We start from the raw sequence: 53,416 nt of genomic DNA on the forward strand, positions 1-53,416 counted from the left end.
CCTACTACCCTACTCCCCTACTCCCCTACTCCCCTACTTACCGCGTCCCTCAAATCCCCAATCACCGCCCTCCCATCATTCCGCCGCCATGCCAGATGGATCGACACGCTGCGCTTGAACCATGGTAGGTCGCGGAAGACGATGCCGGGCGGCGCTGTGGAGCGCAGGCTTTCCTGTACCGTCGCCAGGCCCATGCCGGCGCTGACAAGGCCAAGCGAGGTCAAGGGATCGGCGGTCTCATAGGCGATATCGGGCATGAAACCGGATTCGGCGCAGGCCGCCAGGAATTGCGCGCGGTTGGTGTCGCCGGGCTGGCGCACGACTGTGATCCAAACGCGGCCGTTGAGATGGCCGGGCGCGATGTCGGCGACATCGGCGAGCGGATCGCCTTCCGGGACTGCAAGCACCAGCGGTTCGCGCCGCACCAATATGCTCTCAATATCCGGATCGCCTTGCGGCGCCGGCGCATAGACGAAACCGAGGTCGAGGACGCGCTGCCTCAGATCTTCGAACTGCGCCGCCGTCCGCCGGCTACGCAACTGCAGATGAAAATCCGGCCGCGCGCGGCGGAAATCCCGCAGCATGTCTGCGACCAATCCGGAATGCACCGCGCCCTCGACATAGCCGATGGCGAGGCTGCCTGTGGCGCCGCTGGCAAGGTTGCGGCCGAGCTCTTCCAGCCGCGCCGCATTGGCGAGCAACCCGCGGGCTTCGGCAAGGAAGGCCCTGCCCTCGGCGTTAAGGTGAACGCGCTGCTTCGCCCGCTCGAACAGGGTGACCCCCAATTGCTCCTCGAGCTGGATGATCTGCCGGCTCAAGGGGGATTGCGAGATGTGCAACTGCTCGGCGGCGCGGCCGACATTGCCGGCTTCGGCGACGGCGACGAAATATCTGATCTGGCGTAGGTCGAGCATTTTCCGCTCCGGGGCTCAAGTCCTGTCAGGTCTCAACTATAGCTTAATCAGTCTTGGACGGTCTTGATATCCCAGTGCGATATTTCGAGGCACCAACCGGCCACAAAGGAGATCGCCATGCAGTTCTTTGCCCTTCTCACCCGCAACACCCAGAAGTTCAGTGATGCCGATTTCGCGCCGCTGCTGCCGCCCGAGTCCGAGCAGCGCAAGACGCTCTACGTCCAAGGCGCCGTGCGCCAGATCTGGAACCGCGGCGATGTTCCCGGCAGCGGCATGATGTTCGAGGCGGCAGACGAAAAGGAGGTGCGCGGCCACCTTGCCATGCTGCCGCTGATCGAGGCCGGCATGATGGACATCGCGGCGATCGTGCCGCTCAACCCTTATCCGGGTTTTGGACCGAAGCGGTGAAGCAGCTGCGGCGGCCCACCTGACAGCGCCTACCCGCGACCGAAAAGACGACTGAAAATGCCCGGGCGCGCGCCGCTGTAGCGCTCGGGCAGAGGGCGGGTGAGCAGGAACTGTTCGTGGCCCTCGACGGTCTCGGTACCGCGATAGCTGCATTGCAGCGACCTTGCCAGCGGAACGATTTCCTTCAGCACGGAGCCGAAACCCTCGCCGTCGATCGGCACGTCCTTCGCCATCCTGAGCTCACGCGAGACTATCTCCAGACTCAAGAAGCGGTAGCCGCGCTTTTCAAGCTCGGCGCGCAGCTTCGCCAGAGAAGACTCGGCGCCCCAGAACTCGAAGCGTGTCGGCCGGATGCGGGCATTCGCGGCGATTTCCAGCCGGAGGTCGCCTATCGCCTCGGCGGGAAGGATGAGCGGCGCCAGCGCGGCAAGCGAATGCTGTTCCAGCGTGAGCGGAAAGGCCAGCGCCTCGGCGGCGTTGCCAGCTATCTGTTCGAAACCGGCGATGTCTTCGGTCGTAAAATAGAAATCGCGGCCGCCCGCGCCATGCTGTTCGGCGATATAACAGGCTGGGCAGTTTGCAGTAGCCAGATCCTGGCAAAGCTTTTCGAGGAAAGCGTAGCTTCGCTGCGACCCGTTGGGCGTCAGCAGAGTGTCACGCGCCGTCAACTCGTCTGCGCGCGGCGTGGGCTTCAGGCGCAGGATCGGCAGCGAGGCGGCGGCCCGCAGCAGCGCCATGTTCACCCGCGTATGGATGAAGAGCTCGCCGCCATCGGGGCGGTAGCGTACCAGCGCGCGATGCGGTTCCGCCTCGCGGATGACCTCTTCCGTCTCATCGTCCGAGACCTGTTCGCCGGTGACCGGAAATTGAAGCAAAGTCATGCGATCGCCCCAAATCGCGTTGATCGAGCCATCCTGCCAGTTTGTTGCGACCTAGCCTAGATGCCTCACGGCCAAGCGTCCTGCATCGCGTTCACCGACAGCCAGGCCATCGCAGGAAGCGCGACGAGCAGCGCCAGCCGCATCCCCGCGGATCGCGCTTGGTCGGGCTCGTCGCGCTGAAGCCGGCGCCAGATCTGGAATGCCGCGGCGAGAATGAGCAGCGCATAAAAGCCGGCGCAGGGCCAGCCGCAGCCTTGCGGAATGCGCCTCAGCGCCTCGGGCTACGCTGGCGGGACGGCACGGATAGCGTTCCGCGGGCCAACGGACCGCCAGCCGAAGCCTAGCGGCGATCCGGCAGCAACCGCAGGACAAAGCCCACTATGAGACCGAGGACGAAGCCCAGCGGGCCGGTGATGAAGATGCCGAGCAGCGGACCCTGGTTTGCCTCCGGCGTGAAGATGACCGGGCCGACGAAGCCACCGAGAAAGCCGATCACACCCAGGATTGCACCCCATTTAAGCATCGTTCCCCCATAAGCCTGCGACGACCGCAAGCAATTCTCGCGTGAAATCAAGCCAAGTATTAGCTCCATCTCAGTCAACTGCACAGGGAGGGGCGCCTTGCGCCGGTGCGCAAGCAATTCGGGGACAGTTTATGACATATCCCCCACGATGATAGACCACGCCATACCGCACCGACTAATTGCCAATGCGGCACAGCCCGATTGTTAGTCCGATTTATCAGATGAATCGGTTGAATGGAGCCGGGCTTTGCTGCTAGCTGTGAGAGGAAGAATTCCGGCGCCCCTGCTCGGCAACACCTTGCCGTTGGCCGGGGCCCACAAGGCCTTCGCGCTGGCCAGCGACAAACCGCAATCGATGAAGGTGCAAATTGCGTTCGACTGATTATCTCGGCCGCCTCTTCGGCCTCGAAGGCCGGCATGCCTTCGTCACCGGCGCCAGCCGCGGGTTGGGCCTAGCCTTTGCGGAGGCGTTGGCTGCCGCGGGCGCGCGCGTCACCATCGGCGGCCGCAAGGCCGACGAGCTGAAGGCCGCCGGCGACCGTTTGCGCGCCGAAGGCCATACGGTGGCGGAGGCGGTTATCGACGTCACCGACACGCAGTCGGTCGACGCGGCAATCGCGGCGAGCGAAGCCGGCACCGCGCCGATCGACATATTGGTCAACAATGCCGGCATCCAGCGCCGCGCGCCGCTCGAGACCTTTTCCGACGCCGACTGGGATGCGCTGATGGCGACCAATCTCGACGGCGTGTTCAAGGTCAGCCGCGCGACGGTCAAAGGGATGATTGCGCGCGGCAAGGGCGTGATCATCAACGTGTCGTCGGTGCAGAGCGCGCTCGCCCGGCCCTCGATCGCGCCTTACGCGGCAAGCAAGGGCGCCATCACCATGCTGACCAAGTCGATGGCCGGCGAATGGGGCCAGCATGGCGTGCGCGTCAATGCCATCGCGCCGGGCTATTTCAAGACCGAGCTGAATGCAGCATTGGTTGCCGACGAGAAATTCTCCACCTGGCTCGCCGGCCGCACGCCGATGCGGCGCTGGGGCGATGTCGCGGAACTGGCGGGCGCGGCGGTGTTCCTGGCTTCGGATGCGGCGAGCTTCGTGACCGGGCAGACGCTGCTGGTGGATGGCGGGATCACGAGCGTGTTGTAAGGCCGCCCTCACATCACGCGGACCCGCGCTTCAAACCGGCGGGCTCGTCTCCCCCACTGACAGATGCCGCTCGACGGGCGGGTGAATCTTGGTATCCTTCGAGAACCCAGCCAGCACCCTGTCCACCGACAGCCCACCCGCGCCGCTGAGCGCCAGGATGAACATGCCGCCGGCAATGGCCAAGTCCTTCTCAAAATGCAGCAACTCGTTCTGGCTGGCGAAGTTGGTGTGGAAGAGGCCGGCTGTCATCAGGCAGAACAGGCCGAGCCCGATCGCGCCCAGCCGCGCCAGGATGCCGAGCGCCACCGAAAGGCCGGCGCCAAGCTGCAACGCGATGGTGGCCAAAAGCAGCGGCGTGCTGACGCCGAGCGCGGCCATCGCCTTCTCAGCACCCTCGAAATGCGTCGCCAGCTGCAGACCCTCATGCACGAAGATCAGCGACAACAGCAGCCGGCCGGCAAGCAGGACGACGTCGCTGGCGTGAAGTTTTTCGGCGAGTTCGATCGGTGTCATGGTCGGCTCCAGTCTTTGGAAACAGGCAGTTTGGAAAATGGGCGGTCGCCCGTGTCCACGCAGGTGCGCTCGATGTTGAAAGGTCGGAGCCGGCGCGAGGGAGAGGAACGCCGGCTCCGGTTTTCGGGCGCTACCGCCGTGGCGCCCAAAAATCGGTACCTATGGGGGCCAGATCGGTGCCAGGCCCCCTCTCCGGCCGCTTCGCGGCCACCTCTGCCCCACGTTGTGGGGGCGAGGAACAGGCTGAGCTACTTCGTCACCTTGGTGGCGATCGCCTGCTTGAGGTCGGCAAGCTCCTCGCAGCCGGCCGGGCAGAGCTTTTGCAGCGAGGCGAGCTGCTGGTTGGCCTTGGCCATGTCGCCGGTCTCGATATAGAGCTCGCCCAAATATTCATGCGCGGCCTTGTGGTCGGGCTGAAGCTCCAGCGCCTTGGTGTAGTAGGTGAGCGAGGTCTGGTAGTCGCCGGTCTTGCGCAGCGTGAAGCCGAGCAGGTTGTAGACGTCGGCCTGCTGGGTGTCCTGCGCGAGGTCGCGCAGGTCGGCAAGCGCGCCCTTGTAGTCCTTGGCCTCGATCTTGGCTTTCACCGCCGTCAGGTCCGGCGCGTCGGCGCCTTCGATGTCGTCCACGGCATAGGCCGGAACGGCGATGGCGATCGGGGCCGCCGTCAAGACCGCAATGGCACCGAGCACCGCGAAAAGTGCGTGTTTCATTGTAGTTGTCGCTTTCTGTTCAGGATCCGATTCAGATCTGGGTTGGGGTGAAAGCGTAGGCATTGCCGTCCTTGACGAAGCTGCCTGTGCCGGGGAACGGGAAGTGGGAGCCGCAGATGCGGACGTTGTCGGCGATCACCTGGTCGACGATCTTGTGGCGCGTGGCGATCGCCATCGGCCCGTCCTGGTCGTAGGCGCCCTGCCATTCGGGATGCGGGGCGAGCAGCGCCGGCACGTACATGGTGTCGGCCGAGACGAGGAACTGCTCGGAGCTGGCATCGACATGGTAGACGGAATGGCCGGGCGTGTGGCCGGGCGCCGCCATGATGCGGATGCCGGGCACCGCTTCAGTGCCGTCGTCGACCAGCTTCCAGTTCTTCCATTTCGGGAAGTTCTCGACGATGCGCTTGCCCGCCGGCTTGCGGCCCTCGGGCAGCTTGGCCAGCCGGCTCGGATCGGTCCACCAATTGTACTCAGTGGCGTTGACGATCAGCTCGGCATTCGGGAACACCGGATTGTTGGTGCCCTTTTCCATCAGGCCCCAGACATGGTCCGGATGGAAATGCGAGATCAGAACAGTGTCGATCGCCTTGTAGTCGATGCCGGCCGCCTTCATGTTGGCCGGCAGATGCGTGGCGTTGGCCTGCCATTGGCCCACGCCGGAGCCGGCGTCCATCATGATGGTGCGGCCGTTCATCTTGAGCACCACGACGGTGAGCGGGATCGGCATGAATTCCGTGGTCAGCCCCGCCTTGGCGAGCGCCGCCTTGGTGTCGTCGACCGACACGTCCTTGATGAACGCCGGGTCGTGCGGCTTGCGCCAGATGCCGTCATAGACCGCGGTGACTTCGAGCGAGCCGACCTTGTATTTGTAGAAGCCTACCAGCGGCTCGACCGGGGTTTCGGCGTAAGCCGCGGGCGCGAATTCCAGCTTGCCGGCAATGCCGAAGGCGGCAGCGGCCGCGGCGGATCCCAGCACCATGCGACGCGTCATGTTGAACATCGGAAATCTCCTCTAATGGCTGCGGGTTGTTTCAAGTTTCATGCGGTATGAGAGAATGGCGGAGGGCTCGGTGCTGCCCTCCGCCGAGACTGCGGAAACCGGCACCGACCGGTCCGACTGAAGACCGACCGGCGCCGAGGAGATCAGGACTTCTGGTTTCCGACCCGGCGAGGCGTGCCTTCCCCGCCGCGATCAGAACCCTTCGCCCCGAGCTCCGGAGCGAGGACCTTCGGTCCCGCCTGGGATCGGGACCTGCGGTTCTGACTCCTGGGCGAGGACCTTCGGTCCCGCCTGGGATCGGGACCTGTGGTCCCGACTCCTGCTTAGTGACCCCAAATGCCCTGGCCGGGCTCTTCCGCAGCAATCCTGGCCGCCGGCTTCATGGCGTGGCGGGCCATTTCGGGCCTCACGATGGAAGCGGTGGTGGTGGTGTCGACGACGGCAGCCTGCTGGCCGCCATTCGTCCAGGAGAAGTGGTCGCTGCCGGCAAAGGCGCTGCCGGTGGCAACCAGGATGGCGACTGCGGCAAAGGCGGTTCTGTTCATTTGCGTATTCCTTCCGGGTTGGTTGATGCGTGCCTTGGGAGGATGGCCTCGCTACAGCCAAGACCCCGAGGGCCCCGGCTTTATTCCCGGGGGCGGAAAGAATTTTTTGGAGGCAACGGAAGATCGCGATTTTTGCGCGATGAACGGCCCGGTTAGCCGGCGTTAATCATGGCTTGAGTTTGTTGGCTCAAGGCAAGCCTCCAGGCCGCGAATGGCGCAACTTGAGGCGGGCATGGAAGTTCTAATTTAAGCACTTTCCTTTAACTCCGATCGACGGCGCGTCGTCCTCCGATCGACAGAGCGTCGCCCAGGAAAGCTATTCGGGTTGAATTGACCGCGACAAATTTCAACATCGGTCGTATCAGGCAGGCCGTTTTCTCTTCCGCCAACGTGCCGGCGGCGATTGCCTTCGTCGTGCTCATGATCTGCGCGATCTTCGTCGACCAGCAGAACAAAACGGTTTCCGATCAACTCACGCGCGCCGACGTCCTCTACAAGGTCAATATCATCCGCGCCAAGCTGGAAGGAAACATCAACGGCAATCTCCAGCTGGTTCAGGGCCTCGTCTCGGCCATCGTCACCGAGCCCTATATGGGGCAGCAGAGATTTGCCTCGCTGGCCGCCAATCTCTTCAAGCAGAAATCGCAGCTGCGCAACATTGGCGGCGCGCCCGATCTCGTCATTTCGCTGATGTATCCGATGGAGGGCAACGAGAAGGCGATCGGGCTCGACTACCGCAAGAACGAGGCGCAACGCTTGGCGGCGCTTAGGGCGCGCGACCAGCGCATATCGGTGCTTGCCGGTCCCGTCGACCTCAGGCAGGGCGGGCGCGCCTTCATCGGCCGGATTCCTGTCTTCGTGCCGACAGCGGGGGGCGGCGATCGCTTCTGGGGCCTTGTCTCGGCAGCTATCGATATCGATCGGCTCTACGCCGCAAGCGGCCTCACCGACCCCGGTCTCGACATAGATGTGGCGCTTACCGGAATGGATGCGCTTGGCGGCGGTGGCCAGCGCTTCTTCGGTGGCGCCGACATCGTCAAGAACAATCCGGTAACGGCAGAAGTGCAGCTGCCGTTCGGTTCCTGGCAGATATCGGCAGTCCCCAAGGGTGGTTGGCCGGCCGTGCCGAAGAACGAGCGGGTCTTGCAGGCGCTCATGGCGCTCGCCGCTGTGCTGGTGGTGCTGCCCATACTGGTGGCCGGACGGCTGTTCGGCGAAAGGCAGAAAAACTATGCCGAATTGAGGCGCCTGTCCGGGAGGCTGGAACTGGCTCTGGAGGCTTCAGGGATCGGCGTGTGGGAGCAAGACCTCGTCACCGACGAGCTGCTGTGGGACGATCGCGTCAATGAGATCTACAGCAAGCCCGCGGATGGGAAGCCGCGCGGCTATGACGACTGGGCACTGGCGATCCACCCCGAGGATATCGCACGGGCACAGCGCGAGTTCGACCTTGCCGTGGCTGCAAAAGGTCCCTACTCGTCGCAGTATCGACTGCTTCGCCCAGACGGCACCGTCCGCCATGTGCGGGCGCGTGCAAGCTACTTCCAGGACAGCGACGGCACGCCGAAGATGGTCGGGGCCGAGTGGGACGTGACCAGCGACGTTCTGCTCAACGAGAATCTGGTGCGTGAACGGCAATTGTCGGAATCGAAGAATGCCGAACTCAAGACCGCCAAGGCGCGCATCGAGCATGTTGCGCTGCACGATTCGCTAACAGGCCTGCCCAATCGCCGTTATCTCGACGAGATGCTGGCCAATTCGCCCGAGGATCGCACTGCGCTGCTGCATCTCGACCTCGACCGCTTCAAGCACATCAACGACACGCTCGGCCATGCGGCGGGCGACGCCATGCTCATGTATGCCTCGAAGGTCATCAAAGCCAACGTCCGGGCAGGCGACTTCGTGGCGCGCATCGGCGGAGACGAGTTCGTTGTAGTGTGCCAGGGGCGCGATGACAATGAACTCGCCGCGCTAGCGGACCGTATCATCGAAGAAATGCGCCAGCCCGTCGACTATAAAGGCCACCAATGCCGGTTCGGGGTCAGCATCGGGATTGCGGCGCTTAGCGGCGTCGATGCAAAGCAGCTGCTGGTCAATGCCGATCTCGCGCTCTATCGAGCCAAGAGCCGCGGTCGCAATCGTTATGAGTTCTTCAACGAAGAGCTGCAGAGCGAGATTGTCAGGACCAAGCAGACCGCGGACGAGATCCTGGGCGGGCTGGAGCGCAACGAATTCATCGCCTACTACCAAGCACAGTTCGATGCCAAGACCCTCGAGATCGTCGGCGTCGAGGCGCTGGCGCGCTGGCGCCATCCACGACGCGGCATCCTCGCCCCCGACATCTTCCTCAAAGTGGCCGAGGAATTGAACGTGGTCTCGCTGATCGACCGCACGATCCTCGAACAAACGCTGGAGAATTTCCAGTGCTGGTCGCGCGACGGTCTCAACATCCCGCGCTTTTCCGTCAACGTCTCGGCACGAAGGCTGGAGGACAAAGACCTGATCAACGGCCTGCGCAAGCTGCCGATCAAGGAGGGAACCGTCTCATTCGAGCTCGTCGAATCGATTTTCCTGGACGAAAATGACGAGCTTGTCGCTTGGAACATCGAGCACATCAAGGAACTCGGGATCGACATCGAGATCGACGATTTCGGCACGGGCCATGCATCCGTCGTCAGCCTGCTCAAACTGCAACCGAGCCGTCTCAAGATCGACCGGCAGCTCGTCACGCCGATAACCGGTTCGGCGGCGCAGCGGCGGCTGGTGTCGTCAATCATCGAAATCGGCAAATCGCTCGGCATCGGCGTCGTGGCGGAAGGCGTCGAGACGATGGAACATGCGCGCATCCTGAAGGACCTCGGCTGCGACATCCTGCAAGGCTACGCATTCGGGCGCCCGATGGACGCAAAATCCTTCAGGACCTTCGCCATATCGCGCAAATGGCTGGCCACGGCATAGGTGGACGAAGCGAGCTGCCGTTTGACCGCACCGCCGCCGGCCGCGCGGGGTGTTCAGCAAACGAGCATACGATAGGACAGCCCTGCCGAGAGTGACAGCAGCTGCAGTCATCAAACTGTCACACCAGGCGGCAACCTCCATGGTAGGTTTGCCGTAGCCGTCCCCGCGACCCCTGACCGCATCAAGAGCCGGCGAAGCCGCCATGAACATCGCCCTCCCCGCCGAAGGCACCGACCTCTCGCCCTATCTGCCGGACGAGCACGGGCTGTTCTTCATCTACCATTTCAAGGCCGACGGCAGCCGCACCAAGAATCCAGCGGAGGCGCATTGGAGCTGGCGCAGCTACCAGATCACCGACATGCGCGCCCGCCAGGAGATCGGCGCCGAGCAGGCCCTGCCGGCGCCGGTGCGCGATGCCTTCCTGTCGCCCAGCCATGGCTGCCAGATCGATTTCGAGGACGACTTCCTCTATGGCGACCTGCCCGACCTCAGGCACGATTTCGCCGAGGCGCGCGGGCTCACGCATTTCCGCTTCGCCTTCAACGACAGGATGCTGGTCGGCGCCCGCAAGCAGCCGCTGGAATCGGTCGACAAGATCCGCAAGCTGGTGGAGAGCGGCACGCGAAAATTCCGCACACCAGCCGAGCTGATCGAGGCGGTGATGGGCCAGTCGCTCGACGGCATGGCGGCCGAGCTCGACAAAATGGGCGACACGCTCGACGGCATCGAGGATCGCATCGTGTGCGATGCATGGCACAATGAGCGCCAGGCGCTGGTCGACGCACGCCGGCAGCTGGTGCTGATCCACCGGCAGATGGCGACGCTCACCAGCCTCTTCCGCCATCTCGACCATTCGCATCGCAACGAACTGCCCGACCCCATCAACGACATGGCGACCAGGCTCTCGCACCGGGCGCACACGCTGCATCACGACGGCGAGCAGTTGCAGGCGCGCACACGCCTGTTGCAGGACGAGCTGATGGCGAAGCTGACCGAGCAGTCGAACCAGCTGCTCTATATCCTCTCCGTCATGACGGCGGTGCTGTTGCCGATGACCATCATCTCCGGCCTGTTCGGCATGAATGTCGGCGGATTGCCGCTGGTCGGCACGCCGCTGGGATTCTGGGTGGTGACGGCGATCTCGGTCGTCATCGCCGGCATCATCTATATGTTCGTGCGACGGCTTGGGCGCGTGTAGCGCTTCAAGCGGTTGCCCGCAAATCCTCGACGACGGTGCCCGCTGCACTGATCTCCGCGTCATGGCCGGATTCGCGCCACGTCTCGGCAAGCGCGGACGCGTACCATTCGCGCATGGCCGGCAGGTCGAGCAGCCGTTGCGGGTAGGCAGCTGCCGCGCCTTCGAAAGTCAGGCCGTAGGACTGTGCCCTGAACGCGATGGGAGCGAAGAATGCATCGACGGCGCCGAAACGGTTGCCGGCCAGGAAAGGTCCGCCGAAACGCGCAAGACCGTCGTTCCACAAATCTCCCATGCGGAAGATGTCGTGCTTCAGCGCGCCGGACATCGGCAATGGCGCGACGCGCACGCCGCAGCTCATCGGGCAGTTATTGCGCATCGCGGTGAAGCTCGAATGCATCTCGGCGGCGGCCGAGCGCGCCCAGGCACGCGCTTTTGCGTCCTCCGGCCAGACGCCCTGGTGGCGTTCGGCCAGGTATTCGACGATCGAGAGCGAATCCCAGACCGTCCAGCCGTCATCGACAAGGCAGGGTACCCGGCCGTTAGGCGAGAATTGTCGGTAGAGGTCGAAACTCGATCCGCTCGGGAACGGCGTCAACCGCTCCTCGAAAGGAATGTCGAGGACGCGCATCAGCAACCATGGCCGCAGCGACCAGGACGAATAGTTCTTGTTGCCAATATGCAGAACGTACATCAGGACCCTGCCCTGTTTGATGCAACCCTAGACGGAAAACTGTCTCGAACTTTCCCTGGAAGTTACTTTATCGCGGGCGCCGGCGAGCGAAGCTCACGGCCCCTGAACATCGACCAGCTATACATCGCCAGCGCCGTCCAGATCAGCGCGAAGGCGATCGCCTGCGTCGTGCCGAACGGTTCATCGAAGATCAGCACGGCGATCAGGAACACCATGGTCGGCGCGATATATTGCATGATGCCGATGGTGGACAGGCGCAGCAGCCTGGCGCCGAAGGCAAACAGCAGCAACGGCACTGCGGTGACGGGACCGCAGCCGATCAGCAAGGCCGCGTCGGCACCGGTGCTGGAGATGAAATGATCCTGGCCGGTGGCGATCAGGTAGACGATGTAGCAAAGCGCCGGCACCGACAGCAGCAGCACTTCGAGCAGGAAGCCCTGGCTGGGGCCGATCGGCAGCGTCTTGCGGAAGAAGCCGTAGGCGGCGAAGGAGAAGGCGAGCGCCAGCGACACCCAGGGCAATTTGCCGGCCTCGATGGTGAGCACCGCCACCGCGATCGTGGCCAGCGCCACCGCGGCGATCTGCAGCCTGTCGAGCCGCTCGCCGAGCAGCACTGCACCGACCACGACGCTGACCAGCGGGTTGATGTAATAGCCAAGCGCGGTCTCGACAGTGCGATCGACCGCGATCGCCCAGACATAGATGCCCCAGTTGATCGAGATCAGCACCGCCGTCAGCGCCGCCATGGCAAGGCTTTTCGGCGAGCGGATCGCCGCCTTGAAGTCTGCCGTGCGGCCGGCCCAGATGAGCACCGCCGCGGCGATCGGCACCGACCAGACGACGCGGTTGGCGATCACCTCGGCAAGCGGCAGATGCGCCACCGCCTTCATGTAGAAGGGCAAGAGCCCCCAGAGGAAATAAGCGCCGAGCGCCAAGAGAAAGCCGCGCCGGGTCTTGGCATCCTGATCGAGATCGGCTGTAGCGGTGACCATGGCCAACGCTATGGCCCAGCGGACCGCCCAAGACCATCACAAAATTATGATGGATCAACGGAGTTTTGGTGATGGTTCAAGGGGGTCGCAATTCCTCGCCCCACGGAGTGGGCTACGGCATGCACCCATTTCCAAGCGGCTGATCTTTGGCGATAGCGTGCATGGCAGCTTGGAGCATGCATTGTCCAATGTAGCGCTGGTCGACCCCCACTCCGTCTCGGCTTCGCCGAGCCACCTCTCCCCCGATCGACGGGGTAGAGGAAAGGCGCCAAGCTTTCAACGCTCGTCCAGCAACACTCCCTTCCTTTCCCTCCGGAGGGGGGAAAGGTGGCGCTGCGAAGCAGCGACGGATTGGGGGAACCACCTGGCAAACAAGCCTCGGCCTGATCAGTCGCGCCAGTCACACAAGATGTGTGCATAGCGTAGCCGCCTTCGCGGGGGCGAGGAAGGAGTTCTACTCCGCCGCCACCAGTCCTGCCATCTCGCGGTTCTTCATCAGCTTGTAGACGATCGAATCCATCAGCGCCTGGAAGGAGGCGTCGATGATGTTTTCCGACACGCCGACCGTCCACCAGCGGGCTCCAGTAGAATCGTGCGATTCGACGAGAACGCGAGTGATGGCCTCGGTGCCGCCGTTGAGGATGCGCACCTTGAAGTCGGCGAGCTCCAGGTCGACGATCTCGCTCTGGTACTTGCCGAGATCCTTGCGCAGCGCGATGTCGAGCGCGTTGACCGGGCCATGGCCTTCGGCCACCGACATCTTCTCCTCGCCGTCGACCTCGACCTTCACGATCGCCTCGGAGACGGTCTTCAGATTGCCATTGGCATCGAAGCGGCGCTCGACCATGCAGCGGAAGGAGGTGACGTTGAAGAACTCCGGCAGCCCATGCAGCATCTTGCGGGCAAGCAGCTCGAAGGAGGCGTCGGCGCCTTCATAGGCATAGCCTTCGGCCTCGCGCTCCTTGACCACGGCGATCAGGGAGTCGAGCCGGTGATCGTCCTTGGGCACGTCGATGCCGCGCCGCTTCAATTCGGCGAGAAAATTGGCCTTGCCGCCCTGGTCGGAGACCATGACGCGGCGGCGGTTGCCGACGGCTTCCGGCGGCACATGCTCATAGGTCGCCGGCTCTTTGGCCAAAGCCGAGGCATGGATGCCGGCCTTGGTGGCGAAGGCGGAGGAGCCGACATAGGGCGCCTGGGCTTCCGGCGCGCGGTTGAGCAATTCGTCGAAGGCGCGGGAGAGCCTGGAGATTCCGGTCAGCGCCTCGGCCGAAATGCCGGTTACGAAACGATCAGCGAAGGCGGGCTTCAGCGAAAGCGTCGGGATTATGGAGATGAGATTGGCGTTGCCGCAGCGCTCGCCGATGCCGTTCAGCGTGCCCTGGATCTGGCGCACGCCGGCCTCGACCGCGGCGAGTGAATTCGCCACCGCCTGGCCGGTATCGTCATGGGCATGGATGCCGAGATGATCGCCCGGGATGCCCTGCGCGATCACCTTGCCGACGATTTCGCGCACTTCCGAAGGCTGCGTGCCGCCATTGGTGTCGCACAGCACCACCCACCGCGCGCCGGCATCGTAGGCGGTTGTGGCGCAAGCCAGCGCGTAGTCGGGATTGGCCTTGAAGCCGTCGAAGAAATGCTCGCAGTCGACCATCGCCTCCTTGGCCGAAGCGACCGCCGCCTCGACCGAGGTCTTGATCGAGTCCAGATTCTCCTCGTTGGTGCAGCCGAGCGCGACGCGCACATGATAGTCCCAGCTCTTTGCAACGAAGCAGATGGCATCCGACTTCGACTGCACCAGCGCCGCCAGCCCCGGGTCGTTGGAAGCCGAGACCCCTGCCCGCTTGGTCATGCCGAAGGCGACGAATTTCGCGCTCTCAGTCCGTTTCTTCTGGAAGAACGTCGTGTCGGTCGGGTTGGCGCCCGGATAGCCGCCCTCGACATAGTCGATGCCGAAGTCGTCGAGCAGCTTGGCGATCGCGATCTTGTCCTCGACGGAAAAGTCGATGCCCGGCGTCTGCTGGCCGTCGCGGAGAGTCGTGTCGAAGAGGTAAAGGCGTTGCTTGGTCATGGCTGTAGCTCGAAAGGCTGCGATCCTTCGCGCCCCCCTCTGTCCTGCCGGACATCTCCCCCATTTGGGGGGAGATCAGCCGTCACTTCCGCTTTCGCCAATTTCCAGCGTTGCAGGAGGAGCGGCAGAGCCGAAGCTGCCAATCTCCCCCCTTGTGGGGGAGATGTCCGGCAGCACAGACGGGGGCGCCGTAGAGCACGAACCTGCATCGTCATTTCCCCGCGAACCGATCCGTCGCCCGGATCAGCCGGTCCAGGATCCCGGGCTCCGAATAGGCGTGGCCTGCCCCCTCGATGAGGTGGAAATCGGCCTTCGGCCAGGCCTTGTGCAGCGCCCAGGCATATTTCGCCGGGCATGGCATGTCATAGCGGCCGTGGACGATGGTGCCGGGGATGTCCTTCAGCTTCCAGGCGTCGCGCAGCAACTGCCCCTCCTCCAGCCAGCCGGCATGGACGAAATAGTGGTTCTCGATACGGGCGAAAGCGATCGCGTAGTCGTCCTGGGCGAACGGGTCGCTGGTCTCGGGCTCGGGAAGCAGCGTGATCGTCTCGCCTTCCCAGATGCTCCAGGCACGGGCGGCCTGAACTTGAGCCTTGCGGTCGGAACCAACCAGCCGCTTGCGATAGGCGGCCATCATGTCGCCGCGCTCGGCCTCGGGGATCGGCGCCAGGAAGCGCTCCCATTTGTCGGGGAACATCTCGGAGACGCCGAACTGATAATACCATTCGAGCTCGGCGCGGGTCAGCGTGTAGATGCCGCGCACGACGAGCTCGCTGACACGCTCGGGATGCGTCTCGGCATAGGCGAGCGCCAGCGTCGAGCCCCAGGAGCCGCCGAAGACAAGCCATTTGTCGAAGCCAGCCAACTCGCGCAGGCGCTCGATATCGGCGACGAGATGCCAGGTGGTGTTGGCCTCCAGCGAGGCGTTCGGTGTCGACTTGCCGCAACCGCGCTGGTCGAACAGGACGACGTCGTAGAGTTTCGGGTCGAACAGGCGCCGGTGTTTCGGCGAAATGGTGCCGCCCGGACCGCCATGCAGGAACACGGCGGGTTTGGCGCCCTTGGTGCCGCAGCGCTCCCAATAGACGGTGTGACCGTCGCCGACGTCGAGCATGCCGGAATCGAACGGCTCGATCTCGGGGTAGAGCGTACGCAAGGAACCGCTGTGGATCGTCATAGTTTCAAGCCCTGCTGCGGCCAGTTGACCGTCTCGTGGTCGGGATGCTGGAAAGAGATGATCTGCTCTTGCCGCCGATAGAAGTCGGGGTCGTCAAGGATCGGCGCCTCGAATATCTTTTCCACCCAGGGCAGGCGAACGGCGTAATTCACCTGGATCTGCGGCGCGAGGTCGGAGCGGTCGTCGAAAGCGCCGATGGCGATCTCCAGCGCGCCGGGCTGGCGGTAGGTCAGCGGCGTGCCGCAGCGGGCGCAGAAGCCGCGGTCGATATTGACCGAGGACTGGAAATAGCTCGGCTCCTCATGGGTCCATTCGACGCCGTTCTTCGGCACCGCCACCAGCGCGCCGAAGAAATTGCCGAACTGTTTCTGACACATGCGGCAATGGCAGATGGACGGGCGCCCAAGCTTGCCGTGGACGCGGAAACGTACGGCGCCGCACTGGCATCCGCCTGTTCGAACTTGGTCGGTCATGGTCTTTCCTCCGGCGGCCATTGCTCGGTGTCGTGATCGGGATGCTGATAGGAGACGAGCTCGGCCAGATAACGCGCAGACGCGATATCGGCCATCGTGTCCTCGGACGGCAGTTTGGGGATACCGTCGACATAGGGAAGCTTTGCTTCGATGCCCCACTGGATAGTGGGCGCGATGCCGGTCGGATCATCGAAGGCGGCGATTGCAAGTGCTGTGCCATCCGGCGCCTCGAAAGTCAGCGGCGTTCCGCATTCGGCGCAGAAGCCGCGCCAGACGGCGTTGGACGAGCGGAAGCGCTTCGGCTCGCCGCGCGTCCAGTCGAGCGTCGCGCCGCGCACCGAGACCAGCGGCAGATAGAAGTTGCCGCTCGCCTTCTGGCACATCCGGCAGTGGCAGACCGAGGCGTCGCCCAGCGCGCCCTCGACGCGGAAGCGCACCGCCCCGCACTGGCAGCCGCCTGTATAGACCGGCCGGTTGTCGAGGCTCATCGCTCACTCCTGGTCATCGGCTTACTCCGCATCATGGCAGACCGCCTCGACATTGTTGCCGTCGGGATCGAAGACGAAGGCGCCGTAATAGTTGGGATGATAGTGCGGCCGCAGGCCCGGTCCGCCATTGTCCTCGCCGCCCGCGGCAAGCGCTGCCGCATGGAAGGCATCGACCTCGGCGCGGCTGCGGGCGGTGAAGGCGACATGCTGGGTGGATTTGGGCTTGTCCGTGCTGTCGCTCAGCCAGAACACCGGCCGGTCGCGGCCATAACCGCCAACCTTGGCGCCGCCGGTATATTCTTCCGGCACCATGTAGAGCAGCGAAGCCCCCAGCGGCGCCATCGCCTTGTCGTAGAAAGACTTGGATTTATCGAAGTCGGATACATTGACGCCGAGATGATCGATCACGGGACGAGCTCCTCCGTTTGTGGCGCGGGCGCATCGGCCAGGCCGGCCACGATGACGATGTGCTGGCAGGCATTGTCGATATCGCGGATCACGTCGTCGTTCCAGAAGCGCAGGATGGTCCAGCCTAAAGCTTCGAGCGTCGCGGTTCGTGCAGCGTCGGAAGCCGACACTTCAGCAAGAGCGTGCTGGGAGCCATCAATCTCGACGATCAGCTTTTTGTCAGGGCAAGCAAAGTCGACGATGTAGCCTGCGATAGGCATTTGCCGCCGAAAGGAAAGGCCCATCAGCCTATGTGCCCGGACCTCGTTCCAGAGCTTCAATTCGGCATCTGTCATTTGCTTGCGCATCTTGCGCGCATTGCCGCGGTTGGCGGGAGATACCCGATGATGAGTCATCGCGAAGCCCCCCTCTCTGTCCTGCCGGACATCTCCCCCTCAAGGGGGGAGATCAGAAGCTTCGCCGACGGCATCTCATCTGCCACGTCCGCGATTGGCGAAAGCCAAGGCGACATCCAATCTCCCCCCTTGAGGGGGAGATGTCCGGCAGGACAGAGGGGGGCGCCTCGCGCCATTCTCTCCAATTTCGCGTCCCGAGCATCCACCCTCACCGCTTGATCTCCCAGGTCGTCACGCGCTCGCCGGTGACGGGGTTCTTGCCGTCTTTCAGTTGCACGCCCTGCGCCAGGAGCTCTTCGCGGATGCGGTCGGCTTCGGCCCAGTTCTTGTCGGCAATGAACTTCAGGCGATCGGCGATCGCCTTGGCGATCGCTTCCTCATCCACCTTGGTCGCGCCCGTGTCGAAACCTAGGAAAGCCAGCGCTGACTTTAGCGAAGCGGCTGCGCCATTCCCGACCTCGCCGCCGGCATCGACCGCCTCGCCGGCGAGCTGCGTCAGCCGCTGGAAGGCGGTGTAGGTGGCGAGATCGTCGGAGAGCGCTTCCACCACCTCGGCCGGCAATTCTTTTGCCGCCACAGGGGCGAGGTCGGCGGCGCGCTTCCATTTGCGCAACGTGTTTTCGGCTTCCTCAAGCTTGCGCACGGAGAAGTCGATCGGCTCGCGGTAATGCGTCATCAGCATCGCCAGCCTGAGCACCTCGCCCGGCCAGGCGCGGCCGCCGAAAGTGTCGGTCTCCAGCAGCTCATGGATCGAGAAGAAATTGCCGAGGCTCTTCGACATCTTCTGGCCTTCGACCTGCAGGAAGCCGTTGTGCATCCAGACATTGGCCATGACCTTGGTGCCGTGGGCGCAGCGCGACTGGGCAATCTCGTTCTCGTGGTGCGGGAAGATCAGGTCCAAGCCGCCGCCATGGATGTCGAAGACCTCGCCAAGATAGGCGGCCGACATGGCCGAGCATTCGATGTGCCAGCCGGGTCGGCCCCTGCCCCACGGGCTCTCCCAGCCGGGCTCTTCCGGGCTCGACAGTTTCCACAGCACGAAATCGCCGGGGTTCTTCTTGTGCGCGTCGACAGCGATGCGCGCGCCCGCCTGCTGCTCGTCGAGATTGCGCTTCGACAATTCGCCATAGTCCGACATCGAGGCGGTGTCGAACAGCACCTCGCCTGCGGCGACATAGGCGTGACCGCGCTCGATCAGCTGCCGGATCAGCGAGAGCATATCGGCCTTGCCGTCGGCGCGGGGGGCGACGAACTCGGTGGCGCGCGGCTCGTAGGTCGGCTGCAGGCAGCCGAGTGCCGCGACATCCTTGTGGTACTGGCCGGCGGTCTTTTCGGTGACCTTGCGGATCGCATCGTTGAGCGACAGCTTTCCAGCCGCGATGTCGCCGCCGAAGTCGCGCAGCGCCCTGGCATTTATCTTGTCGTCGACATCCGTGATGTTGCGCACATACGTGACATGGCTTTCGCCGTAGAGATGGCGCAACAGACGGAAGAGCACGTCGAAGACGATCGCCGGACGCGCATTGCCGATATGGGCAAAGTCGTAGACGGTCGGGCCGCAGACATACATGCGCACGTTGTGCGGATCGATCGGAACGAAAAGTTCCTTCGCCCGCGTCAGCGTATTGTAGAGGCTGAGGCCCTTCGATGCGTCCGACATGCCGTCCCGGTCCTTAATTTGGGTTCACTGGAACCAGCTCTGCGCCATCGGCGCAAATCAGGCTCCAGCCTGCTGGCCGGGGCGTTTTTTCCGATCTGGGGAAAGATAAGGCGAAAACGTCCGGACCAGCGCGAGGCTAGCCAATAATGCAAATGCCACAAATGGCGAAAGACGTTTTCATGGGCGGCTTTATCGCGCCGGCGGGTGTTGCCGTCAAGTCGCTCCGCTCAGGAAAGATGTCGTTGGATCACAGGTAAAGACAGGCCGAAACATTTTATTAAACATGTCGGCACAGTGATGAAACATTCGCCGGCTAGACCGCCAGAAGTCACGATTTGGTCGGAATCGACCGCCAAACGCTGAACACGAAACGGTTACCAGGGAGAGAATCATGGCTCGCACCAAGCAGGAACAGGACCGACAAACGCAGCCGGCTCTCGCCAGCCACTACCGCGCGATCGGCCCGGCGGCCATCGTCGCAGCGCTTCTTCACACCGCGAAGAAGAAGAAGCCGACGCAGAAGATCGTCTCGCCGCGCGCGGCCTGACAAGAACGACCGGCACGGTCCCGACCATGGGGACGCCGGCGATGAGGGCGCAAGCAAGCGCCCTGGAGATGAAGGTCCCAAAGCTGCCTCTCGAGGCGAGCAGCCTTCGCTAAAAGAGCGTCATCTGGTTTTCGTCCGTGTCGGGCTTCTGGCGCCTGACCTTGTCGGGCTGTGGCCCGACGACGCCCCGTTCCTGAATCTCCGGCCCGGTGTTGGCGACCTTGTTGACCAGGTCTGAAAGCGGAATCGCCTCGAAGAAATCGGGCTCGGCGGGCTTCAGCAGGTCGAGCACGTCGCGCGGCTCTTGCGTGCGGCAATCGAGCCAGCGGGCGAAGTCGCGCTCCTCGATCACCACGGGCATGCGGTCATGGATATGGGCGATGCCGGCATTGGCCTCGGTCGTGATGATCGCGCCGGTGTCCATCTCCGAGCCGCCTGGTTCGGCATAGGTCTCGATCAGCCCGGCGAAGGCAATCACCCCGCCTCGCTTCGGCCGGATCCAATAAGGCTGGCCCTTTTTGCCGCCCGACTGCTGCCATTCGTAAAAGCCGGAGGCCGGCACCAGAGCGCGGCGGTGGCGCATGGCGGTTTTGAACGAGGCCTTTTGCAACACGCCTTCGGAGCGGGCGTTGATGAGCAGCGGAAACGCCTTGGTGTCCTCGACCCAGGTAGGAATCAGGCCCCAGCGCACCAGCATCGCCTGGCGATCCGGCAAGTTCGAGCCCGGCTCCCGCCGCGGCCCGGCAAGCGCCATAAGCACCGGCTGCGTCGGCGCGATGTTGTAGCGCGCCGGAAATTCCTCCAGCTCGGCCAGGCCGAGCAAGGCGGCGGTCTGGTCCGGCGTGGCGGTCAGGGCAAAGCGTCCACACATGGATCTGGGTTCTTCGATTGACGTGCCACGAAAGTGGCGATGGAACAGCCATGCCGCAACGGCTAAAGCTGGATTCGCCCAATCGATCCACAAAAGGCTGCAGAAAGATCGGCACGTATGGAACAGCGCAAGATCATACCGGCCGTTTCCGTCGCCGTCGTGCGCGGCGGCACCGTGCTTCTGGTCAAGCGTGCGCGGGCACCGTCGCAAGGGCTCTATGCCTATCCCGGCGGCAAGGTCGAGCCGGGCGAGACGCTTGCGCAAGCCGCGGCGCGCGAGTTGCAGGAAGAGACCGGGCTTGAGGCGACAGGCTACCGGCCGCTACGCGACATCCATATTGACGGCCATGCTGAAAACCACGCGGTCGACTACCTGCTGACGGTGTTTGGCGCGGCCTATGCCGGCGGCGAACCCGTCGCCAGCGACGACGCCGAGACGGCGGCGTTCTACACGCTGGCGGAAATGGCAGGGATGCCGCTGGCGGGCGACGTGTTCTCGGTCGCCGAAGAATTGCTCGGCCCCGCACAAGACCCCAGGCGGTGAGCGTCCAGAATGGCCTTGCAGGCGACAAAATGTTTCGCCACAAGACCCTGCTCTTTCATCGTAAGGCTTTGATGACCCGCGCTTCCGCTTTTCTCGCCGCGTGCCTCGCCGTCAGCATGACCGTCGCAGCGTCCCCGGCGCCCGCCGCCGAGGCGCCTTTCGAGCCCGGGCTGATGCGGCTGGCGGAAGTGCTGGGATCGCTGCATTTCCTGCGCAACCTGTGTGGCGAGAAGGGCGACAAGTGGCGGGGCGAGATGGAAAAGCTGCTCGAATCGGAAAATCCCGATCCCGACCGGCGCGCCCGTTTCATCGCCTCGTTCAACCGCGGCTACCGCTCCTTCAGCGGCACCTACACGCTATGCACGCCGTCGGCGACCGAGGCCATCGCGCGCTACATGAAGGAAGGCGAGACGTTGTCGCGCGACATCGCCTCCCGCTACGGGAATTGAGCCCGGCTCGACCGCTGCGCGTTTTGCGCAGATTTGTTGCGGGCAATGGGCGCCAATGTGACGTGTCTTATTGTGTCCTGTCCCGCTCTGGTGCAATCATGTGTTGCACTTGCGCAACAGTATTAACGAAACGTTAGCGCGCAGTTGTGGAATTAACTCAAACTGAAGGTTTCGATGCCCCAAGCCGGTCTAATCGGCTAAGCTCGGCATCGATTGAGGGCAGTCTCGCCCGGAATGTGGATTTCGACCGTAAAAATGTCGTATTTACAAAGACTTAATTGAGACTGCGGACGAACTGACAGACCAAGCCGGATCCCTCGTCGGATCGACGCTTGCAGAAAGTGGACATCGCAATGGAACATGGTGTCAGCGACATCGACGCTTTGGTCAGGGAAGAAAAGCGGCTGACCGCCGTGGAGAGCCACAGCGAAGCGTGGGCCGAGGGCCTGTCGGCCGGCATCGAACCGGAAATCATCGCCGAAGCGGCGCTGGAGACCGCTTTCGGCGAGATGTTGCGCGCCAATGGCGAGACCTCCGCGCTTGCCCTGCTCGACCGCATGCGGGAAAAAGTGATCGCCGGCGCGTTCGAGCCGGAACGGCTGAAGCACTAGCCACCTGTTTTGACAGCGACTTTTTGATAGTGACTTTTGACGGCGACGCGCCGTTTGGGCATCATGTCCATGCGCTCGGACATTCAATGTGCCGGCCGGGCCGAACCCGGGAACCATGGAGAGGCAGGCGGTGAGATTTTCGATGTCAGGCCGGCCGCGCGGGCCGGCCCTCAGCATCCTGATCGCCGCTTCCTGCCTGGCGCTGCCTCTGTGCCTCACCAGCACGCCCTCCTACGCACTGAGCGAGATCCAGCGGGAGGACCTGCCTTCGCCGGTCACCCCGCCCGCCAATAGTGACAGCGCCGCGCCCGGCGCTGCCGTGCCGATGCCGGAGGCGCCCGGCACCAAGCCCGCGGACGGCCAGCCGGCCGACGACACCGACAAGTCGGAGCCGGAGACGCCGCCCGCCAATGGCGGCATCACCAGCCCGCGCGCAGACCCTGACGCGCCGCCGCCCGCGGTCGTCTACGACCTCAACACGCTTCCCGAACCGGTCAAGCGCATGCACGGGCTGCTCATCGAGGCCTGCCGGACCGGCGACATCGAGAAGCTGAGGCCGCTGATCGGCAAGGGCGAGGCGATGACGCAATTGTCGCTGGGCGACATCGATGGGGACCCGGTCACCTTCCTCAAGAGCCTTTCGGGCGACGGCGACGGCCAGGAAATCCTCGCCATCCTGGAAGAGGTGCTTTCGGCCGGCTACGTCCATGTCGACACCGGCACGCCGCAGGAACTCTATGTCTGGCCGTATTTCTTCGCGCTGCCGCTCGACAAGCTCGATGCCAGGCAGCGCGTCGAATTGTTCAAGCTGGTCACCGCCAGCGACTATGACGACATGAAGCAGTTCGGCGCCTACATCTTCTACCGCGTCGGCATCACGCCGACGGGACAGTGGCTGTTTTTCGTCGCCGGGGATTGAGCGGGAAACTTATCTCTTCCCGGCCTCCGGCCAGATGCGAGCCGCTTCCTCTCGCAAGGCAGAAATGGCGTCGGCGCTCACCGCAGGGTCCATTTGCAAGACCTCGGCTGCGTCGCGGAGTTCGCGTTTGTCCCGGAGCTTACCCACCACCCAGGCAATTTTGCGTTCGATGTCGCGTCCATAAGCAGTTTGCGCCTTGTCGAGGGCTTCGGTTGGGATTTGCCCATACGCTTTAACCAGCATCCCGAGATCGAAGGCATCTCGATATGCGACGGCACGATCCTGGCATCGATCGGCATTCGCCAGCAGCTTCTCGGCAAACATGTCTGCAGGAACAAGGGCCGGTATCCCCAGATCGTCGTCAAAATGACCACGCAAATCGATGCGGCCCTCCCGGACGACTTCGAACCGGATCGGTTGATCCGTCAGGCGCAACACCGTCCTCAGGCCATATTGGTCGATCTGAAAGTCCCGAACAGCTTCGACGGGCTCAGGAAAAAAGGCTCGAACGCCGAATTCCGATGCTCGTGTCCGCAGCTCGCGGTAGCCGCCGGCATCGGCGCAAAGAAAATCCAGATCCAGTGACCGGCGATATTCGCCAAGCTTCATGACAATGGCTGTGCCGCCGCCAAACCAGCATTGGTTCGCCGTCAGAAAGTCGCGATCCATCAGCCCGAGGGCTTTGGCAATCACCCTATGTTCCGGTTTTTCGAACGCCTTCATGATTTCTACCCGCAATATTCCTGTCGGGCGCGGTGATGGCGCGCATCGAGGACAACAAGATGAGTTATCACGATGTGGTCAGAAGGATGCCGTGGCCGAATTCGTCGGCCAATTTCATGATAAGCAGCTTCTCACGCGCCGTAAGGCGCTTTTGGTCGACAAAGCGCCAGTTGCGTTCATAAATCGCAAAGACCTCTTTCGCGGGAATAGGGCGCGCGACATCGCGGTTCCAGGCGAGCGCCTGGAGCTCAGGAAACTCCGCAGGAATGATCGGCGCAAAATTCGCGGTCATAGCCCGATCAAGATAGTGCAGAGCGCTTAACAAATCCAATTTCAGCGGCGATCAGGCCGGCAGCGCCTCGGAGAACTCCACCGCCCTGCCCTGGCCGGGTGTCGCGATCTCGCCTTCCCACATGACGCGCGTGCCGCGCACGATGGTGCCGACCGGCCAGCCGGTGACCTCTTTGCCGTCATAGGGCGTCCATCCGGCCCTGGAGCCGGCCTGCGCGTTGGTGATGGTCTCGCGCCGCTTCATGTCGACGATCGTGAAGTCGGCATCGTAGCCGGCGGCGATGCGGCCTTTCCTGGCCATGCCGAAAATGCGCTGCAGACCATGGCTGGAAAGGTCGACGAAGCGCTGCAGGCTGAGCCGGCCGGCATTGACGTGGTCGAGCATGATCGGCACCAGCGTCTGCACGCCGGTCATGCCGGACGGCGAGGCCGGATAGGTCTTCGCCTTCTCGGCCAGCGTGTGCGGCGCGTGGTCGGAGCCAAGGACATCGACGATGCCCTGGGAAATGCCGTGCCAGACGCCTTCACGATGGCGTGGCGCCCGCACCGGCGGGTTCATCTGGATGAGCGTGCCAAGCCTGGCATAGTCGTCGGCGCTCAGCGTCAGGTGATGCGGCGTGGCCTCGCAGGTCGCGACATCCTTGTGCTGCTCGAGGAAGACGATCTCCTCGGCCGTCGAGATGTGCAGCACATGGATGCGCGCGCGCGTCTGCCTGGCGATGCGCACCAGCCGCTCCGTGCAACGCAGCGCCGCGATCTCGTCGCGCCAGACGGGATGCGACGAGGGATCGCCCTCGACGCGCTCGCCGAGCCGTTCGCGCAGGCGGAACTCGTCCTCGGAATGGAAGGCGGAGCGGCGGCGGGTGTTGCGCAGGATCGAGGCGACGCCTTCATCGTCCTCGACCAGAAGATCGCCGGTGGACGAGCCCATGAACACTTTTATGCCGGCCGCGCCCGGCAGCCGCTCCAATTCGCCGACATCACGAGCATTGTCGCGCGTCCCGCCGACCCAGAAGGCGAAATCGCAATGCATGCGCCCGGTGGCCCGCCGCACCTTGTCGGCAAGTGCTGCCTCGCTGGTGGTCAAAGGGTTGGTGTTGGGCATTTCGAAGACGGCGGTGACGCCGCCCAGCACCGCGGCGCGGGAGCCGGTTTCCAGATCCTCCTTATGCTCCAGCCCCGGTTCGCGAAAATGCACCTGGCTGTCGACGACGCCCGGCAGGATGTGCAGGCCCGTGCAGTCAATGGCTTCGCCGGCCGAAGCCTGGCCGAGATCGCCGATCCGCGCGATGCGGCCGGCATTCACGCCGATGTCGCGCCGTCCCTCGCCGTCATGGTTGACCACCGTGCCGCCTGTCAGGATGAGGTCGAAGGTGGTTGCCATGTGCAGGTCCAATCTCTTGCGGGGGGAGTGTGGCCGGCTTACGTAATGACTGGACGTTTTGCAAGATCAGGCCGATTTCACGCTCATGCCCTTTGCCCAAATCAAAGACCGCGCGCTCATTTCCGTGTCAGGCCCCGATGCCGAGCATTTTTTGCAGAACATCCTCACCACCGATCTCGACACGCTTGCGCCCGGCGAGGCGAGACCCGGCGCACTGCTTTCGCCGCAGGGCAAGATCCTGTTCGATTTCCTGGTCTCGCGCGCCGGCGATGATGGCTTCCAACTGGAATGCCGGGCCGACATCGCCGACGACTTCGTGCGCCGGCTGATGCTTTACCGGCTAAGGGCAAAGGCCGAGATCGCCAAACAGGATCAGGTGCTTGTCACAGTCGCATGGGGCGATGATTCAACCGCCTCACGTTCTGATTCAAGCGTGCTTGCCGACACGCGGTTTCAAGATATCACGGTTACGCGCACTTATGGCGGCGAGGCGCGGGACGGCGGCGACCCGAATGGCTGGCTGAACATGCGCATCGGCTACGGCATTGCAGAAAGCGGCTCCGACTACCAGCTTGGCGACGCCTTCCCGCACGACGTGCTGTTCGACGAGACGGGCGGCGTCGGCTTCAAGAAGGGCTGCTATGTCGGCCAGGAGGTCGTCTCGCGCATGCAGCATCGCGGCACCGCGCGGCGCCGTGTGCTGATCGCCGTCGCAGCCGGTCCGCTACCGCCGGCCGGCGCGGAGGTGACGGTCAATGGCCGGCCGGTCGGCATTCTGGGTTCGTCAAACGAGGGGCGCGGCCTCGCCATCGTGCGCACCGACCGCGTCAAGGCAGCGATCGACGCTCACGATTCGATCAGGGCCGGCGAGACGCCAATCATGCTTGCTATCCCGCACTGGGCGAAATTCACCTTCCCGCAGGATGCGGCCAGCGCGGAGGAGGCCTGATGGCTGCCGACCGGGCCGGCGCTCCGCCGCGCGCCTGGCAACGCATGCTGTCCGGCCGGCGGCTCGACCTGCTCGATCCCTCGCCGCTCGACATAGAGATCGCCGATATCGCGCACGGGCTCGCCCGCGTCGCGCGCTGGAACGGCCAGACCAGAGGCGACCACGCCTTCTCGGTGGCGCAGCACTCGCTGCTGGTCGAAGCGCTTTATGGCGAACTGGCACCCGAGGCCACGGCCGAGGCGCGGCTGGCAGCGCTGCTGCATGATGCGCCGGAATATGTCATCGGCGACATGATCTCGCCGTTCAAATCGGTGATGGGCGGCTCCTACAAGGATTGCGAGCTGCGCCTGCAGCGCGCCATCCATCTGCGTTTCTCGCTGCCGGCGGAGCTCGCCGCCTCCTTGCGCAACGACATCAAGCGCGCCGACCAGATCGCCGCCTATTACGAGGCGACGCTGCTGGCTGGCTTTTCGACCGCTGAGGCGACCGAGTATTTCGGCCGGCCGCGCGGCTTCTCCGCCGATCGCTTCGACTTCACGCCAAAATCCGTGACCTGGGCGCAAACAGCTTTTCTGAAGCGTTTCAAGACGCTGGAAGCCAGGCGCCAGTCGTCGCTTGCCGTGAATACAACCCCATGAAAGAACGCTAAATTAACCCGCGGCCGCGACAGTATTGCGTTCGGTCACGATCCGAAGGCGTGCTCATGCCCGGCGCACATGTCAAGACTGGTTCGGTCGTCGGCAGGCGAAAGACGTCCGGCATTGGTCCATCCCGGCGAATCGCAGAAGAACTTCGCGCGCAGAACGAGCGCTTCGCGGCCGCTGTCGAGAACATGTCGCATGGCCTGTGCATGTTCGACGCCGATGAGCGGATGATTATCTGCAACCGCAACTACATCGACATCTTCAGCCTGGACGCCAAAGTGGTGAAGCCCGGCATTCGTTTCCTCGACATCCTGCAGCACAGCGTCGACATCGGCATCGCCTCGCAGAGCGCGAGCGAGCTTTATGCCATCCGCAAGCCTTACATCGACGGCGCCAGGGCTTCGACTTATGAGGAAATCCTGTCGGACGGGCGCATCATCGTCATTTCGCACCGGCCGATCGCCGTCGGCGGCTGGGTGTCGATCTACGAGGATGTGACCGAGGAGCGGCGCGCCGAGGCCGAGTTGAAAGAGCAATACCGCCGCTTCGATGCCGCGCTGGCCAACATGTCGCAAGGCCTGCTGATGTACAGCGCCGAGGGCCGGCTCATCGTGCGCAACCAGCGCTTTCTGGACCTGTGCAACGCCGAGGCGTCGGATTTCACGCTCGGCATGACGCATCGCCAGATGCTGGACAAACTCATTCGCCTCGGCATCTTCGCACCGCTCGAAATCGACATCGAAGTCGGAAAATCCAAGGCAAGGCTGGATGCCGGCCAGTCGCACGCGAGCTATCGCGAGCTGGTCGACGGCCGAACGCTCTTCGTCCAGCGGCGACCGCTGGCCGGCGGCGGCTGGGTGGCGACTTTCGAGGACGTCACCGAGCGCCGGCGCACCGAAGAGCGCATGACGCATCTGGCGCATCACGACACGCTCACCAATCTGCCCAACCGCTCGATGTTTCGCGAAAAGCTGGACCAGGCGCTTGGCGAGGCAAAGCCGCTGGCAATCCTCTCGCTCGACCTCGACCGCTTCAAGGCCGTCAACGACACGTTCGGCCATCCGGCCGGCGACTGGCTGCTGCAATGCGTCGCCAAGCGGCTGCAGCACGCCGTGCGCAGCAGCAAGGACGTGGTGGCGCGCTTCGGCGGCGACGAATTCGCCGTCATCCAGTCGGGCACCAAGAGCGCCGCCGACGCCGAAAGGCTCGCCAAGCGCATCGTTGAGATCGTCGGCAAGCCTTATCGCGACAAGGGGCGCGAGATGCATGTGGGCGTGAGCCTCGGCATCGCGCTCTATCCCGGCGACGGACACGACGCCGACACGCTGCTCACCAACGCCGACATGGCGCTCTACCGGGGCAAGAGCGAAGGGCGCAACGTCTACCGCTTCTTCGAGCAAGGCATGGATGCGCTGATGCGGGAGCGCCGTGCGCTCGAGGCCGATCTCGAGGCAGCGCTGTCCAGGCGCGAATTCGAACTCGACTTCCAGCCGATCCTCGACATCGGCTCCGGCAAGATTGTCGGCGCGGAAGCCCTGATGCGCTGGCGCTCGCGGTCACGCGGCCTGGTATCGCCGGAAAACTTCATCGCGGTCGCCGAGGAAACCGGACTGATCGTGCAGCTCGGCGATTGGGCGCTGCGCAAGGCTTGCAACGTGGCGGCGAACTGGCCGCCGGACATGCGCATGGCCGTCAATGTCTCGGCCGCGCAGATCAAGAGCGGCGGCTTCGCTCGCAGCGTGATCTCGGCGCTTGCGTTTTCCGGCCTGCCGGCCAACCGGCTGGAGCTCGAAATCACCGAGACGGTGATGATGGACGAAAGCGACGCGGTGCTGAAGACGCTGAGCCAGCTGCGCGGTCTCGGCGTGCGCATCGCGCTCGACGATTTCGGTACCGGCTATTCCTCGCTCGGCTATCTCCGGCGCTTCCCCGTCGACAAGATCAAGATCGACCGCTCCTTCATCCGCGATCTCGACAAGCGCGACACGGCGGCGATCGTGCGCACGGTGATCGGGCTCGGGGCCGAGCTCGGCATCACCGTCACCGCCGAAGGAGTGGAGACCGAAGCGCAGCTCGACACGCTGCGCAAAGCCGGTTGCGGCGAGGCGCAAGGCTTTTTGATCGGCGTGCCGGCCAAGGCGTCCGACATTGGCGGGCTGCTGCGCTCGCAGGCGCTGCTGCGCCAGTCAGGCTGAGTGACGTCCTCCGTCAGCGTAGCGCCCCGACATATTTCTCGTGGAAGCTCACATAACCTGGCTCGACCACCTTGAGGTGCCACTCGATCAGGCGGTGAAATTCCGGCAGCTGGTGGAACGGCACGCCGGGATAGGCGTGGTGCTCGGCATGGTAAGGCATGTTCCAGGCGAGCTTGCGCACGAACCAGTTGGTCAGCGTCGTGCGGGTGTTTTCCAGCATGTTGGCGACGAAGGGGCAGCGGCCGTGCTCGGCCAGCAGATAGAGCCTGAGGAACGGCTGGCCGAGCAGCGCCGGCACGATCCAGACAGTGAGCAGCACCGAGGCCCTGAACCAGACCGCAAGCGCCAGCAGCACGACATAGAAGACGATCATCGCCCGCGCCTCGGCCTTCACTTTCGGCAAGCCCTTTGACGGCACGTAAGTGTCGCGGCAGCGCCCCATCGCATTGGTGTAGAGCGTCTTGAAATGCCCCCACCACACCGGCAGGCCGGAGACGTGGACGATGTATTGCCGCATCGTCTCGGGCTTCGGGAATGCGAGCTCCGGATCGTTTTCGGGATCCTGGGTGAAACGGTGATGGGCGAAATGGAAATAGCGGAACCAGTCGGCCGGCAGCGCGAGCGCCAGGCTGCAGAAGCGCGCGACGGCATCGTTTAACCACTGCGTTTCGAACGCCGTCCTGTGCACCGTTTCATGCAGCGGCGTGAACAGGAACACGATCAGAATGCCCTGCGGCAGCATCAGGACCGGCCAGAACGGCACCTTGGCCGCGATCAGCGCGCCGAGGAGGACGATCGCGCCGAGATGGAGCGCGAGGTGGACAAGGGCCGGCCCATCCGATTTGCCGGTCAGCCGGCTGCGCTCCTCATTCGTCAGCGAGGCTATCACGGAACGATGATCGATGGCTGCGTCGGGGTCGATTGCGCTCATGGGATCACGATACCCAGGGGGAATTGAGGAATTGAAGAACTGGAGAACTGGAGAACTGGAGAACTGGGGAAGCGAGGACGGATGACTCGGCTAGACACTCAATTCTTCAAATTCTTCAATTCTTCAATTCCTCAGTTCCTCAGTTCCTCAGTTCCCCAACTCCCCTCCTCCGGCCGCTACTTGTCCGGCCTTTCCAGTCGCTCCAGGAACCACTGCGTCAGCCGCACCCAGAGTTCGTCCTTTTCGCCGGAATCCTCCCAGCCATGGTCGAGGTTGGGATTGTCGTTGACCTCGATGACGAAGACGCCGTCCTTGGTCTCCTTGAGGTCGACGCCGTAGAGCCCGTCGCCGATGCATTTTGCCGCCCGCACCGCGGTTTCGACGACATGCGGCGGCGTCTGCTTCAGCGTGAACGTCTTGATGCCGCCCTGGTCGGGCTTGCCGCTGGCCTTGTGGTTGACGATCTGCCAGTGCTTCTTCGCCATCAGATAGTGCACGGCAAACAGCGGCTGGCCGCCGAGCACGCCGACGCGCCAGTCATATTCGGTCGGGATGAATTTCTGCGCGATCAAGAGATCGGAATCGTCCAGCCACTCGGTCGCGAGCTTGGTCAGCTCCGCCATGTTCTCGCATTTCTTGACACCGCGCGAGAAAGACGAATCCGGGATCTTCAGCACCAGCGGAAAGCCCAGCGTCTGCGCCGCCACTTCGAAGTCGGACGTGCCGGCGATCATCACCGTCGGCGGCACCGGCACCTTGTTGTAGGTCATCAGCTCGTTGAGATAGACCTTGTTGGTGCAGCGGATCATCGACAGCGGATCGTCGATCACCGGCATGCCTTCCTGCTGGGCGCGGCGCGCGAAGCGGTAGGTGTGGTTGGAGATCGACGTCGTCTCGCGGATAAACAGCGCGTCGTAATTGGCGAGCTTGGCGAGGTCCTTCCTGGTGATCGGCTCGACCTCGACGCCCATCTTCTCGGCAATCCTCGCCCAATAGCGCAGCGAGGAAATCTCCGACGGCGGCAGTTCCTCATGCGGGTCGACCAGCGTCGCGAATGTGTAGCGCGCCGGCGTGCGGCCTTTGGTGTCGCGCCATTCGCGGTTGGTGTAGGTGTCCAGGCATTGCAGGAAGAACTCTTCCTCATCCTCGGACATGCGGGCAAGCGGCAAGAAGCCGATCTTGCGGATCGAGGCCCATTCGGCGCTGTCCTTGATATGGACCTCGAGCGCCGGCGCGCGGAACCAGTCGAACAACAGCTTGGCGAAACGATCCCATACTTTCGACGGACCGATGCCGAAGAAGATCGCGACCTTGGCCGGAAAAATCCCGCCAAGATCCTTGCGGCATTTGTTCAGGGCAAGCTCGAGCTCCGGCAGCGCGTGCTCGTAGAGCTTGCGCTCCGAAAGGTCGATCATGGTCTCGACGGTCGGGATCACCCTGTGGCCGCGCGAGCCCGCGAGAAGCGAGGCGTAGTAGCCGCGGCTCTGGTAGCCGTAATTGTTCGACAGATTGATTACCTTCGGCCGCTGGCCGCGGAACAGCGCCGGATGCGCGAGATAGTCGCGGTTGGTGATGATCTTGTGGGGTGTGGCCACCTGATCGAGATCGTTCTGCCTGCCTGTCAGGATAACCCAGGTCATTGTCTCAGCGTTTTCCCAGAGTGATGGCGGCGCGCAAACCGTCGCGGCCGAACTGCGCCATATTCATGAAGATGTCGTAGGGCACCGGAATGTTCGCGGCATCGAGGATCGTTTCCTGCCTTTCATCCTCGACCCAGGGATCGTGGATCAGGATATGGTCGCCATCGTCGCCGATGGCCAGCACCCAATGCGGCACCTTCTTGCCGAACATCAGGAAGCCACTGATCAGGACCACAACCAGCTTGCCCTCGGCAAGGGCGTCACGGATGTCGCCGATGCCGAACGGACGGTAGTTGACAGGGACGCCGTAGAGTTCGGCGCGACGGCGGAAATCGACCTGGGCAAGCTCCATCACCCGGCGCTTGTCCACGCTCCTCACCGACTGGAGGAACAACGCGCCGTAAAAGGAGACGAATATCTCGGCCGCAAGTCCGCTCTCATAGCCGGCGACCGCCAGGCCGAAGGGCTCGCAGCCGCCAGGGCCGGACATCATGAAGACCGTGGTCGCCTCGCGCCACAGGCGGATTTCCATGACCGGATCGGGCACGAAACCAGGATCGAAATTGGCCATCGCCATCATCAGGCAGCAAGGGCCGCAGGTGAACTCGCAGGTCTGCTGGTAGAACGGCACCCTGGTCGCGGTCGGGGTGTCGCCGCGCAGCGTCTTTTCGTAGCGCAGCGCCGTGGCGCCATCCTCGTAATAGTCGGGCTCGCGGCCCAGTTTTCGATAGCCGGCCTGCTCGTAGATACGAATGGCGCGATCATTGTCCTCGCGCACTTCGAGGCGCAGCAACAGCCGGTCGTGCTCGAAGGCCGCTTCCTCGGCGGCCGCCAGCAGAAGGCGGCCGATACCGAGCCGACCGAAGAACGGACCGACGGCGATGGAATAGAGACGCGCCACGCCGCTGCCCTTGCGAAACAGGACCACCGCATAGCCGGCGACACGGCCCTCGTTCTCGGCCACCAGCATCTCGGCGGTTTCACGTTCGATGAACTGGCGGAAGGAGCGGCGCGAGAGCCTGTCGCCCGGAAACACCGCCTTCTCGATGGCGGCGAGGTCATCGACGTCTGACGCACGGGCCTTGCGGATCTCGGCAGGCATGCGGGCTTGGGAGAACCTCGATTGGATTAAAGAAAACGGCCCCGGTGGATGCGTCGCGAACACCGGCCGAACCGCCAGTATTCATCAAGCGCTATCGCTCCTTGATTAGGGCTGAATTGTGACAGTTTCCGCCCCGGCTGGAAAGGGCAAAGCGTTTGAACAGGATTGCCGTTCAAAGGACTGCCGGCCGCCGAAAAAGGCAGCCGGTTCAGCTCGATATGCCTGCCACGAGCTGGCCATAAGCGGTTTTTGCGACATCCGACAGCCGCTCCGGCGGCAACGAGCCGACGACGGCGCAAGCATAGCCTTTATCCAGCCAGTAGACCGCCTCCGGTCCGCCTCCCTCGGCAGTATAGGTGCCCTTGGACGTCGCCGACGATTCGGCGGTGACGAAGAGCGAGATGCGCTCGCCCTTGGCGTCCTCGTAGAGCAGCATCGCCGCCTTGCCTTGGCCGCCGGCCGGCAGCAGCCGGCCACCGACCAGTTGGAAGCCCTCGGCCGCCAGGTCCGGCGCAACCAGCTTCAGCCCGACTCGGTTCGACAGCCAGGCCTGGAGATGGTCCTTGTCGCTTGCCGGGACCTCGACGGCATGGCGCTTCTCGGCGGCGTACAGGACATGGGCGGCGATCGCCTGCTCGGCGAGCCTGTCGTCGCCGTCGTCACCGCGGCTGACGCTGTCGATGCCGGCGACATAGCCGCCGAGGCCGCCAACGGCGAGCACAACGGCGGCCGCGGCCGAGAGCCACCAGCGCGAACGCCAGGTCGATGCCTTTGCAGGCACCTCGCCGAGCAATGCCTGCCGCAGCCTCGCCGGGACCGGCTCGTCGATCACGCCAGCCAGGGCGGCGCGCATGGCGGCGCGGTCGGCGATGTAGCGCGCGGACCTCGCCTTCATCTCGGGATTGGCTTCGAGCCAGGCGTCATAAGCCATGCGCTCCTCGCCCGGCAGCTCGCCGTCGAGGGCCATATGGATATCGCGTTCGGAGAAATCGCGGCGGGTCATTTCTCAACAATCCTTATCGAGCGGCGGCGCGAGCCGTCGTCGAGCAGTCCACGCAGTTCGTCCCGGCCGCGCGCAATGCGCGACATCAGCGTGCCGGCCGGCACGCCAAGGATGTTGGCGGCCTCGGCATAGGAAAAACCCTCGATGGCGACCATCACCAAGGCCGCGCGGCGATCGGGGCTGATCGCCTGCAAGGCATCCATTATCTCGCGCGAGGCGATGGTCTCGACCTGATCGGCGGGTGCGGCTTGGGCTTCACCGGCTTCGAGAGGCAATATCGCCGCCTCGCCGCGCCGGTTGACCTTGCGCATCTGGTCGATGAACAAGTGATGCATGATCGTAAACAGCCACCTCCGGGGGCTTTCTCCCGTCTGCCAGTTGTCGAGCCGCACAAGCGCCCGCTCCAGGCAATCCTGGACGAGGTCGTCGGCGGAATCGCGGTCGCGCAGCAGCGAGCGCGCGTAGCGCCGCAACCGCGGTATCTCGCTTAGGATCGCTGCCTTCTTGTCGTCCATGACCGCTTGTTTCGAGGTCGCTTTCCATCCGGATAGAACGCGCCTTCGCGGCGCGGTGCAAGCAGTCAGCGCGAAGCGGCCCAACCGCTGCGGTTACCCAAGCACATGAATAACGCCGGCAGAGGCCAATTTATTCCCGCTGCAAGCGACCCGGGAATTGATTGTCTTAGTTACGTAAAATACCTATAATAGATGAATTACGTATGAGGCCTGCGATGAAGCAATTTACCTTCTCAGACATGAACCGCGCTTCGGGGGAGATACTCGAAACGGCAATGATCGAGCCCGTAGCGCTCACGAAACGCGGCAAGGAGAAACTTGTCATCCTTTCAGCCAGTCAATACCGCAAGCTCGTCAGCATGCCCCATGCGGCCGCTTACACGCTCGAGGGTGCACCGAACGACGTCCATAATGAACTGATGTCCGGGCTCGAAGCGATCATAGCCGGTGAAGAGCCTAATGCTTAAGCCGGGCGACCTGCTCCGATATTACTATCTTTGGGCGCGGCAGGCGAAGGCCGGCGAGGAATCCGGCCGAAAAGCGCGCCCTGTCTGCATCGTGGTCAGAACCCCGGCTACACCTGCCGCGCTGTTCCTGTTTCCGCTCACCTCGCAAAAGCCGGATCCGTCCCGACTATACATCGCAATCAGTGAAATTGAGTGCCGCAGAGGCGGGCTCGACTTTCCCTCATGGCTCGTCATGGACGAATACAACCGCGTACGGGTCGATGAGGCGTATGATCTCGTCTCCACCAAGCCAATCGGCGCTTTCAGTCCGGCATTTGTCCGCAAGATTGCCAGCATCATCAAGCAAGCAGCAGAACAACACCGCCTGCAAGGCACTGTCCGCAGGTAACAGCGACGCGCCGGCTATCCGATTGTCGAAGCTAAGATCATGCCAAATCCGTCAGCAGGAAATCGCCACCCTTATAGAGCAGCGAAACGCCGAGAGTTTTCGCACAGGCATAGGCAAAACAGTCGCCCAAATTCAGATCGGCTTAATGACCGACGGCCTTGCCATAGCGAGCGCTTGCGTCGATAGCGCGCGAGCCGATTTCGTCGCCGATCGGCACATTTTCTCCGCCAATTTCCAAAATCAGCTGGTCGACCAGATCGCGAGCCTTCAGGAGAGCTTCAGCGGTCGGCTTGCGGGAACCCGCGCCGGCTCTCGCCAGAGCCTGTGTCGCCTCAAGGCGGACCATCGCGGAGACGTGGAAGTCGACAGTTCCGGAGAGCTGTTTGAACAATTCTTCCCAGCCCGGTTCCTGGTTGAGGATGGCGACGATCACCGAAGCGTCGACAAACATCAATCTTCCCACATCTCATCGGTGAATTTCTTCATGTCGAAATCGGGATTGGGCAGACCGATCTTCTTCGCCTCCGCCTGAAGCCTGACGATCCGATCGCGCAGCGGCACCTTTGCGCGACGGCGTTCCAGTTCGTGCAAAAGCGCGGTCCGCACGGCTTCGGTCTTGCTGGTCGCATTGGTCTCGCGCTGCAATTTTGCAGCCAGCGCATCGACCTCGTCGTCGCGAATGTAGAGCGGCATGAATATCTCCTATTGGATATTCATACATTCCATTTTGAATATCCAAACAAGTCGACGCCTACGCTTCCCTCGCCGCCCTGGTCAACAGCCGCTGGTAGAACAGCCCTATGCCGATCAGCACAGCACCCAGACCGATGAAGGACAGCGCGCGCAGCACGCCTTCGAGCTCCGACATGTCGAAGAGGAAGACTTTCAGCACCGCGACCGCGATCAGCGCCGCGGATGCGATGCGCAGCACCTGCGATTTCAGCCGGACGCCGGCGGCGAGCAGCGCCACGCCGATGACCAGCCAGAGCGCGGAGTAGGTATAGGTCTCGAGCTGGCCGAGCCCGCTCCACAAGGCGATGAACTCGCCCTTGAACAGGCGGCGCACCGAGAGCGTGGCATAGGCGAAGGCAAGCAGCGCGGCAATCAGCGCCAGCATTGCCGCATACCATCGCGGACGCTTGTCGCGGACACAGAGCGCCAGCGCCCCGGCGGCGACCGCCGGCAAGAGATAAGCGAGAAACAAAAGGTTGAAGACGGGAACCGTGCCGGTCGACTCGTCCGTCAGCAGCGGGTTCAGCACCACGAAATGCTGAACCGCGATCAGGCCGGCAGAGACGACGCCAGCGGCCATCGAGCCATAACGCAGGACCGAGCTCGGCGAACGCATGTCGATGGCGACCAATATGGCGCCGGCGCCGAGCGCGATCAGCGTATAGATCGCCTGTTCGGCAAGAGTGACGGTACCGGTGTCGATGACGCCGCCATGCATGGCGTGGCGCACCAGCATGGCAATGGTGAGCAGCGCGAACAGCGCCGACGCCGCCTCCAAGGCAAGGCGCGGGCGGCCATTGGTGGTGCGGGCGAGTTGCCAGGCGGCGAAGCCGAAGGCGAGCGCCGGCACGCCATAGCCCGGCAGCAGCCAGTTCAAGACCGGCGTCCTGGCGAGAGACGCCGCGCCGACGATGGTCGGATCGAAGGCGACGCGGCCGAGCACGGCGACCGCCGCGCCGACCGCGATCCAGCCCAGCACGGGGTAGGAGCGCCAGCGCGTTGCCAGCGCCGGGACGACAGCGGCGGCGCCGAGCAGCAGGGTCGTCCAGCCGGAGCCGAAGGCCATGTGCAGCATCAGCAGGCCGGCCACGCCGGCGCCACCGAGCGCGAATGACACGGCCGGGCCGCCGGCCAGCGGCGGCTCCTCGGCGCGTGCGATCCATTCGCTGCCGGCGGCGAAGGCGAGCGCCAGCAACAGGGCCGGCAGCGCATAGCCGAGGTCGCGGTCGATATCGCCGAAGGTCAGCCACAGCGCCAGAAGCACCACCAGCGGCGCAATGACGCCCCAGGCGGCCCAGCAGGCTGCGCGCAAGGGAGCGGCAGCGGCGAAGCGGCGTGCCGCCCAGAAACCGGCGGCGAGGAAGATCATGCCGAGCGCGACGCCGATGCGGAAGGTCAGGGCGTCGGACGACGCCAAAGGCTGAGCGTCGAGCCCGACATCGAGCGCATCCGCCCCGATCGTGGCGGGCGGGATGATGCCCAGATAGATCAGCAGGGTCGCGATGCCGGCGGCAAAGACGAGCGGAAGCGCGCGCGGCCGGTAGAGCGCCACCGCGACCAGCGCGGCCAACAGGATCGCCCCGTGCAAGGCATCGCCGGCGCTGGCAAAGGCCGGATCGACGGACGGGGCCAGCGCGCTCAGGGCGATGAAGAAGCCGGGCACGATCGAAGGCCAGTCGAAGCCGCGCGCCGTATCGTCGCGGCCAGTAACCAAGAAAAGGCCGAGCCAGACGAAAGCCAGCACGGCGAGCGTCGCCAGGCTGATGAACAGGACGGCGGCGAGGTTCACCTCCGGCGCGTCGACCATATAGAGAATGGTCCAGACGCCGGCGCCGGCAAAGGCCGCGGCCACCAGCGCCTTCCAGTCGCGGATGCGGGCGATTGCCGCCGTGGCGGCAAGCACGATCGCCAAATAGACGAACAAGGCCCAGGGATTGGGTGCTTCCGAGGCGACCAGCGCCGGCGTGACCATGGCGCCGACGAGGCCGATGCCGGCCAGCGCCAGGCCATGCAGGAGCGAAGCGCCAATGGTCGCGACGCCGACGACGCCAAGCAGCGCGAAGGCGCTCGCCGGACCGATGAAGCCATAGATGCCGTGCGCCGCGTAGACCGTGCCGAACAGGATGAAGGCGCCCGCCCCGGTCAGAATCGCGGGGATGTAGGCGCCGGCGGCGCCCTGCACCGGCACCCTGAAGCCGGTGCGGCGGATGAATTCGGCGCCGGCAATCAGCACCAGGCCGAGGATACCGGCCATGGCGAGTCGCACGCCTGGGCCGAAAATGCCGGCCTCGATGGTGTAGCGGATCAGGAACAGGCCGCCCAGCGCCAGCGCTATGCCGCCGACCCAGACTGCCCAGCGCGTGCCCAGCGCTGTTTCAACATCGGTTTGGCGCGCTGCTCTGGGGGCCGCGGGAGATCCGGCTGCGGGCGTTTCGACCACGGAAGCAGCGTGCGCCGGTTCGGCCATCCCGGCGGATTGCGCGGGGACCGTCCTGCCCTTCGTCCAGGGTCCGGCCACGGACTCGCTTTCGGGCCTCGCGACGACCTCCTCGGCCACGGTCGCGCCATCCGCCAACGGCGCGGCAGGCGCCGCGGCTGCCTTGGTTTGCTCGGCAAGACCGTCCTGCGCGGCTTCCGCCGCGTTGGGCGCCGACAGCGAAGTTCCAGGCTGCACAAGGCCGCGCAGGATACCGAGCTCGCGCTCGACAAGCGCGATGCGGTTCTGCTGTCGTGACACGATGACGAAAAGAGCTATGACGGCGGCAATGGCGATCAGGCTGAAAAACATGGCGGTTTCCCTCAAAACCAGACCGATCGTGGCCAAAGAATGCGGCAATGAGACGGCTGGTGCAAATCAGCGTCTTGCCGGCTAAACGCGTGTCGCGCCGAGACGGAGTCAGGCGACGCGCCTTTAGTCATTGTTTTGGTGCATGTCGTTCGCCCAAAACCGCTGCGCACTTTTGGGCGACATGCACTGGCAAGATCGAGCATGTTTCGTCGTCGATTGCCAGCAACTTGCCGGTTTATCCAATGTCGGGCCGCCGAGGCGCCGGCATTGCCGGCGAGATTACGTGACATCTGCCGCGGAATACTCATGCTATTCTCGCGCGGGCGAAGAAAATGCCGCGAGGTGACGGATGCCGCAAAAAAGCGCTGGCCTGCTGATCCACAGGCGCACCGCCGGTGTGTTCGAATTCCTGCTCGTCCACCCGGGCGGGCCGTTCTGGGCAAGAAAGGATGAAGGCGCGTGGACCATCCCGAAAGGACTGATCGGCGACAACGAGGATGAGCTCGAGGCCGCCAAGCGGGAAGCCGAAGAAGAGCTCGGCGTCGCAGTCGACGGCGATTTCCGGCCGCTCGGCAGCTACAAGCAGCCGGGCGGGAAGATCGTGATCGCATGGAGCGTCGAGGCGGATATCGATGCGGATGCCGTCAGGAGCAATATGTTCACGATGGAGTGGCCGCCAAAATCGGGGACCATGAAAGCGTTTCCTGAAGTCGACAAGGCCGGCTGGTTTTCGCTGCCCGAAGCCGGCGTCAAAATTCTCAAGGGCCAGCGCCCCATGCTCGACGATTTCCTGGAGCGACGCGGCGCCGAATAGGCGGCTGCCTTGCTATCCTGCCTCGCCCGCAATCGCCCTCACCGCCGCATGATGCCGGCGCAGGGCGGCGAGGAAGCCGGCGCGGGCGTCGGGTGGCTCGAGGCCACGAGGCTCGTAGACGTGACGGGTGAAGAAGAAGCCGCTCAGCCGGAACGCGTCCTCCAGGGCCGCCGCATCGGCGCGCAGGCCGGAGCCGCGCTGCAGGAAGGCCGGCAGCGCCAGCATCTTGTCGTGCCAGGGCGCGCCGGCCTCGCGCGACACGGCGCGCCCGGATTTCGGAGAGACATAGGCGAGATCCTGCCTGGTGCCGGTCGCCGCGCATTGGCTGAGATCGAGGCCGAAGCCCAGTTCATCGAGGATGAGCAGCTCGAAACGCGCTACCAGCTCTCCCGCCGCGTCGGCATCATCGAGATGCGAGATCATCACGGCAAGCGCCTCATAGAGCCCGCCATGAGCGTCGCGCTCGGGCAGGAGCCTCAGATGCGCGGCCATGGTCTGCAGGCCATAGACGGCGACGGCGCTGTCCATCAGCCGCGCGGCGTTCATCTCGATCGCTTCGGCCTGGAAGATGCCGAGATGCTCGTCGAGCCGCGCCCGCCACAGAAGGTCGACGCGGTTGCCGGGCTGCAGCACCGGCTGCTGCTTGCGCGAGCGCCCGCCCCGTACAAGACCGAGATGGCGGCCATGGGCACGCGTCATCACCTCGAGGATGGCGCTGGTTTCGCCATGCTTGCGAGTGCCGAGAACGATTCCCTCGTCGCGCCATTCCATACGGTGAGCTTTTCACCCGTTGGGTGGCGAAATCAAGTTGGATGCTGAACGTGGCTTCTCAGAAGAACCCTGCACAGATAGCTAATTCCGGCTAGTATGGAATGTATCCGATCAAAGGAACGATCATGCCCGGGCCATCGAGCCACGATCCCCATCGATACAGCGCCATGCCGGACGGCGTTATCACAGTGGTCGAAACAATCAGGGTGTCCGAGAGCGATTTCAAGCGAATCCTCGAACTGCTTGATCATAGCCCACGGCCCAACGCGAAATTGCGGGCCGCCATCGCGGCGCTACCCAGTCCAATTTGACGCGGTGACGATTGGGGCTAGTTCCCCAACACAGGGATTTTGAAAAGTTGCCGTTTGTCTTGGTGCAAGATTTTCCGTTCATTTCCGTGAAATCAGCGCAAACGCCGGGGATTGGTTGAAGCCGCCCCAACCTCGTCATTCTATGGCGGAGCAAGGAGCGAAGCGACGCGCGCAGACCATAGAATCCATTCCGTGACTTGGAAGCGCCGCCTCGGTGCAGAATTCTGCTCCGTTGCACGCCTCGGCGAAGGTAACGGCATGGATTCCAGGGTCTTCGCGACGGAGCTTCGCTCCTGCTCCGCCCTGGAATGACGATCGCGATGGGCGTTTCGGCCAATCTCCAAGGCATGCCACCTGCCAACGCAAACAGAGCAGACCGGTCAAAATCCCTGTGTAGTGCCTCTAGCGAGCCATGCCCCACATTTTTGCCAACGGCCTATAGCCTCACGCAAACTTTGCGTGATCGGCAAGCACTTCGTCGATCACGTTGCGCTGCCTTTCCGCCTCCGCCTGGTTGGCGTCGTGGCCGGCGACGGTGATCAGCGCCTTCCACAGCGTCCAGCCGCGGCCGCGCGCCCAGATGGCGTCGTCGACGTCGATGCGGGTGCGAAACGCCTCGCGGCTTTCGCCTTCGAAGAAGGTCCAGGCGATCGCCAGATCGCAGGACGGGTCGCCGACGCCGGAGGTGCCGAAATCGATGACGGCGCTCAAGCTGCCGTCCTCGACCAGAAGATTGCCCGAGGCGACATCGCCGTGGAACCAGACCGGCGAGCCGTGTGAGGTGGCGGCGAGTGCCGCGTCCCACACGGCGGTTGCGGCTTGCACGTCGATCCGGCCTTCGAGCGCGGCGATGGCTTGCCTCGCCTCCTTGTCATAGACACTCAGCGGCCCGCCGCGGTGGAAATTGTGCTGGCCGGGCGCAGGCCCATCCGTCGCATCGATGCCCCTCAACGCGACAAGGAAATCGGCGAGCGCCACGGCAAACGCGCCGAGATCGTTGATGCGGGCGGTCTTGGCCGTCTCCCCCTCGATCCAGCGATAGACGGACCAATGCCAGGGATACCCCGCCGCCGGCTCGCCCATGGCGAGAGGCATCGGAATGGGCAGCGGCAGATGTGGGGCGAGTTTCGGCAGCCAGCGATGCTCCTTCTCGACCTGCAGCGAATAGGCGGCCGCGCTCGGCAGCCTGACCGTCATGTCCTCGCCGAGATGGAACGTCCGGTTGTCCCAGCCGCCGAACTCGACCGGGCTGACCGGCAGATGCCGCCATTCAGGGAACTGCGCATCGACCAACCGGCGGACGAGTTCGGTATCGATGGTTATCTTTGGATTATGCAATGTCGCTGACCCGTTTATCGGGCATTTATCAATGGGGAAACTCCAGCCCCATCTCGCGGTAGCGCTCGGGGTCGTCGCCCCAGTTCTCGCGCACCTTCACGAACAGGAAGAGGTGCACCTTCTGCTCCAGAATGCCAGCGATCTCCATCCGCGCGGCTTGCCCGATGGCGCGGATCGTCTCGCCCTTGTGGCCGAGCACGATCTTCTTCTGGCTGTCGCGCTCGACATAGATGACCTGCTCGATGCGCACCGAGCCGTCCTTCTTCTCTTCCCATTTCTCGGTCTCGATATGCGAGGAATAGGGAAGCTCCTGATGCAGTCTCAGATAAAGTTTTTCGCGCGTGATCTCGGCCGCGAGCTGGCGCATCGGCAGGTCGGAGATCTGGTCCTCCGGATAGTACCAGGGACCGGCCGGAAGCGTCTCGGCGAGATAATCGAGCAGGTCCTTGCAGCCGGAGCCGGTCAGCGCGGAGACCATGAAAGTGCGCTTGAAGGGCACGCGTTCATTCGCGGTCGCGGCCAAGGCGAGAAGCGTCTCCGGCTTGACGCGGTCGACCTTGTTGAGAACCAGAAGCATCGGCTGCCGGACGTCCTTCAGCCGGTCGAGGATGGCATCGGCATCGCCCTTGATGCCGCGCTCGGCGTCGATCAGCAGCACGACGATATCGGCATCCTTGGCGCCGCCCCAGGCGGTGGTCACCATCGCCGTGTCCAGCCGCCGCTTCGGCTTGAAGATGCCCGGCGTGTCGACGAAGACGATCTGCGCGTTGTCATGCGTGGCAATGCCGCGCACGATGGCGCGGGTGGTCTGCACCTTGTGGGTGACGATCGACACCTTGGCGCCGACAAGCTGGTTGACCAGCGTCGACTTGCCGGCATTGGGCGCACCGATCAGCGCTACGAAACCGGAGCGCGTCGCGGGAGCTTGAGTGGTTTCCGTTTCTGTCATGCCGCGCTCCATACGCCTTCGCGCAGCAAAAGAGTAGCCGCCGCGGCCTGCTCGGCCTCGCGCTTGGAGCGGCCGCTGCCGACGGCGGGCGCGAAAGAGCCGACTTTTACGCTAACCGTGAACACCGGGTCGTGGTCCGGTCCGTCGCGGCCGTCGATATGGTAGGCCGGCACGGCGCCGGCGGCCGCCTGATGCGCCCATTCCTGCAATTCGGTCTTGGCGTCGCGGCGGGCGGCGCCCATCGCCTGCGAGCGCGGCTGCCAGTAGCGGTGGATGAACGCGCGCGCCGCGTCCATCCCGCCGTCGAGATAGAGCACGGCGATCAGCGATTCCAGCGCATCGGCGCGCAGATTGGTGCGCTTGCGGCCCTCGAGATTGCGCACATCGGAGCCGGCGCGCACCAGTTCCGGCAGGCCGATTTGTTCGGAGATTTCCGACAGCGCCTCGGCATTGACCAGCGCGTTGAGGCGCAGCGAAAGCTCGCCTTCGGCGGCATCGGGAAAGGAGGCGAGCAGCATGTCGGCCACGACGAGGCCGAGAACACGGTCACCCAGGAATTCGAAACGCTCGTAGTCGACGCCGGCATGGGTCGAACGGGCGCTGGCATGGGTCAGCGCCCGCTGCAGGCGCTGGCGGTCGGCGAAGACATGGCCGGTGCGCTCGACAAGCGCTTCGGCAAGGGCATCGGCGGTCAAACGCTTGCTGGCCGCCATCGCTCTAGTGGACGAAATGGAACAGGCGCCCGGCGCGCATCAACGACGGCCACTTCCAGATCTCGAGCGGGCTCGCCTTGCCGGCGATCGAGAAGAAGATGAGGTTGGCGCGGCCGACAAGGTTCTCGGCCGGCACATAGCCGACGGCGAAGCGGCTGTCGGAGGAATTGTCGCGATTGTCGCCCATCATGAAATAGTGCCCGGGCGGCACGACGAATTCGCGCGTGTTGTCGCCGATCGAATCGGAATTGATGTCCAGCGTGTCGTAGCTGACGCCGTTCGGCAGCGTTTCGCGGTAGACATCGATCGGCCGGTTTTCCTCGGTGACATCGGGATTGTCGATCTGGCCGGTCTTCACGCGCGGCACGCCGACGTCATTGATGAAAAGCTGGCCGTCCCTCACCTGGATCTTGTCGCCGGGCAGGCCGACGACGCGCTTGATGTAGTCGACCGACGGATCCGGCGGGAACTTGAACACCACCACGTCGCCGCGCTTGGGCTCGGAACCCCAGATGCGGCCCGAGAAGAGATCGGGACCGAAGGGCAACGAGTAACGCGAATAGCCATAGGCCCATTTGGTGACGAAGAGATAATCGCCTTCGAGCAGCGTCGGCCGCATCGAGCCGGACGGAATGGAAAACGGCTGGAAGAGCAGCGTGCGGATGACGAGCGCGAGCAGCAGAGCCTGGATGATGACGGAAAAGGTCTCACCAAGCCCGCCGGATTTCTTCTGCGATTTTTCAGCCACGCTCATGTCGTCCTCGATTGTGCGATGTTGGTATAGAGTCTCGGCGGGCGCTGGGCAACGTCATGCCGCTCGTGGTCAGATGGAATCAATGTGGCGCTTGTTCGGCGGGCACCGCCTCGATGATCACAAAGGCTTGAGCAAGCGGGAAATCGTCGGTGATGGTGAGATGGATGAGGGCGCGGTGGCCTTTCGGCAGGATTTTTTCCAGCCTGGCCGCGGCGCCGCCGGTCAGCGCCATGGTCGGCGCGCCGCTCGGCAGGTTGACCACGCCCATGTCGCGCCAGAACACGCCCTCGGCCATGCCGGTACCCAACGCCTTGGCGCAGGCCTCCTTGGCGGCGAAGCGCTTGGCATAGGAAGCCGCGCGAGCGGCACGCTTTTCCGACTTGGCCTGCTCGACCTCGGTATAGATGCGCTGGACGAAGCGCTGGCCGTGCCGCTCCAGCGATTTCTCGATACGTCTGATGTCGATCAGGTCGCTGCCGATGCCGATGATCATTCCGCCGGCACTTCCCGTCCGCCCTGCCGCGCTTTCTTCTCGGCACGCTCGGCCATTCGCTTCCGGCGCTGCTCGCGAAACACCGTCATGCCCCAGCGCGTGATGGCGTAGAACACGAGCCCGAAGATCAGGCCGAGCGGCACCGCGCCGATCAGCATCGGCTCCAGAATGGGGTGCCAGAGCTTGGCGAAGGAAAGCTTATGCATCATTTCGCCCAGATGCTCGGGCGGGCCGTGCTTCGGCAGATGCTCATGCAGCAGCAGCTTGCCGGTCTCCCAGGACGCGCCCCACAAAAGCGGGAAGGTCAGCGGATTGCCGAAGAACACCGCGCCGAGTGCTGCCGCGACCAGATTGCCGGCGATAATCCAGCACAGCACGGCGGCGACGATGAAGTGGAAGCCAAGCGGGAAGAAGGAGGCGAAAACGCCCGCGGCGACGCCGGCGGCGACGGAATGCGGCGTCGCCTTCAGCCGCAGTATGCGCTTGGAGAAATACTGCACGGAACGCGAGAACGAGCGGCGCGGCCAAAGATAAGTACGCACCTGTTCCAGGAGGCCATCAGGCTCTCGGCGTCGAAAAAGCACTCTGTTCCAGTTCCCGGTCCAATACGCGCTGCCCCTGCCCACCGGGTCGCGCCAACATATCTTGCGCTTCGATGGCGCAGAAAGGCAACAAGCTTTGATATAGCGACGACCGGGCCGCGCAACAACGAACGCCGCCGCGATGGTCTGCCGCAGGCTGTAACAACAGCGTCATTCTGGCGAAACTGAGGAAAACAACCGGGATGCGTAGCCGATGATCACCATTCGACCGGCGCAGGCCGAGGACGCCGAGGCGCTGCCGCGGATCGAGCAGTCCGCCGGACTGGCGTTCCGCGCCATTGCGGAACTGGCGTGGCTCGCCGACGGCGACAATATCAGCGTCGAGCGGCACCGCGCGCTGATCGCCGCCGGCGCATGCTGGGTTGCCGCAGACGAGAAGGACCGGCCGGTCGGCTTCCTGAGCGCCGGAATCGAGGGATATGCGCTGCATATCTGGGAGTTGGATGTGCGCCTCGACCGGCAGGGCCAAGGCATCGGCCGCGCCCTGCTCGACCGGGCGGTCGCGGATGCCGGGCGGCGCGGACTGGCCGCGGTGACGCTGACCACGTTTCGCGCCGTCACCTGGAACGCGCCCTTCTATCGCAAGGCCGGATTTCGCATCCTGGAAGACGCCGAGATCGACGAACGGCTGGCAAGCCTGCTCGACGACGAGGCCAAGCACGGCATGCCTTCGGACCAGCGCTACGCCATGCGGCTCGATCTCAGCCGAGCCGATACTCGCTGACCTCGACCAGATTGCCGTCCGGATCGCGGAAATAGACCGACATCATCTTGCCGCGCGCGCCGGTGCGTTCGACCGGACCGACTTCGATCGCCACGCCATTGGCCTCGAGGCTGGCCTGGACCTCGGCAAGCGGGACTGCCGCCACGAGGCAGAAATCGCCGGAACCCGGCGTCGGCGCCTTCGCCTTCGGCTCGAACGTGTGGCCGACTTCGTGCAGGTTGATCTTCTGCGAGCCGAACAGAAGCGCGGTCGGCCGGTTCGCTTCGTCGAGCCGCCGCATGCCAAGCACCCGCCGGTAGAAGTCGCAGGTCGCTTCCAGCGAGCGGACCGTCAGCACGAAATGGTCGATCCCGGCGATCATTGTCGCTTCGGCGGACGTCTCCGGCAAAGACGTTCAAACGACGCGCTCAAGTATCTGTTTTCATACATCGCGATGTCAGATGTTGCGGCTTCCCGGCTTAACGGCTGGAATCGCGGCAAGTTCCGGCGGCAGGCGGTCGGCGGGATAGGCCGGCACTTCATATTCGGCAAGCGCGATCAGCGGCACGCCGACATCGGTCTTGCCGGCCGAACGGTCGATGATGCACGCGGCCGCCGCGACGTCGGCGCCAAGCTCGCGCAGGCAGTCGATGGTCTCGCGGATCGACAGTCCGGTGGTGACGATGTCCTCGACGATGACGACTCGCGCGCCTTCGGCGATCTCGAAGCGGCGCAACCTGAATTCGCCCCCTTCCCGCTCGACCCAGATCGCCGGGACGCCGAGATGGCGCGAGGTCTCATAGGCCGGGATCAGGCCGCCGATGGCCGGGCCGACGACATAATCGATCCCGCCCGGCACCGCCTTGCGGATCTTCTCGGCGAGCGCCTTGCAGAGGCGCTCGGTCTTGTCGGCATGCATGAAGACCCGCGCCTTCTGCAGGAAGACCGGGCTGCGCAGGCCGGACGTCAAGATGAAATGACCTTCGAGGACGGCGCCGGCCTCGCGGAAAATGCCCAGCACTTCGTCGGTGTTCATTGTTCGGTCCCCCTTGGCGAGTGGTGAATGGTGAATGGTGAATGGTAGTGAGAGCACCTTCTATTCACTATTCACTATTCACTATTCACTATTCACTATTCACTATTCACCATTCACTATTCACCCATTCACACGCCGCGCATCGCTGACGCTCGAATTGTCCTTGAGCTGCGACAGCAGCCGGTTGAGATGCTTCAGGTCCCAGACCTCGAGATCGATCAGCATCTCGGTGAAATCGGGTGCGGTGCGTATCATCGACAGCGTGTGGATGTTGGCGTCGTTGGATGCGACGACCTGGGCGATGTCGGCCAACGAACCCGGCGCATTGATTGCGGTGACCGAGATGCGCGCCGGAAAACGTTCCTTGGTGCGCTCGTCGATGTCCCAGCGCACGTCGATCCAACGCTCGGGCTGGTCGTCGAAGGCCTGCAAAGCCGGCGACTGGATCGGATAGATGGTGATGCCGGTGCCGGGCTGTATGATGCCGACGATGCGATCGCCGGGTACAGCGCCCTCCGGCGCGAAACGCACCGGCAGGTCGCCGCGCACGCCGCGGATCGGCACCGCGCCGTCGCGCTGCTGGTCCTTGTCCTTCTTGGCGGCGCGGGTGCCCGGCATCTGGAACAGCATGCCGGCGGCGTTGCGGATCTTCGACCAGCCCTCCTCGCGCTGCTTGGGCGCCGCGACGGTGACACGCTCATCCTTATAATCGGGGAAGACCGCTTTCATGACGTCGGTGGAGCTCAGCTCGCCGCGGCCGACCGAGGCCAGCACGTCCTCGATATCCTTGCGCGCCAGTCGGTGCAGCACCGGCTTCAGGCTCTCCTTGGTAAAAGTCTTGCCGGCGCGCTCGAAGGCGCGCTCCAGGATGCGGGCGCCGAGGCCGGAATATTGCTTGCGGATCGCGTTCTTGGTGGCGCGGCGGATGGCGGCACGCGCCTTGCCGGTGACCACGACCGATTCCCAGGCGGCGGGCGGCACCTGCGCCTTGGAGCGGATGATCTCGACCTCGTCGCCGTTCTTGAGCTCGGTCATCAACGGCATGATGCGGCCGTTGACCTTGGCGCCGACGCAGGTGTCGCCGACATCGGTGTGGACGGCATAGGCGAAATCGATCGGGGTGGCACCGCGCGGCAGCGCGATCAGCATGCCCTTGGGCGTGAAGCAGAACACCTGGTCCTGGAACAGCTCCAGCTTGGTGTTCTCGAGGAAATCCTCCGGATTGTCGCCTTCGGCCAGTTGCTCGATGGTGCGCCGCAGCCAGGCATAGGCGTTGGTCTCCCTGGAGATCGCATGGCCCGCGCCGTTCATCTTGCCGCCGGTATCCTTGTAGATCGAATGCGCGGCGACGCCATATTCGGCGATCTTGTTCATCTCCCTGGTGCGGATCTGCAATTCGACGCGCTGGCGCGACGGGCCGACGATGGTGGTGTGGATCGAACGATAGTCGTTCTGCTTGGGCGTCGAGATGTAATCCTTGAAGCGGCCGGGCACCATCGACCAGGTGGTGTGGATGGCGCCAAGCGCGCGGTAGCAGTCGTCGACCGAATCGACCACGACGCGGAAACCGAAGATGTCGGAGAGCTGCTCGAAGGAGAGCGCCTTGGCCTCCATCTTGCGGAACACCGACCACGGCTTCTTCTGCCGGCTCTTCACGCTCGCCTTGATGTCGTGTTTTTCGAACAGGCCAGACAGCGCCGTCTCGATCTCCTGCAGGACGCCCCTGTTGCGCTCGAAAATCTCGGCAAGCCTTGCGGTAACTGCGCGGTAAGCCTCCGGATTGATGTAGCGGAAGGCTATTTCCTCCAGCTCCTCGCGCATGCCCTGCATGCCCATGCGCCCGGCCAGCGGCGCATAGATCTCCATCGTCTCCTCGGCGATGCGCAGGCGCTTGGCTTCCGGCATATGGTCGAGGGTGCGCATGTTGTGCAGGCGGTCGGCGAGCTTGACGAGCAGAACGCGGACGTCCTCGGAGATCGCGAGCAGGAGCTTGCGCAGGTTCTCCGCCTGCTCGGCCTTCTTCGAGACGAGATCGAGCTTCTTCAGCTTGGTGAGCCCCTCGACCAACTTGCCCATCTCGGGGCCGAAGAGCTCGTCGATCTCGGCGCGGGTCGCGGTCGTATCCTCGATCGTGTCATGCAGCAGGGCAACGGCAATGGTCGCCTCGTCCATATGCATGTCGGTGAGGATGGCCGCGACTTCGAGCGGATGCGAGAAATAGGGATCGCCCGAGGCGCGCTTCTGGTGGCCATGCTTCTGCATGGCATAGACGTAGGCCTTGTTGAGCAGCGCCTCGTTGACGTCAGGCTTGTAGCGCTGGACGCGCTCGACAAGCTCATACTGACGCATCATGGGCGGGATCTCGCGGTGCTGAAATGATTGATGCGCCGCACCGACGTGCGACGCATCTCATAGATAGCCACGAAACCTAGGATACGGAAGTCCTGGATGGTTGATCCAACCCGGACAAAAGCACTTAGTAGTCGTCGCTCTTTTCCGGCGGCACCAGACCTTCGATGCCGGCGAGCAGGTCTTCCTCGCTCATGCGGTCGAAAGTGACGTTCTCCTCGGCGTCGTCGGCGTCGGCGGCAACGGCGGTCGCACCGGTCTGGTCGGCGATCGCCTCGCCCTCGGCTTCCGGCTCGTCGACCTCGACATGCTTCTGCAGCGAGTGGATCAGGTCTTCCTTGAGGTCGTCGGGAGACAACGTCTCGTCGGCGATCTCGCGCAGCGCGATGACCGGGTTCTTGTCATTGTCGCGCGGAACGGTGATCTGCGCGCCCTGGCTGATCTGGCGGGCGCGATGGCCGGCGAGCAGCACGAGTTCAAAACGGTTGTCGACCTTGTCGATGCAATCTTCAACGGTTACGCGGGCCATGGACTGCCCCTTTCATGCGATGGATTTGATGGAAAGCTGGCGCGCTCCATAACGCGGGCGCGGCCGAAATACAAGCTTTATGGCGCCAGCGTCAGCTTGGCGGGCCGTTGCCCGGCTCATCATCGCGCCACGCCGTGAAGCTACCCACATAGTGGCGATCACAATTGCTTGCAACACAGGGCCGTGCCCTTGGATATCCACAAATTGCGCGTTATCTCGGAGGTGACGGTACAAAGGTTCATTTGCCGGACCTATTCGTCAAACGCTTTTAGACGACAAAAAGTTTTCGAAAGGAATGTTTTTCAATGTTCGATCCCCGTGAAAAGATCGCTCTTTTCATCGACGGCGCCAATCTCTATGCCACGTCCCGCGCGCTGGGCTTCGACATCGACTACCGCAAGCTCCTGTCGAGCTTCCAGAAGCGCGGCTACCTGCTGCGCGCCTATTATTACACCGCGCTGGTCGAGGATCAGGAATATTCGTCGATCCGGCCGCTGATCGACTGGCTCGACTATAACGGCTTCAAGGTGGTGACGAAGCCCGCCAAGGAATTCACCGACTCGACCGGCCGCCGCAAGATCAAGGGCAACATGGACATCGAGTTGACCGTCGATGCGCTGGAGCTCGCCGATGTCGTCGACCACTATGTCATCTTCTCCGGCGACGGCGACTTTCGCACGCTGGTCGAAGCGCTGCAGCGGCGCGGCCGCAAGGTGTCGATCATCTCGACCATGGCCTCGCAGCCGCCGATGATCTCCGACGATCTGCGCCGCCAGGCCGATCATTTCATCGACCTGATGACGCTGAAGAGCGAGGTCGGCCGCGATCCGTCCGAGCGGCCGGCGCGCCGGCCGGAACCCGCCGAAGTCGACGAGGAAGATTATTGACGGGCGGCGGCCTTGACCGCCGCGCCCTCCCCCGAACCCAGCCGTGACTGCCCGCTCTGCCCGCGGCTGCATGATTTCATCGCCGCCTGGCGCGAGCGCGAGCCGAGCTGGTTCAACGCGCCAGTGCCGACCTTCCTGCCGCCGGAGGGTGAAGATTCAGTCCGCCTCTTGATCGTCGGGCTGGCGCCCGGCCTGCGCGGTGCCAACCGCACGGGGCGCCCCTTCACCGGCGACTATGCCGGCGAACTGCTCTACGGCACGCTGATCGCCCACGGTTTTGCACGCGGCGAATTCAAGGCCAGGCCCGATGACGGCTTGCAACTCGTCGGCACGGCCATCACCAATGCGGTGCGCTGCGTGCCGCCGGAGAACAAGCCGGTGGGCGCCGAGATCGCCACTTGCAGGACTTTTCTCAAGCCGACCGTCGCGCGCTTTCCCAACCTGCGCGCTATCCTGACGCTGGGTTCGATCGCGCATCAATCGACGGTGCGGGCGCTGGGTGAGCGCGTCGCGGCCTTTCCGTTCCGCCATGGCGGGAGGCAGCAAGCCGGCGGCATCGCGCTGTTTTCCAGCTACCACTGCTCACGCTATAACACCAATACGGGCGTGCTGACGCAGGAGATGTTCGTCAGCGTGTTCAAGGAAATTGCGGCGTTCTTGAAGAGCTAGATTCAGGCGCTTCAGCGGTCCAACTCCCGACTCATACCGGCAGCAGCGCATGCGGCTTCACATCGCCGATCGAGGCATAGGTGTGCGTCTCCTTCACGCCAGGCAGCGCGAGGATGACCCGCGTCAGAAAATCCTGATAGGCGGCCATTTCCGAAATTCGCGCCTTCACCAGATAGTCGAAGCCACCGACGACCATGTGGCACTCTAGAACCTCGGGCGCCTTGGTCACCGCCTCGGCGAAGCGTTCGAAAATATGCGGCGCCGTGTGGTCGAGGCGTACCTCGATGAAGACGAGCGTGCCGCGTCCGATCTTGGCGGGGTCGAGCACGGCCCTGACCGCGGTGATGTAGCCTTCGCGGAACAGCCGCTTCACCCGCTGGCTGGTGCCGGTCGGCGACAGGCCGACACGCGCCGCCAGATCAAGCGTGGTGCGACGCCCGTCCTCCTGCAGGAGCCGAAGAAGATTACGGTCGACCGCGTCGAGATCGCTTGCTTCAGGATTCACGCCAAATCTGCCCCTAATCTGCGAGTTTCACTCGAATTTCGAGAAAAGAGCGTATTTTGCCACGGGCTTTTCGGCAATAGCCTGCGCTTCCATCGCTTTCTGCGGAGATGCTCTTCGCTGGCGATGTCACGACGGCGGCGGAACATGGCGGACGCGCGAGACTCAGGAAACTCCAGGCTGGCGATCATCGCGGGCCTGACCATGATCGGCATCTACGCAATCCAATTCGTCGCCGCCCGCTTCAGCCTCAGGGAGCACCTGACGGCGACGGATCTGGCCGCCTTGCGTTTTGGCGGCGCGGGGGCGGTCTTTCTGCCGATCGTCTGGCGCGGCGGCCTCGCAGGCATGAGGGCGCTTGGCTGGCGACGGGCCTTGGCCTTGGCGGCGCTGGCCGGATTGCCTTATCCGCTGATCATCAATTGGGGCCTGGCCTATGCCCCTGCCGTCCATGCGGCAGCGCTTTGTCCAGCGTCGATCGTCTTCTTTTCGTTCCTGCTGTCACGCATCGTTTTCAATGACGGCGCTTCGCGGCAACGGACCATCGGGGTCCTCGCGATTGTCGCCGGCCTGTCGCTGTTCATCGCGCCGGCGCGCGACGGCACCGGCGGCGTTCTCTTCGGCGATATGCTTTTCATCGGATCGGGCCTGATGTTTTCGGCCTATGCCGTTCTTGTCAGGCGCTGGCGTGCCGATCCGGTCACGGCGACGGCCGCGGTGGTACTTCTGTCGTGCTTGCCGTTGCCGGTTCTCTATTTCGTCGCACCAAGCCATATCCATGCCGCGGCCGCCACGGAGATCATCAGTCAGATCGTGATCCAGGGGATTCTGGCCGGCGCAGCAGCCATGTTCCTCTATACCTACATCGTCCGGCAACTGGGGCCGCAGACGGCATCGCTGTTCCTGCCCGGCATACCCATCGCCACCGTGGCTGTCGGCATGGCGGTACTCGGCGAAACGCCGATGACGATCCAGTTCGCAGCCATTGCCATCATGGCCGCCGGGATGGGCTTGTCAGCGATCGGAGGGCGGATTGCCTGTAGACGTCTTAATGCACCGGCGCCGGGAGGATCGTGAGCCTTCAGCGATACGGCAAGCGATTCAAGGGCCGGCAATTCAAGGCGTCGGCGCAAACAACTTCGCCA

General features: G+C 63.7%; 60 protein-coding genes and 1 pseudogene (1 of these 61 cut by a window edge). 20 read left to right on the forward strand and 41 right to left on the reverse strand.

The features are described 5' to 3' along the window. Positions 1 to 17: 17 nt before the first annotated feature. Positions 18 to 914, reverse strand: coding sequence for a LysR substrate-binding domain-containing protein (locus tag FJW05_RS24375; RefSeq protein WP_140636366.1), 897 nt, complete (start codon positions 912 to 914; stop codon positions 18 to 20). Positions 915 to 1,031: 117 nt separating this feature from the next. On the opposite strand from FJW05_RS24375, the gene FJW05_RS24380 reads away from it, so the two are divergent. After that, positions 1,032 to 1,322, forward strand: coding sequence for a muconolactone Delta-isomerase family protein (locus FJW05_RS24380; RefSeq protein WP_140636368.1), 291 nt, complete (start codon positions 1,032 to 1,034; stop codon positions 1,320 to 1,322). 29 nt (positions 1,323 to 1,351) lie between these two features. Here the strand turns inward: FJW05_RS24380 and FJW05_RS24385 are convergent, their stop codons facing one another. Together FJW05_RS24385 and FJW05_RS24390 are read right to left on the reverse strand one after the other, a co-directional pair. Continuing rightward, positions 1,352 to 2,059, reverse strand: a complete 708-nt coding sequence (locus FJW05_RS24385) for a hypothetical protein (protein WP_140636370.1) — start codon at positions 2,057 to 2,059, stop codon at positions 1,352 to 1,354. Positions 2,060 to 2,543: 484 nt separating this feature from the next. Next, positions 2,544 to 2,726 carry a hypothetical protein gene (locus FJW05_RS24390; protein ID WP_140636372.1) on the reverse strand — a complete coding sequence of 61 codons (183 nt, stop codon included), beginning with the start codon at positions 2,724 to 2,726 and terminating at the stop codon, positions 2,544 to 2,546. A gap of 368 nt (positions 2,727 to 3,094) precedes the next feature. On the opposite strand from FJW05_RS24390, the gene FJW05_RS24395 reads away from it, so the two are divergent. Further along, positions 3,095 to 3,877 (forward strand): glucose 1-dehydrogenase, encoded by a 783-nt coding sequence (locus FJW05_RS24395; RefSeq protein WP_140636374.1) that lies wholly within the window; start codon positions 3,095 to 3,097, stop codon positions 3,875 to 3,877. A 30-nt stretch (positions 3,878 to 3,907) separates the two neighbouring features. Here the strand turns inward: FJW05_RS24395 and FJW05_RS24400 are convergent, their stop codons facing one another. The 4 genes from FJW05_RS24400 to FJW05_RS24415 all read right to left on the reverse strand — a co-directional run bounded on the left by FJW05_RS24400 (position 3,908) and on the right by FJW05_RS24415 (position 6,648). Next, complete coding sequence (locus tag FJW05_RS24400) at positions 3,908 to 4,390, reverse strand: DoxX family protein (protein ID WP_140636376.1); 483 nt, start codon at positions 4,388 to 4,390, stop codon at positions 3,908 to 3,910. 248 nt (positions 4,391 to 4,638) lie between these two features. Beyond that, positions 4,639 to 5,100, reverse strand: a complete 462-nt coding sequence (locus tag FJW05_RS24405; protein WP_140636378.1) for a tetratricopeptide repeat protein — start codon at positions 5,098 to 5,100, stop codon at positions 4,639 to 4,641. A gap of 31 nt (positions 5,101 to 5,131) precedes the next feature. After that, on the reverse strand, positions 5,132 to 6,103 hold the full coding sequence (locus tag FJW05_RS24410) for an MBL fold metallo-hydrolase (protein WP_140636380.1): 972 nt from the start codon (positions 6,101 to 6,103) through the stop codon (positions 5,132 to 5,134). Positions 6,104 to 6,426: 323 nt separating this feature from the next. Further along, positions 6,427 to 6,648, reverse strand: a complete 222-nt coding sequence (locus FJW05_RS24415) for a DUF680 domain-containing protein (protein ID WP_140636382.1) — start codon at positions 6,646 to 6,648, stop codon at positions 6,427 to 6,429. A 420-nt stretch (positions 6,649 to 7,068) separates the two neighbouring features. Between FJW05_RS24415 and FJW05_RS24420 the strand changes: the two genes are divergently transcribed. Next, on the forward strand, positions 7,069 to 9,606 hold the full coding sequence (locus tag FJW05_RS24420; RefSeq protein ID WP_246673629.1) for an EAL domain-containing protein: 2,538 nt from the start codon (positions 7,069 to 7,071) through the stop codon (positions 9,604 to 9,606). 202 nt (positions 9,607 to 9,808) lie between these two features. Then, positions 9,809 to 10,804, forward strand: a complete 996-nt coding sequence (locus FJW05_RS24425; RefSeq protein ID WP_140636386.1) for a transporter — start codon at positions 9,809 to 9,811, stop codon at positions 10,802 to 10,804. A 4-nt stretch (positions 10,805 to 10,808) separates the two neighbouring features. Here the strand turns inward: FJW05_RS24425 and FJW05_RS24430 are convergent, their stop codons facing one another. The 9 genes from FJW05_RS24430 to cysS all read right to left on the reverse strand — a co-directional run bounded on the left by FJW05_RS24430 (position 10,809) and on the right by cysS (position 19,159). Then, positions 10,809 to 11,495 (reverse strand): glutathione S-transferase family protein, encoded by a 687-nt coding sequence (locus FJW05_RS24430; protein WP_140636388.1) that lies wholly within the window; start codon positions 11,493 to 11,495, stop codon positions 10,809 to 10,811. Between the two features lie 62 nt (positions 11,496 to 11,557). Continuing rightward, positions 11,558 to 12,487 carry an EamA family transporter RarD gene (gene rarD, locus FJW05_RS24435; RefSeq protein WP_140636390.1) on the reverse strand — a complete coding sequence of 310 codons (930 nt, stop codon included), beginning with the start codon at positions 12,485 to 12,487 and terminating at the stop codon, positions 11,558 to 11,560. 454 nt (positions 12,488 to 12,941) lie between these two features. Beyond that, positions 12,942 to 14,558: a citramalate synthase gene (gene cimA, locus FJW05_RS24440; RefSeq protein ID WP_140636391.1), complete on the reverse strand. Its 1,617-nt coding sequence runs from the start codon at positions 14,556 to 14,558 to the stop codon at positions 12,942 to 12,944. Between the two features lie 211 nt (positions 14,559 to 14,769). Further along, the gene (gene pip / locus FJW05_RS24450) at positions 14,770 to 15,735 is read right to left on the reverse strand and encodes a prolyl aminopeptidase (protein WP_140636393.1); all 966 of its coding nucleotides are present in this window, start codon (positions 15,733 to 15,735) and stop codon (positions 14,770 to 14,772) included. Continuing rightward, a complete protein-coding gene (locus FJW05_RS24455) occupies positions 15,732 to 16,208 on the reverse strand; it encodes a GFA family protein (RefSeq protein ID WP_140636395.1) in 477 nt (158 codons plus the stop codon). Before FJW05_RS24455 ends, pip begins: the two co-directional genes overlap by 4 nt. Then, complete coding sequence (locus FJW05_RS24460; RefSeq protein WP_140636398.1) at positions 16,205 to 16,696, reverse strand: GFA family protein; 492 nt, start codon at positions 16,694 to 16,696, stop codon at positions 16,205 to 16,207. Before FJW05_RS24460 ends, FJW05_RS24455 begins: the two co-directional genes overlap by 4 nt. 21 nt (positions 16,697 to 16,717) lie before the next feature. Continuing rightward, a complete protein-coding gene (locus FJW05_RS24465) occupies positions 16,718 to 17,104 on the reverse strand; it encodes a VOC family protein (protein ID WP_140636400.1) in 387 nt (128 codons plus the stop codon). Beyond that, complete coding sequence (locus FJW05_RS24470; protein WP_140636402.1) at positions 17,101 to 17,499, reverse strand: endonuclease domain-containing protein; 399 nt, start codon at positions 17,497 to 17,499, stop codon at positions 17,101 to 17,103. Before FJW05_RS24470 ends, FJW05_RS24465 begins: the two co-directional genes overlap by 4 nt. 208 nt (positions 17,500 to 17,707) lie before the next feature. Further along, on the reverse strand, positions 17,708 to 19,159 hold the full coding sequence (cysS, locus tag FJW05_RS24480; protein WP_140636404.1) for a cysteine--tRNA ligase: 1,452 nt from the start codon (positions 19,157 to 19,159) through the stop codon (positions 17,708 to 17,710). 391 nt (positions 19,160 to 19,550) lie between these two features. Between cysS and FJW05_RS24485 the strand changes: the two genes are divergently transcribed. Beyond that, entirely contained in the window at positions 19,551 to 19,706 is a 156-nt protein-coding gene (locus tag FJW05_RS24485) for a hypothetical protein (RefSeq protein ID WP_095766957.1), read from the forward strand. 109 nt (positions 19,707 to 19,815) lie between these two features. Here the strand turns inward: FJW05_RS24485 and FJW05_RS24490 are convergent, their stop codons facing one another. Beyond that, complete coding sequence (locus FJW05_RS24490; RefSeq protein WP_140636406.1) at positions 19,816 to 20,577, reverse strand: SOS response-associated peptidase; 762 nt, start codon at positions 20,575 to 20,577, stop codon at positions 19,816 to 19,818. Positions 20,578 to 20,694: 117 nt separating this feature from the next. Here FJW05_RS24490 and FJW05_RS24495 point away from each other — a divergent pair, with 117 nt between their 5' ends. The 4 genes from FJW05_RS24495 (at position 20,695) to FJW05_RS24510 (ending at position 23,099) form a co-directional block, all read left to right on the forward strand. Continuing rightward, positions 20,695 to 21,120 carry an NUDIX hydrolase gene (locus FJW05_RS24495; protein ID WP_140636408.1) on the forward strand — a complete coding sequence of 142 codons (426 nt, stop codon included), beginning with the start codon at positions 20,695 to 20,697 and terminating at the stop codon, positions 21,118 to 21,120. A gap of 71 nt (positions 21,121 to 21,191) precedes the next feature. After that, entirely contained in the window at positions 21,192 to 21,569 is a 378-nt protein-coding gene (locus FJW05_RS24500; RefSeq protein ID WP_140636414.1) for a TIGR02301 family protein, read from the forward strand. 353 nt (positions 21,570 to 21,922) lie between these two features. Next, positions 21,923 to 22,180 (forward strand): hypothetical protein, encoded by a 258-nt coding sequence (locus tag FJW05_RS24505; protein ID WP_040984202.1) that lies wholly within the window; start codon positions 21,923 to 21,925, stop codon positions 22,178 to 22,180. A gap of 130 nt (positions 22,181 to 22,310) precedes the next feature. Then, a complete protein-coding gene (locus tag FJW05_RS24510) occupies positions 22,311 to 23,099 on the forward strand; it encodes a hypothetical protein (RefSeq protein WP_181165062.1) in 789 nt (262 codons plus the stop codon). A 9-nt stretch (positions 23,100 to 23,108) separates the two neighbouring features. On the opposite strand, the gene FJW05_RS24515 is transcribed toward FJW05_RS24510, so the two are convergent. The 3 genes from FJW05_RS24515 to FJW05_RS24525 form a co-directional block, all read right to left on the reverse strand. Further along, positions 23,109 to 23,822, reverse strand: a complete 714-nt coding sequence (locus tag FJW05_RS24515) for a nucleotidyl transferase AbiEii/AbiGii toxin family protein (protein WP_140636416.1) — start codon at positions 23,820 to 23,822, stop codon at positions 23,109 to 23,111. A gap of 67 nt (positions 23,823 to 23,889) precedes the next feature. Beyond that, positions 23,890 to 24,114 carry a hypothetical protein gene (locus FJW05_RS24520; RefSeq protein ID WP_140636418.1) on the reverse strand — a complete coding sequence of 75 codons (225 nt, stop codon included), beginning with the start codon at positions 24,112 to 24,114 and terminating at the stop codon, positions 23,890 to 23,892. 51 nt (positions 24,115 to 24,165) lie between these two features. Then, the gene (locus tag FJW05_RS24525) at positions 24,166 to 25,497 is read right to left on the reverse strand and encodes a dihydroorotase (protein WP_140636420.1); all 1,332 of its coding nucleotides are present in this window, start codon (positions 25,495 to 25,497) and stop codon (positions 24,166 to 24,168) included. An 85-nt stretch (positions 25,498 to 25,582) separates the two neighbouring features. Here FJW05_RS24525 and FJW05_RS24530 point away from each other — a divergent pair, with 85 nt between their 5' ends. The 3 genes from FJW05_RS24530 to FJW05_RS24540 all read left to right on the forward strand — a co-directional run bounded on the left by FJW05_RS24530 (position 25,583) and on the right by FJW05_RS24540 (position 29,285). Further along, positions 25,583 to 26,446 carry a folate-binding protein YgfZ gene (locus tag FJW05_RS24530; RefSeq protein ID WP_140636422.1) on the forward strand — a complete coding sequence of 288 codons (864 nt, stop codon included), beginning with the start codon at positions 25,583 to 25,585 and terminating at the stop codon, positions 26,444 to 26,446. Then, positions 26,446 to 27,084: an HD family hydrolase gene (locus tag FJW05_RS24535; RefSeq protein ID WP_140545301.1), complete on the forward strand. Its 639-nt coding sequence runs from the start codon at positions 26,446 to 26,448 to the stop codon at positions 27,082 to 27,084. The genes FJW05_RS24530 and FJW05_RS24535 overlap by 1 nt, the downstream gene beginning before the upstream one ends. Positions 27,085 to 27,149: 65 nt before the next feature. Then, a complete protein-coding gene (locus FJW05_RS24540) occupies positions 27,150 to 29,285 on the forward strand; it encodes an EAL domain-containing protein (RefSeq protein WP_140636424.1) in 2,136 nt (711 codons plus the stop codon). A gap of 13 nt (positions 29,286 to 29,298) precedes the next feature. Here the strand turns inward: FJW05_RS24540 and FJW05_RS24545 are convergent, their stop codons facing one another. From FJW05_RS24545 to FJW05_RS24565, 5 genes are all read right to left on the reverse strand, one after another. Beyond that, positions 29,299 to 30,189 (reverse strand): fatty acid desaturase family protein, encoded by an 891-nt coding sequence (locus tag FJW05_RS24545; RefSeq protein ID WP_140636494.1) that lies wholly within the window; start codon positions 30,187 to 30,189, stop codon positions 29,299 to 29,301. Positions 30,190 to 30,392: 203 nt separating this feature from the next. Further along, positions 30,393 to 31,856, reverse strand: a complete 1,464-nt coding sequence (locus FJW05_RS24550) for a RimK family protein (RefSeq protein WP_140545297.1) — start codon at positions 31,854 to 31,856, stop codon at positions 30,393 to 30,395. Between the two features lie 4 nt (positions 31,857 to 31,860). Continuing rightward, positions 31,861 to 32,958 carry a GNAT family N-acetyltransferase/peptidase C39 family protein gene (locus FJW05_RS24555; protein WP_140545295.1) on the reverse strand — a complete coding sequence of 366 codons (1,098 nt, stop codon included), beginning with the start codon at positions 32,956 to 32,958 and terminating at the stop codon, positions 31,861 to 31,863. Between the two features lie 208 nt (positions 32,959 to 33,166). Next, the gene (locus FJW05_RS24560; RefSeq protein ID WP_140636426.1) at positions 33,167 to 33,961 is read right to left on the reverse strand and encodes an anti-sigma factor; all 795 of its coding nucleotides are present in this window, start codon (positions 33,959 to 33,961) and stop codon (positions 33,167 to 33,169) included. After that, complete coding sequence (locus FJW05_RS24565; protein ID WP_140545291.1) at positions 33,958 to 34,476, reverse strand: RNA polymerase sigma factor; 519 nt, start codon at positions 34,474 to 34,476, stop codon at positions 33,958 to 33,960. The genes FJW05_RS24560 and FJW05_RS24565 overlap by 4 nt, the downstream gene beginning before the upstream one ends. Positions 34,477 to 34,691: 215 nt before the next feature. Here FJW05_RS24565 and FJW05_RS24570 point away from each other — a divergent pair, with 215 nt between their 5' ends. Both FJW05_RS24570 and FJW05_RS24575 read left to right on the forward strand, forming a co-directional pair. Next, positions 34,692 to 34,943, forward strand: a complete 252-nt coding sequence (locus FJW05_RS24570; protein WP_140636428.1) for a type II toxin-antitoxin system prevent-host-death family antitoxin — start codon at positions 34,692 to 34,694, stop codon at positions 34,941 to 34,943. Beyond that, positions 34,936 to 35,331 carry a hypothetical protein gene (locus FJW05_RS24575; RefSeq protein WP_140636430.1) on the forward strand — a complete coding sequence of 132 codons (396 nt, stop codon included), beginning with the start codon at positions 34,936 to 34,938 and terminating at the stop codon, positions 35,329 to 35,331. The genes FJW05_RS24570 and FJW05_RS24575 overlap by 8 nt, the downstream gene beginning before the upstream one ends. A 37-nt stretch (positions 35,332 to 35,368) precedes the next feature. On the opposite strand, the pseudogene FJW05_RS24580 reads toward FJW05_RS24575, so the two are convergent. The 3 genes and pseudogenes from FJW05_RS24580 to FJW05_RS24590 all read right to left on the reverse strand — a co-directional run bounded on the left by FJW05_RS24580 (position 35,369) and on the right by FJW05_RS24590 (position 38,851). Next, positions 35,369 to 35,782: pseudogene (locus FJW05_RS24580) on the reverse strand (type II toxin-antitoxin system VapC family toxin). Beyond that, complete coding sequence (locus tag FJW05_RS24585) at positions 35,782 to 36,024, reverse strand: type II toxin-antitoxin system VapB family antitoxin (RefSeq protein ID WP_140636432.1); 243 nt, start codon at positions 36,022 to 36,024, stop codon at positions 35,782 to 35,784. The pseudogene FJW05_RS24580 and the gene FJW05_RS24585 overlap by 1 nt, the downstream one beginning before the upstream one ends. 58 nt (positions 36,025 to 36,082) lie before the next feature. After that, positions 36,083 to 38,851: a DUF2339 domain-containing protein gene (locus FJW05_RS24590; RefSeq protein ID WP_140636433.1), complete on the reverse strand. Its 2,769-nt coding sequence runs from the start codon at positions 38,849 to 38,851 to the stop codon at positions 36,083 to 36,085. A 349-nt stretch (positions 38,852 to 39,200) separates the two neighbouring features. Here FJW05_RS24590 and FJW05_RS24595 point away from each other — a divergent pair, with 349 nt between their 5' ends. Further along, positions 39,201 to 39,665, forward strand: coding sequence for an NUDIX domain-containing protein (locus FJW05_RS24595; protein ID WP_140545280.1), 465 nt, complete (start codon positions 39,201 to 39,203; stop codon positions 39,663 to 39,665). 12 nt (positions 39,666 to 39,677) lie between these two features. On the opposite strand, the gene recO is transcribed toward FJW05_RS24595, so the two are convergent. Beyond that, positions 39,678 to 40,436, reverse strand: a complete 759-nt coding sequence (recO, locus tag FJW05_RS24600; RefSeq protein WP_140545278.1) for a DNA repair protein RecO — start codon at positions 40,434 to 40,436, stop codon at positions 39,678 to 39,680. Positions 40,437 to 40,603: 167 nt separating this feature from the next. Here recO and FJW05_RS24605 point away from each other — a divergent pair, with 167 nt between their 5' ends. Next, positions 40,604 to 40,747 carry a DUF1778 domain-containing protein gene (locus FJW05_RS24605; protein ID WP_246673630.1) on the forward strand — a complete coding sequence of 48 codons (144 nt, stop codon included), beginning with the start codon at positions 40,604 to 40,606 and terminating at the stop codon, positions 40,745 to 40,747. Between the two features lie 444 nt (positions 40,748 to 41,191). On the opposite strand, the gene FJW05_RS24610 is transcribed toward FJW05_RS24605, so the two are convergent. From FJW05_RS24610 to FJW05_RS24635, 6 genes are all read right to left on the reverse strand, one after another. Further along, positions 41,192 to 42,085, reverse strand: a complete 894-nt coding sequence (locus FJW05_RS24610) for an aminoglycoside phosphotransferase family protein (RefSeq protein WP_181165063.1) — start codon at positions 42,083 to 42,085, stop codon at positions 41,192 to 41,194. A gap of 28 nt (positions 42,086 to 42,113) precedes the next feature. Beyond that, complete coding sequence (gene era / locus FJW05_RS24615; protein WP_181165064.1) at positions 42,114 to 43,046, reverse strand: GTPase Era; 933 nt, start codon at positions 43,044 to 43,046, stop codon at positions 42,114 to 42,116. After that, positions 43,031 to 43,747, reverse strand: a complete 717-nt coding sequence (gene rnc, locus FJW05_RS24620) for a ribonuclease III (protein ID WP_095766935.1) — start codon at positions 43,745 to 43,747, stop codon at positions 43,031 to 43,033. Before rnc ends, era begins: the two co-directional genes overlap by 16 nt. Positions 43,748 to 43,751: 4 nt before the next feature. After that, a complete protein-coding gene (gene lepB / locus FJW05_RS24625) occupies positions 43,752 to 44,501 on the reverse strand; it encodes a signal peptidase I (RefSeq protein ID WP_140636439.1) in 750 nt (249 codons plus the stop codon). A gap of 79 nt (positions 44,502 to 44,580) precedes the next feature. Continuing rightward, positions 44,581 to 44,994 carry a holo-ACP synthase gene (gene acpS, locus FJW05_RS24630; RefSeq protein WP_041009542.1) on the reverse strand — a complete coding sequence of 138 codons (414 nt, stop codon included), beginning with the start codon at positions 44,992 to 44,994 and terminating at the stop codon, positions 44,581 to 44,583. Next, positions 44,991 to 45,578, reverse strand: a complete 588-nt coding sequence (locus FJW05_RS24635) for a DUF2062 domain-containing protein (protein WP_140636441.1) — start codon at positions 45,576 to 45,578, stop codon at positions 44,991 to 44,993. Before FJW05_RS24635 ends, acpS begins: the two co-directional genes overlap by 4 nt. 211 nt (positions 45,579 to 45,789) lie before the next feature. Between FJW05_RS24635 and FJW05_RS24640 the strand changes: the two genes are divergently transcribed. Next, the gene (locus tag FJW05_RS24640; RefSeq protein WP_140636443.1) at positions 45,790 to 46,320 is read left to right on the forward strand and encodes a GNAT family N-acetyltransferase; all 531 of its coding nucleotides are present in this window, start codon (positions 45,790 to 45,792) and stop codon (positions 46,318 to 46,320) included. Here the strand turns inward: FJW05_RS24640 and FJW05_RS24645 are convergent. The 4 genes from FJW05_RS24645 to rpoZ all read right to left on the reverse strand — a co-directional run bounded on the left by FJW05_RS24645 (position 46,298) and on the right by rpoZ (position 50,213). Next, entirely contained in the window at positions 46,298 to 46,681 is a 384-nt protein-coding gene (locus FJW05_RS24645) for a VOC family protein (protein WP_140636445.1), read from the reverse strand. The two genes, FJW05_RS24640 and FJW05_RS24645, sit on opposite strands and share 23 nt — an antisense overlap. A 75-nt stretch (positions 46,682 to 46,756) precedes the next feature. Next, a complete protein-coding gene (gene pyrE / locus FJW05_RS24650) occupies positions 46,757 to 47,335 on the reverse strand; it encodes an orotate phosphoribosyltransferase (protein WP_140636447.1) in 579 nt (192 codons plus the stop codon). A gap of 120 nt (positions 47,336 to 47,455) precedes the next feature. Then, positions 47,456 to 49,687 (reverse strand): bifunctional (p)ppGpp synthetase/guanosine-3',5'-bis(diphosphate) 3'-pyrophosphohydrolase, encoded by a 2,232-nt coding sequence (locus FJW05_RS24655; protein ID WP_095766930.1) that lies wholly within the window; start codon positions 49,685 to 49,687, stop codon positions 47,456 to 47,458. 124 nt (positions 49,688 to 49,811) lie between these two features. Beyond that, positions 49,812 to 50,213: a DNA-directed RNA polymerase subunit omega gene (gene rpoZ / locus FJW05_RS24660; protein ID WP_095766929.1), complete on the reverse strand. Its 402-nt coding sequence runs from the start codon at positions 50,211 to 50,213 to the stop codon at positions 49,812 to 49,814. Between the two features lie 305 nt (positions 50,214 to 50,518). Between rpoZ and FJW05_RS24665 the strand changes: the two genes are divergently transcribed. Further along, positions 50,519 to 51,100 carry an NYN domain-containing protein gene (locus FJW05_RS24665; protein ID WP_095766928.1) on the forward strand — a complete coding sequence of 194 codons (582 nt, stop codon included), beginning with the start codon at positions 50,519 to 50,521 and terminating at the stop codon, positions 51,098 to 51,100. A 12-nt stretch (positions 51,101 to 51,112) separates the two neighbouring features. Continuing rightward, complete coding sequence (locus FJW05_RS24670) at positions 51,113 to 51,769, forward strand: uracil-DNA glycosylase (RefSeq protein ID WP_140636449.1); 657 nt, start codon at positions 51,113 to 51,115, stop codon at positions 51,767 to 51,769. Positions 51,770 to 51,800: 31 nt separating this feature from the next. Here the strand turns inward: FJW05_RS24670 and FJW05_RS24675 are convergent, their stop codons facing one another. Continuing rightward, positions 51,801 to 52,274: an Lrp/AsnC ligand binding domain-containing protein gene (locus tag FJW05_RS24675; protein ID WP_140636451.1), complete on the reverse strand. Its 474-nt coding sequence runs from the start codon at positions 52,272 to 52,274 to the stop codon at positions 51,801 to 51,803. Positions 52,275 to 52,418: 144 nt separating this feature from the next. On the opposite strand from FJW05_RS24675, the gene FJW05_RS24680 reads away from it, so the two are divergent. Further along, positions 52,419 to 53,348, forward strand: a complete 930-nt coding sequence (locus FJW05_RS24680; protein WP_140636453.1) for a DMT family transporter — start codon at positions 52,419 to 52,421, stop codon at positions 53,346 to 53,348. 39 nt (positions 53,349 to 53,387) lie between these two features. On the opposite strand, the gene FJW05_RS24685 is transcribed toward FJW05_RS24680, so the two are convergent. After that, on the reverse strand, positions 53,388 to 53,416 hold the 3' portion of the coding sequence (locus FJW05_RS24685; protein ID WP_181165065.1) for a GH25 family lysozyme. It continues 688 nt past the right edge of the window; the window shows 29 of its 717 coding nt (coding positions 689–717); its start codon lies off the right edge, out of view — the gene reads right to left on this strand; the stop codon is at positions 53,388 to 53,390.

The sequence above is a fragment of the Mesorhizobium sp. B2-9-1 genome (genome assembly GCF_006439455.1).
Taxonomy (GTDB): domain Bacteria; phylum Pseudomonadota; class Alphaproteobacteria; order Rhizobiales; family Rhizobiaceae; genus Mesorhizobium.

What these genes read in the sequence shown, in the direction of transcription:
- FJW05_RS24375 (WP_140636366.1), bottom strand. Translation starts at nt 914, where the DNA reads ATGCTCGACCTACGCCAGATCAGATATTTCGTCGCCGTCGCCGAAGCC.
- FJW05_RS24380 (WP_140636368.1), top strand. Translation starts at nt 1,032, where the DNA reads ATGCAGTTCTTTGCCCTTCTCACCCGCAACACCCAGAAGTTCAGTGAT.
- FJW05_RS24385 (WP_140636370.1), bottom strand. Translation starts at nt 2,059, where the DNA reads ATGGCGCTGCTGCGGGCCGCCGCCTCGCTGCCGATCCTGCGCCTGAAG.
- FJW05_RS24390 (WP_140636372.1), bottom strand. Translation starts at nt 2,726, where the DNA reads ATGCTTAAATGGGGTGCAATCCTGGGTGTGATCGGCTTTCTCGGTGGC.
- FJW05_RS24400 (WP_140636376.1), bottom strand. Translation starts at nt 4,390, where the DNA reads ATGACACCGATCGAACTCGCCGAAAAACTTCACGCCAGCGACGTCGTC.
- FJW05_RS24405 (WP_140636378.1), bottom strand. Translation starts at nt 5,100, where the DNA reads ATGAAACACGCACTTTTCGCGGTGCTCGGTGCCATTGCGGTCTTGACG.
- FJW05_RS24410 (WP_140636380.1), bottom strand. Translation starts at nt 6,103, where the DNA reads ATGTTCAACATGACGCGTCGCATGGTGCTGGGATCCGCCGCGGCCGCT.
- FJW05_RS24415 (WP_140636382.1), bottom strand. Translation starts at nt 6,648, where the DNA reads ATGAACAGAACCGCCTTTGCCGCAGTCGCCATCCTGGTTGCCACCGGC.
- FJW05_RS24420 (WP_246673629.1), top strand. Translation starts at nt 7,069, where the DNA reads ATGATCTGCGCGATCTTCGTCGACCAGCAGAACAAAACGGTTTCCGAT.
- FJW05_RS24425 (WP_140636386.1), top strand. Translation starts at nt 9,809, where the DNA reads ATGAACATCGCCCTCCCCGCCGAAGGCACCGACCTCTCGCCCTATCTG.
- FJW05_RS24430 (WP_140636388.1), bottom strand. Translation starts at nt 11,495, where the DNA reads ATGTACGTTCTGCATATTGGCAACAAGAACTATTCGTCCTGGTCGCTG.
- rarD (WP_140636390.1), bottom strand. Translation starts at nt 12,487, where the DNA reads ATGGTCACCGCTACAGCCGATCTCGATCAGGATGCCAAGACCCGGCGC.
- cimA (WP_140636391.1), bottom strand. Translation starts at nt 14,558, where the DNA reads ATGACCAAGCAACGCCTTTACCTCTTCGACACGACTCTCCGCGACGGC.
- pip (WP_140636393.1), bottom strand. Translation starts at nt 15,735, where the DNA reads ATGACGATCCACAGCGGTTCCTTGCGTACGCTCTACCCCGAGATCGAG.
- FJW05_RS24455 (WP_140636395.1), bottom strand. Translation starts at nt 16,208, where the DNA reads ATGACCGACCAAGTTCGAACAGGCGGATGCCAGTGCGGCGCCGTACGT.
- FJW05_RS24460 (WP_140636398.1), bottom strand. Translation starts at nt 16,696, where the DNA reads ATGAGCCTCGACAACCGGCCGGTCTATACAGGCGGCTGCCAGTGCGGG.
- FJW05_RS24470 (WP_140636402.1), bottom strand. Translation starts at nt 17,499, where the DNA reads ATGACTCATCATCGGGTATCTCCCGCCAACCGCGGCAATGCGCGCAAG.
- cysS (WP_140636404.1), bottom strand. Translation starts at nt 19,159, where the DNA reads ATGTCGGACGCATCGAAGGGCCTCAGCCTCTACAATACGCTGACGCGG.
- FJW05_RS24485 (WP_095766957.1), top strand. Translation starts at nt 19,551, where the DNA reads ATGGCTCGCACCAAGCAGGAACAGGACCGACAAACGCAGCCGGCTCTC.
- FJW05_RS24490 (WP_140636406.1), bottom strand. Translation starts at nt 20,577, where the DNA reads ATGTGTGGACGCTTTGCCCTGACCGCCACGCCGGACCAGACCGCCGCC.
- FJW05_RS24495 (WP_140636408.1), top strand. Translation starts at nt 20,695, where the DNA reads ATGGAACAGCGCAAGATCATACCGGCCGTTTCCGTCGCCGTCGTGCGC.
- FJW05_RS24500 (WP_140636414.1), top strand. Translation starts at nt 21,192, where the DNA reads ATGACCCGCGCTTCCGCTTTTCTCGCCGCGTGCCTCGCCGTCAGCATG.
- FJW05_RS24505 (WP_040984202.1), top strand. Translation starts at nt 21,923, where the DNA reads ATGGAACATGGTGTCAGCGACATCGACGCTTTGGTCAGGGAAGAAAAG.
- FJW05_RS24515 (WP_140636416.1), bottom strand. Translation starts at nt 23,822, where the DNA reads ATGAAGGCGTTCGAAAAACCGGAACATAGGGTGATTGCCAAAGCCCTC.
- FJW05_RS24520 (WP_140636418.1), bottom strand. Translation starts at nt 24,114, where the DNA reads ATGACCGCGAATTTTGCGCCGATCATTCCTGCGGAGTTTCCTGAGCTC.
- FJW05_RS24525 (WP_140636420.1), bottom strand. Translation starts at nt 25,497, where the DNA reads ATGGCAACCACCTTCGACCTCATCCTGACAGGCGGCACGGTGGTCAAC.
- FJW05_RS24530 (WP_140636422.1), top strand. Translation starts at nt 25,583, where the DNA reads ATGCCCTTTGCCCAAATCAAAGACCGCGCGCTCATTTCCGTGTCAGGC.
- FJW05_RS24535 (WP_140545301.1), top strand. Translation starts at nt 26,446, where the DNA reads ATGGCTGCCGACCGGGCCGGCGCTCCGCCGCGCGCCTGGCAACGCATG.
- FJW05_RS24540 (WP_140636424.1), top strand. Translation starts at nt 27,150, where the DNA reads ATGCCCGGCGCACATGTCAAGACTGGTTCGGTCGTCGGCAGGCGAAAG.
- FJW05_RS24550 (WP_140545297.1), bottom strand. Translation starts at nt 31,856, where the DNA reads ATGACCTGGGTTATCCTGACAGGCAGGCAGAACGATCTCGATCAGGTG.
- FJW05_RS24555 (WP_140545295.1), bottom strand. Translation starts at nt 32,958, where the DNA reads ATGCCTGCCGAGATCCGCAAGGCCCGTGCGTCAGACGTCGATGACCTC.
- FJW05_RS24560 (WP_140636426.1), bottom strand. Translation starts at nt 33,961, where the DNA reads ATGACCCGCCGCGATTTCTCCGAACGCGATATCCATATGGCCCTCGAC.
- FJW05_RS24565 (WP_140545291.1), bottom strand. Translation starts at nt 34,476, where the DNA reads ATGGACGACAAGAAGGCAGCGATCCTAAGCGAGATACCGCGGTTGCGG.
- FJW05_RS24570 (WP_140636428.1), top strand. Translation starts at nt 34,692, where the DNA reads ATGAAGCAATTTACCTTCTCAGACATGAACCGCGCTTCGGGGGAGATA.
- FJW05_RS24575 (WP_140636430.1), top strand. Translation starts at nt 34,936, where the DNA reads ATGCTTAAGCCGGGCGACCTGCTCCGATATTACTATCTTTGGGCGCGG.
- FJW05_RS24585 (WP_140636432.1), bottom strand. Translation starts at nt 36,024, where the DNA reads ATGCCGCTCTACATTCGCGACGACGAGGTCGATGCGCTGGCTGCAAAA.
- FJW05_RS24590 (WP_140636433.1), bottom strand. Translation starts at nt 38,851, where the DNA reads ATGTTTTTCAGCCTGATCGCCATTGCCGCCGTCATAGCTCTTTTCGTC.
- FJW05_RS24595 (WP_140545280.1), top strand. Translation starts at nt 39,201, where the DNA reads ATGCCGCAAAAAAGCGCTGGCCTGCTGATCCACAGGCGCACCGCCGGT.
- recO (WP_140545278.1), bottom strand. Translation starts at nt 40,436, where the DNA reads ATGGAATGGCGCGACGAGGGAATCGTTCTCGGCACTCGCAAGCATGGC.
- FJW05_RS24605 (WP_246673630.1), top strand. Translation starts at nt 40,604, where the DNA reads ATGCCGGACGGCGTTATCACAGTGGTCGAAACAATCAGGGTGTCCGAG.
- era (WP_181165064.1), bottom strand. Translation starts at nt 43,046, where the DNA reads ATGGAGCGCGGCATGACAGAAACGGAAACCACTCAAGCTCCCGCGACG.
- rnc (WP_095766935.1), bottom strand. Translation starts at nt 43,747, where the DNA reads ATGGCGGCCAGCAAGCGTTTGACCGCCGATGCCCTTGCCGAAGCGCTT.
- lepB (WP_140636439.1), bottom strand. Translation starts at nt 44,501, where the DNA reads ATGAGCGTGGCTGAAAAATCGCAGAAGAAATCCGGCGGGCTTGGTGAG.
- acpS (WP_041009542.1), bottom strand. Translation starts at nt 44,994, where the DNA reads ATGATCATCGGCATCGGCAGCGACCTGATCGACATCAGACGTATCGAG.
- FJW05_RS24640 (WP_140636443.1), top strand. Translation starts at nt 45,790, where the DNA reads ATGATCACCATTCGACCGGCGCAGGCCGAGGACGCCGAGGCGCTGCCG.
- FJW05_RS24645 (WP_140636445.1), bottom strand. Translation starts at nt 46,681, where the DNA reads ATGATCGCCGGGATCGACCATTTCGTGCTGACGGTCCGCTCGCTGGAA.
- pyrE (WP_140636447.1), bottom strand. Translation starts at nt 47,335, where the DNA reads ATGAACACCGACGAAGTGCTGGGCATTTTCCGCGAGGCCGGCGCCGTC.
- FJW05_RS24655 (WP_095766930.1), bottom strand. Translation starts at nt 49,687, where the DNA reads ATGATGCGTCAGTATGAGCTTGTCGAGCGCGTCCAGCGCTACAAGCCT.
- rpoZ (WP_095766929.1), bottom strand. Translation starts at nt 50,213, where the DNA reads ATGGCCCGCGTAACCGTTGAAGATTGCATCGACAAGGTCGACAACCGT.
- FJW05_RS24665 (WP_095766928.1), top strand. Translation starts at nt 50,519, where the DNA reads ATGTTCGATCCCCGTGAAAAGATCGCTCTTTTCATCGACGGCGCCAAT.
- FJW05_RS24680 (WP_140636453.1), top strand. Translation starts at nt 52,419, where the DNA reads ATGGCGGACGCGCGAGACTCAGGAAACTCCAGGCTGGCGATCATCGCG.